The sequence below is a fragment of the Methylocystis sp. genome (assembly GCF_050251305.1).
In the GTDB taxonomy this organism is placed as follows: Bacteria; Pseudomonadota; Alphaproteobacteria; order Rhizobiales; family Beijerinckiaceae; genus Methylocystis.
This window is the reverse complement of record NZ_JBFWNB010000020.1, coordinates 1-55,469: the sequence shown is the minus strand read 5'-3', so window position 1 is coordinate 55,469 and position 55,469 is coordinate 1. Positions and strand designations below refer to the sequence as shown.

The 55,469-nt window shown below is 64.9% G+C and carries 55 protein-coding genes and 1 pseudogene (1 of these 56 running past the window's edge); 26 read left to right on the top strand and 30 right to left on the bottom strand.

The features are described from left to right. Window positions 1-23, bottom strand: the 5' end (the start) of a protein-coding gene (locus tag AB7F41_RS08950) for a DUF1289 domain-containing protein (RefSeq protein WP_428380390.1). The gene continues 181 nt to the left of window position 1, outside the view; 23 of the gene's 204 nt are visible here — the first part of the coding sequence; its start codon is at window positions 21-23; its stop codon lies beyond the left edge, outside the window. A 132-nt stretch (window positions 24-155) separates the two neighbouring features. Between AB7F41_RS08950 and argC the strand changes: the two genes are divergently transcribed. Further along, window positions 156-1,085: an N-acetyl-gamma-glutamyl-phosphate reductase gene (gene argC, locus AB7F41_RS08945; protein ID WP_428380392.1), complete on the top strand. Its 930-nt coding sequence runs from the start codon at window positions 156-158 to the stop codon at window positions 1,083-1,085. Window positions 1,086-1,097: 12 nt separating this feature from the next. On the opposite strand, the gene AB7F41_RS08940 is transcribed toward argC, so the two are convergent. Then, window positions 1,098-2,183 carry a transglycosylase SLT domain-containing protein gene (locus AB7F41_RS08940; RefSeq protein WP_428380394.1) on the bottom strand — a complete coding sequence of 362 codons (1,086 nt, stop codon included), beginning with the start codon at window positions 2,181-2,183 and terminating at the stop codon, window positions 1,098-1,100. Between the two features lie 248 nt (window positions 2,184-2,431). Further along, window positions 2,432-2,878, bottom strand: a complete 447-nt coding sequence (locus AB7F41_RS08935) for an outer membrane protein assembly factor BamE (protein WP_428380396.1) — start codon at window positions 2,876-2,878, stop codon at window positions 2,432-2,434. A 188-nt stretch (window positions 2,879-3,066) separates the two neighbouring features. Between AB7F41_RS08935 and AB7F41_RS08930 the strand changes: the two genes are divergently transcribed. From AB7F41_RS08930 to AB7F41_RS08885, 10 genes are all read left to right on the top strand, one after another. Beyond that, a complete protein-coding gene (locus AB7F41_RS08930) occupies window positions 3,067-3,621 on the top strand; it encodes a YceD family protein (RefSeq protein WP_428380398.1) in 555 nt (184 codons plus the stop codon). Between the two features lie 152 nt (window positions 3,622-3,773). Continuing rightward, on the top strand, window positions 3,774-4,850 hold the full coding sequence (plsX, locus tag AB7F41_RS08925) for a phosphate acyltransferase PlsX (protein WP_428380400.1): 1,077 nt from the start codon (window positions 3,774-3,776) through the stop codon (window positions 4,848-4,850). An 8-nt stretch (window positions 4,851-4,858) separates the two neighbouring features. Then, a complete protein-coding gene (locus AB7F41_RS08920) occupies window positions 4,859-5,836 on the top strand; it encodes a beta-ketoacyl-ACP synthase III (protein WP_428380401.1) in 978 nt (325 codons plus the stop codon). Between the two features lie 243 nt (window positions 5,837-6,079). After that, window positions 6,080-6,433, top strand: coding sequence for an integration host factor subunit alpha (locus AB7F41_RS08915; RefSeq protein WP_428380403.1), 354 nt, complete (start codon window positions 6,080-6,082; stop codon window positions 6,431-6,433). A gap of 63 nt (window positions 6,434-6,496) precedes the next feature. Continuing rightward, window positions 6,497-7,897 carry a DNA repair protein RadA gene (gene radA, locus AB7F41_RS08910; RefSeq protein WP_428380555.1) on the top strand — a complete coding sequence of 467 codons (1,401 nt, stop codon included), beginning with the start codon at window positions 6,497-6,499 and terminating at the stop codon, window positions 7,895-7,897. Between the two features lie 211 nt (window positions 7,898-8,108). Next, complete coding sequence (locus AB7F41_RS08905) at window positions 8,109-8,780, top strand: CvpA family protein (protein WP_428380405.1); 672 nt, start codon at window positions 8,109-8,111, stop codon at window positions 8,778-8,780. A 99-nt stretch (window positions 8,781-8,879) separates the two neighbouring features. After that, window positions 8,880-10,376, top strand: a complete 1,497-nt coding sequence (purF, locus tag AB7F41_RS08900) for an amidophosphoribosyltransferase (protein WP_428380407.1) — start codon at window positions 8,880-8,882, stop codon at window positions 10,374-10,376. A 71-nt stretch (window positions 10,377-10,447) separates the two neighbouring features. Then, window positions 10,448-10,708 carry a FitA-like ribbon-helix-helix domain-containing protein gene (locus AB7F41_RS08895; RefSeq protein ID WP_428380409.1) on the top strand — a complete coding sequence of 87 codons (261 nt, stop codon included), beginning with the start codon at window positions 10,448-10,450 and terminating at the stop codon, window positions 10,706-10,708. Beyond that, window positions 10,705-11,133: a type II toxin-antitoxin system VapC family toxin gene (locus tag AB7F41_RS08890; protein ID WP_428380411.1), complete on the top strand. Its 429-nt coding sequence runs from the start codon at window positions 10,705-10,707 to the stop codon at window positions 11,131-11,133. The genes AB7F41_RS08895 and AB7F41_RS08890 overlap by 4 nt, the downstream gene beginning before the upstream one ends. A 5-nt stretch (window positions 11,134-11,138) precedes the next feature. Continuing rightward, the gene (locus AB7F41_RS08885; protein ID WP_428380412.1) at window positions 11,139-11,882 is read left to right on the top strand and encodes an SDR family NAD(P)-dependent oxidoreductase; all 744 of its coding nucleotides are present in this window, start codon (window positions 11,139-11,141) and stop codon (window positions 11,880-11,882) included. Between the two features lie 11 nt (window positions 11,883-11,893). Here the strand turns inward: AB7F41_RS08885 and AB7F41_RS08880 are convergent, their stop codons facing one another. Then, window positions 11,894-12,472 (bottom strand): DUF992 domain-containing protein, encoded by a 579-nt coding sequence (locus AB7F41_RS08880; protein WP_428380414.1) that lies wholly within the window; start codon window positions 12,470-12,472, stop codon window positions 11,894-11,896. A gap of 268 nt (window positions 12,473-12,740) precedes the next feature. Here AB7F41_RS08880 and AB7F41_RS08875 point away from each other — a divergent pair, with 268 nt between their 5' ends. Further along, window positions 12,741-13,595, top strand: a complete 855-nt coding sequence (locus AB7F41_RS08875; protein WP_428380416.1) for an EcsC family protein — start codon at window positions 12,741-12,743, stop codon at window positions 13,593-13,595. A gap of 9 nt (window positions 13,596-13,604) precedes the next feature. On the opposite strand, the gene AB7F41_RS08870 is transcribed toward AB7F41_RS08875, so the two are convergent. From AB7F41_RS08870 to AB7F41_RS08855, 4 genes are all read right to left on the bottom strand, one after another. After that, window positions 13,605-14,894, bottom strand: coding sequence for an alginate O-acetyltransferase AlgX-related protein (locus AB7F41_RS08870; RefSeq protein WP_428380418.1), 1,290 nt, complete (start codon window positions 14,892-14,894; stop codon window positions 13,605-13,607). A gap of 12 nt (window positions 14,895-14,906) precedes the next feature. Next, entirely contained in the window at window positions 14,907-16,331 is a 1,425-nt protein-coding gene (locus tag AB7F41_RS08865; RefSeq protein WP_428380419.1) for an MBOAT family O-acyltransferase, read from the bottom strand. Window positions 16,332-16,489: 158 nt separating this feature from the next. Continuing rightward, a complete protein-coding gene (locus tag AB7F41_RS08860; protein ID WP_428380421.1) occupies window positions 16,490-16,882 on the bottom strand; it encodes a PIN domain-containing protein in 393 nt (130 codons plus the stop codon). Further along, on the bottom strand, window positions 16,879-17,118 hold the full coding sequence (locus AB7F41_RS08855) for an AbrB/MazE/SpoVT family DNA-binding domain-containing protein (protein WP_428380423.1): 240 nt from the start codon (window positions 17,116-17,118) through the stop codon (window positions 16,879-16,881). Before AB7F41_RS08855 ends, AB7F41_RS08860 begins: the two co-directional genes overlap by 4 nt. 131 nt (window positions 17,119-17,249) lie before the next feature. Between AB7F41_RS08855 and tyrS the strand changes: the two genes are divergently transcribed. Continuing rightward, on the top strand, window positions 17,250-18,512 hold the full coding sequence (gene tyrS / locus AB7F41_RS08850; protein WP_428380425.1) for a tyrosine--tRNA ligase: 1,263 nt from the start codon (window positions 17,250-17,252) through the stop codon (window positions 18,510-18,512). Between the two features lie 22 nt (window positions 18,513-18,534). Here tyrS and AB7F41_RS08845 read toward each other — a convergent pair whose 3' ends face one another. Beyond that, window positions 18,535-22,044 carry an AsmA-like C-terminal region-containing protein gene (locus tag AB7F41_RS08845; protein ID WP_428380427.1) on the bottom strand — a complete coding sequence of 1,170 codons (3,510 nt, stop codon included), beginning with the start codon at window positions 22,042-22,044 and terminating at the stop codon, window positions 18,535-18,537. 122 nt (window positions 22,045-22,166) lie between these two features. On the opposite strand from AB7F41_RS08845, the gene AB7F41_RS08840 reads away from it, so the two are divergent. Then, window positions 22,167-22,673, top strand: coding sequence for a peroxiredoxin (locus tag AB7F41_RS08840; RefSeq protein ID WP_428380429.1), 507 nt, complete (start codon window positions 22,167-22,169; stop codon window positions 22,671-22,673). A 34-nt stretch (window positions 22,674-22,707) separates the two neighbouring features. Here AB7F41_RS08840 and AB7F41_RS08835 read toward each other — a convergent pair whose 3' ends face one another. Beyond that, entirely contained in the window at window positions 22,708-23,673 is a 966-nt protein-coding gene (locus AB7F41_RS08835) for a tetratricopeptide repeat protein (RefSeq protein WP_428380430.1), read from the bottom strand. 238 nt (window positions 23,674-23,911) lie between these two features. Here AB7F41_RS08835 and rnd point away from each other — a divergent pair, with 238 nt between their 5' ends. Then, a complete protein-coding gene (gene rnd / locus AB7F41_RS08830; protein ID WP_428380431.1) occupies window positions 23,912-25,084 on the top strand; it encodes a ribonuclease D in 1,173 nt (390 codons plus the stop codon). 13 nt (window positions 25,085-25,097) lie between these two features. Then, the gene (locus AB7F41_RS08825) at window positions 25,098-25,712 is read left to right on the top strand and encodes a hypothetical protein (protein ID WP_428380433.1); all 615 of its coding nucleotides are present in this window, start codon (window positions 25,098-25,100) and stop codon (window positions 25,710-25,712) included. Window positions 25,713-25,776: 64 nt separating this feature from the next. On the opposite strand, the gene AB7F41_RS08820 is transcribed toward AB7F41_RS08825, so the two are convergent. The 14 genes from AB7F41_RS08820 to AB7F41_RS08755 form a co-directional block, all read right to left on the bottom strand. Next, entirely contained in the window at window positions 25,777-26,823 is a 1,047-nt protein-coding gene (locus tag AB7F41_RS08820; protein WP_428380434.1) for a linear amide C-N hydrolase, read from the bottom strand. Between the two features lie 52 nt (window positions 26,824-26,875). Continuing rightward, window positions 26,876-28,402 (bottom strand): exopolyphosphatase, encoded by a 1,527-nt coding sequence (ppx, locus tag AB7F41_RS08815; RefSeq protein WP_428380436.1) that lies wholly within the window; start codon window positions 28,400-28,402, stop codon window positions 26,876-26,878. After that, window positions 28,395-30,626, bottom strand: a complete 2,232-nt coding sequence (locus AB7F41_RS08810) for an RNA degradosome polyphosphate kinase (protein WP_428380438.1) — start codon at window positions 30,624-30,626, stop codon at window positions 28,395-28,397. Before AB7F41_RS08810 ends, ppx begins: the two co-directional genes overlap by 8 nt. A gap of 61 nt (window positions 30,627-30,687) precedes the next feature. Then, entirely contained in the window at window positions 30,688-31,389 is a 702-nt protein-coding gene (locus AB7F41_RS08805; RefSeq protein WP_428380440.1) for a hypothetical protein, read from the bottom strand. After that, complete coding sequence (locus AB7F41_RS08800) at window positions 31,386-32,600, bottom strand: AI-2E family transporter (RefSeq protein WP_428380442.1); 1,215 nt, start codon at window positions 32,598-32,600, stop codon at window positions 31,386-31,388. The genes AB7F41_RS08805 and AB7F41_RS08800 overlap by 4 nt, the downstream gene beginning before the upstream one ends. 1 nt (window position 32,601) lies before the next feature. Then, a complete protein-coding gene (locus tag AB7F41_RS08795) occupies window positions 32,602-33,150 on the bottom strand; it encodes a CDP-alcohol phosphatidyltransferase family protein (RefSeq protein WP_428380443.1) in 549 nt (182 codons plus the stop codon). 38 nt (window positions 33,151-33,188) lie between these two features. Beyond that, window positions 33,189-33,980: an ABC transporter permease gene (locus tag AB7F41_RS08790; RefSeq protein WP_428380445.1), complete on the bottom strand. Its 792-nt coding sequence runs from the start codon at window positions 33,978-33,980 to the stop codon at window positions 33,189-33,191. Next, complete coding sequence (locus AB7F41_RS08785; RefSeq protein ID WP_428380447.1) at window positions 33,977-34,906, bottom strand: ABC transporter permease; 930 nt, start codon at window positions 34,904-34,906, stop codon at window positions 33,977-33,979. The genes AB7F41_RS08790 and AB7F41_RS08785 overlap by 4 nt, the downstream gene beginning before the upstream one ends. Window positions 34,907-34,908: 2 nt before the next feature. Beyond that, complete coding sequence (locus AB7F41_RS08780) at window positions 34,909-35,961, bottom strand: ABC transporter ATP-binding protein (protein ID WP_428380449.1); 1,053 nt, start codon at window positions 35,959-35,961, stop codon at window positions 34,909-34,911. After that, entirely contained in the window at window positions 35,958-36,689 is a 732-nt protein-coding gene (locus AB7F41_RS08775; RefSeq protein ID WP_428380451.1) for a class I SAM-dependent methyltransferase, read from the bottom strand. Before AB7F41_RS08775 ends, AB7F41_RS08780 begins: the two co-directional genes overlap by 4 nt. Continuing rightward, the gene (locus tag AB7F41_RS08770) at window positions 36,656-37,135 is read right to left on the bottom strand and encodes a DNA polymerase III subunit chi (protein WP_428380453.1); all 480 of its coding nucleotides are present in this window, start codon (window positions 37,133-37,135) and stop codon (window positions 36,656-36,658) included. Before AB7F41_RS08770 ends, AB7F41_RS08775 begins: the two co-directional genes overlap by 34 nt. Before the next feature lie 83 nt (window positions 37,136-37,218). Further along, the gene (locus tag AB7F41_RS08765; RefSeq protein WP_428380455.1) at window positions 37,219-37,524 is read right to left on the bottom strand and encodes a BON domain-containing protein; all 306 of its coding nucleotides are present in this window, start codon (window positions 37,522-37,524) and stop codon (window positions 37,219-37,221) included. A 59-nt stretch (window positions 37,525-37,583) separates the two neighbouring features. Further along, window positions 37,584-37,979, bottom strand: coding sequence for a DUF4383 domain-containing protein (locus AB7F41_RS08760; RefSeq protein ID WP_428380457.1), 396 nt, complete (start codon window positions 37,977-37,979; stop codon window positions 37,584-37,586). A 234-nt stretch (window positions 37,980-38,213) separates the two neighbouring features. Next, the gene (locus AB7F41_RS08755) at window positions 38,214-39,761 is read right to left on the bottom strand and encodes a leucyl aminopeptidase (RefSeq protein WP_428380459.1); all 1,548 of its coding nucleotides are present in this window, start codon (window positions 39,759-39,761) and stop codon (window positions 38,214-38,216) included. Window positions 39,762-40,168: 407 nt separating this feature from the next. Between AB7F41_RS08755 and lptG the strand changes: the two genes are divergently transcribed. The 8 genes from lptG to aat all read left to right on the top strand — a co-directional run bounded on the left by lptG (window position 40,169) and on the right by aat (window position 48,228). Further along, on the top strand, window positions 40,169-41,254 hold the full coding sequence (lptG, locus tag AB7F41_RS08750) for an LPS export ABC transporter permease LptG (protein ID WP_428380461.1): 1,086 nt from the start codon (window positions 40,169-40,171) through the stop codon (window positions 41,252-41,254). Next, entirely contained in the window at window positions 41,254-43,830 is a 2,577-nt protein-coding gene (locus tag AB7F41_RS08745; protein ID WP_428380462.1) for an LPS-assembly protein LptD, read from the top strand. The genes lptG and AB7F41_RS08745 overlap by 1 nt, the downstream gene beginning before the upstream one ends. 119 nt (window positions 43,831-43,949) lie before the next feature. Further along, the gene (locus tag AB7F41_RS08740; protein ID WP_428380464.1) at window positions 43,950-44,711 is read left to right on the top strand and encodes a DsbA family protein; all 762 of its coding nucleotides are present in this window, start codon (window positions 43,950-43,952) and stop codon (window positions 44,709-44,711) included. A gap of 89 nt (window positions 44,712-44,800) precedes the next feature. Further along, window positions 44,801-45,244, top strand: a complete 444-nt coding sequence (aroQ, locus tag AB7F41_RS08735; RefSeq protein WP_428380466.1) for a type II 3-dehydroquinate dehydratase — start codon at window positions 44,801-44,803, stop codon at window positions 45,242-45,244. A gap of 7 nt (window positions 45,245-45,251) precedes the next feature. Further along, window positions 45,252-45,779 (top strand): acetyl-CoA carboxylase biotin carboxyl carrier protein, encoded by a 528-nt coding sequence (accB, locus tag AB7F41_RS08730; protein ID WP_428380468.1) that lies wholly within the window; start codon window positions 45,252-45,254, stop codon window positions 45,777-45,779. A 13-nt stretch (window positions 45,780-45,792) separates the two neighbouring features. Beyond that, complete coding sequence (gene accC / locus AB7F41_RS08725) at window positions 45,793-47,151, top strand: acetyl-CoA carboxylase biotin carboxylase subunit (RefSeq protein WP_428380470.1); 1,359 nt, start codon at window positions 45,793-45,795, stop codon at window positions 47,149-47,151. Window positions 47,152-47,166: 15 nt separating this feature from the next. After that, complete coding sequence (locus tag AB7F41_RS08720) at window positions 47,167-47,490, top strand: MliC family protein (RefSeq protein ID WP_428380472.1); 324 nt, start codon at window positions 47,167-47,169, stop codon at window positions 47,488-47,490. A gap of 69 nt (window positions 47,491-47,559) precedes the next feature. Continuing rightward, window positions 47,560-48,228 carry a leucyl/phenylalanyl-tRNA--protein transferase gene (gene aat, locus AB7F41_RS08715; protein ID WP_428380473.1) on the top strand — a complete coding sequence of 223 codons (669 nt, stop codon included), beginning with the start codon at window positions 47,560-47,562 and terminating at the stop codon, window positions 48,226-48,228. Here the strand turns inward: aat and AB7F41_RS08710 are convergent. Both AB7F41_RS08710 and AB7F41_RS08705 read right to left on the bottom strand, forming a co-directional pair. Beyond that, window positions 48,225-48,992, bottom strand: a complete 768-nt coding sequence (locus AB7F41_RS08710; RefSeq protein WP_428380475.1) for a DUF2155 domain-containing protein — start codon at window positions 48,990-48,992, stop codon at window positions 48,225-48,227. The two genes, aat and AB7F41_RS08710, sit on opposite strands and share 4 nt — an antisense overlap. An 88-nt stretch (window positions 48,993-49,080) precedes the next feature. Then, window positions 49,081-49,488, bottom strand: coding sequence for an NADH:ubiquinone oxidoreductase subunit NDUFA12 (locus AB7F41_RS08705; protein WP_428380477.1), 408 nt, complete (start codon window positions 49,486-49,488; stop codon window positions 49,081-49,083). 137 nt (window positions 49,489-49,625) lie between these two features. Here AB7F41_RS08705 and AB7F41_RS08700 point away from each other — a divergent pair, with 137 nt between their 5' ends. Then, window positions 49,626-50,837: an FAD-dependent oxidoreductase gene (locus AB7F41_RS08700; RefSeq protein WP_428380479.1), complete on the top strand. Its 1,212-nt coding sequence runs from the start codon at window positions 49,626-49,628 to the stop codon at window positions 50,835-50,837. 166 nt (window positions 50,838-51,003) lie between these two features. On the opposite strand, the gene AB7F41_RS08695 is transcribed toward AB7F41_RS08700, so the two are convergent. The 3 genes from AB7F41_RS08695 to AB7F41_RS08685 all read right to left on the bottom strand — a co-directional run bounded on the left by AB7F41_RS08695 (window position 51,004) and on the right by AB7F41_RS08685 (window position 53,201). Beyond that, window positions 51,004-51,960 carry a cytochrome D1 domain-containing protein gene (locus AB7F41_RS08695; RefSeq protein WP_428380557.1) on the bottom strand — a complete coding sequence of 319 codons (957 nt, stop codon included), beginning with the start codon at window positions 51,958-51,960 and terminating at the stop codon, window positions 51,004-51,006. Between the two features lie 95 nt (window positions 51,961-52,055). Then, the gene (locus AB7F41_RS08690; protein ID WP_428380481.1) at window positions 52,056-52,640 is read right to left on the bottom strand and encodes an SRPBCC family protein; all 585 of its coding nucleotides are present in this window, start codon (window positions 52,638-52,640) and stop codon (window positions 52,056-52,058) included. A gap of 9 nt (window positions 52,641-52,649) precedes the next feature. After that, window positions 52,650-53,201, bottom strand: coding sequence for an SRPBCC family protein (locus tag AB7F41_RS08685; RefSeq protein WP_428380482.1), 552 nt, complete (start codon window positions 53,199-53,201; stop codon window positions 52,650-52,652). 136 nt (window positions 53,202-53,337) lie between these two features. Here AB7F41_RS08685 and AB7F41_RS08680 point away from each other — a divergent pair, with 136 nt between their 5' ends. Further along, window positions 53,338-54,138, top strand: a complete 801-nt coding sequence (locus AB7F41_RS08680; RefSeq protein ID WP_428380484.1) for a lysophospholipid acyltransferase family protein — start codon at window positions 53,338-53,340, stop codon at window positions 54,136-54,138. A 262-nt stretch (window positions 54,139-54,400) separates the two neighbouring features. On the opposite strand, the pseudogene AB7F41_RS08675 reads toward AB7F41_RS08680, so the two are convergent. After that, window positions 54,401-55,469: pseudogene (locus AB7F41_RS08675) on the bottom strand (vitamin B12-dependent ribonucleotide reductase); the annotation flags it as partial.

The window sequence follows — 55,469 nt, the reverse complement described above, 5'->3', positions numbered from 1 at the left end:
TTTACGCAGGGACTGTCGACCATCGGCTCCGCCTTGACGCGAATGCGTCGCGCGCTTCCCGCCGGGCTATAGGACGGCGCGGCGCACGGGTCAAAGCGGCTGAGGTCTCCGCGACACGTCTTTTTATCCTCATTCAAATCGACTAGATGCGGGCCATGCAGACAAAGATCTTCATCGACGGCGACGCCGGCACGACCGGGCTCGAAATCCGCGAACGGCTGTCCGGGCGCGCAGATATTTCGCTCCTCGCGCTTCCGCAGGAGAAGCGCAAGGACGCGGCCGCCAAGCGCGACATTCTTGCGTCGGTCGACATCGCCGTTCTCTGTCTGCCGGACGACGCCGCCAGGGAAACTGTCGCGCTCTGCGACGGGCTTGGGGCCGACGCCCCGCGACTGCTCGACGCCTCCACCGCCCATCGCGTGGCGGACGGCTGGGTCTACGGCTTCGCTGAACTCTGCCGCGGGCAGGCGGCGGCGATCGCCAGCGGCCGCCGCGTCGCGAATGTCGGCTGCTACGCCACCGGCGCCATCGCGCTGATTCGTCCGCTCGTCGACGCCGGCCTGATCCGACCGGACCAGCCGCTGACGATTAACGCCGTCTCGGGCTATTCCGGCGGCGGCCGACAGATGATCGAAGCCTATGAGAGCGGCAAGGCGCCGGCCTTCGAGCTTTACGCGCTTGGGCTGGAGCATAAGCATTTGCCGGAGATCATGGCCTATTCGAAGCTGTCAGAGCGGCCGCTGTTCGTCCCCTCTGTCGGCAATTTCCGGCAGGGCATGCTGGTCTCGATTCCGCTCGCGCTCGACGCCCTGCCCGGCGCGCCGCAGGCGGAAAATTTGGCGGGCGCCTATGCGCGCCACTACGCCGGCGCCAAGCATGTGCGGCTGGTCGATGCGCCGGCGAATGGCAAGCTCGACGCGCTGGCGCTGAACGGAACCGACGATCTGGAGATCTTCGTCTTCGCCAACGAGGCCCGCCGCCACGCTGTGCTCGTCGCCCGGCTCGACAATCTCGGCAAGGGCGCGGCGGGCGCGGCGGCGCAGAATCTCGATCTGATGACCGGAAAAACCGCCGTCCCCGCCTAGGGACGGCGAAGATCAATCCGCATAGGCGGTGGCGCCGGCAGGAAGCTTGGCCGCAACGTCCTCATAGCGGCTGGTGCGCTTGTCCATCATGGTCTCGAAGGCTTCGTGCACTTCATGGACCGAGCGAACCTTGAGCCGCCGGCCCTGCTGCTCGTAGAAGATCGGCTTGTTGGCGCGCGCCGGCCTCGGCAGCAGCGCCGCCGCCGATGATTGCGGCGCCTGCTCCAGCGTCCTCATGAAGCGCTCGGCGTCGTCAGGCCCCAGAAAGTGGATGAGATAGGTTTCGCCGGATGTAAGCGGACGTCCGATCTTTTCGGCGATCCTGGCGCTGTCCTTCTTCAGCATTTCCGCAGCGAGGACGGCTGAAAGATAGGGGTCGTTGCGCAGGTTCAGGATTTGCGCGCGCTTCTGTCCGCTGATGCGCGGCGCATCGGCGCTCGCGATCGCCGCCGCGGTCTCCCCATGGCCGTGACGCCAGCCGAAGGCCTTGACCGCCTTAAGCCAGGTCTTTTCGACGAATTGGAACAGACCGCTCGCCGAAGACGTCCGCGCCTTCGCGGTCGCGGAAAAATTCGATTCCTTGTCGGCGATGGCCATGAGCAGCGCCGGATCCATCTCGGTCGTCTGGGCGGCCTTGACCACGCGCTCGACGATCGACTGATGCACCTTGACCGGCCCGAAACGCATCACCCCCGGCGTGTCGGAGGCGTCAGAATCTTCGAGCCGGTGCGACCAGGTCAGCGCCGCCTGTTCGATCGAAAAATCCGAGTCGAGCGCCGTGTCGTCGGTCGGGGCGTCGTCGGCAGACTCAAGCTCAGTCAGCGTCGTCAGCGGCGAGACGGCGACGCGGAGGCGTCCGGCCCGCGCCGTGCGTTCCGGACGATGAGCGTCCTCGCGCTCTGCGGTCAAGGCCAGGACCGCCAGCACGGAAAGCAAGGTCGCGACGCAGAGCGCCCGCAACAGGGGAGAACAGGATTGATCGACCAGTAAATTCTGCAGGACCGGGACCGGCGAGGTCTTCGACTGCCGGCCTGAGCGAGGCGACGCGGCCTTGTCGTCCTTGAAAGGCGGCGGGGCGTTCGTCAGCGTGACCGTCATGCTTCGAGGTTTCTCCACATTTGCGCAAAGTTTGCGTAAACAGAAAGTTACCTGCGAGGCGGGGCGAAAGATCGACGGCCGGAGCCATGCTCGCGCCATAATCGCGACCGCGGCAATGGCGCGCCGCCGCCGCAAATCATAAATTTAACAGGAGCTTGCACAAATCGAGTCGTGACGGTCGTCACATTGACGCCATCACTCACGCCGCGAACGCGGCCGTCGGACCCCGAATCGGGAGACGGATGTCCCTAAAAGAGATTCGACATTTTGGTGAGCATGCCCTGAAGCAGATGATATTCAGGACCGGCCGTCGGCGTCGTGCGGGTAATAAAGTCGACGGGTTTGCCGTCTTCCATCCCGTAGTCGGCGACGCGCTGAACTTTCTTCGACTTGTCGAAATACACTGCGTAGACGCGCTGTTCGGTAATGTTTTGCGGCATAAAGGCGAATTGGCGCTCGATGCGCTGGCTGACGTAATACCAGGCGTCGCCGCCCACCGTCGACGTCGTGGAGGGCGTCCCCAGCGTCGTCATCACCTGCTGCGCCGGCATGCCGGGCTTGATTTGCGAAGTGCTGCGCGAATCAAGGACGGCGCCGCGGTTGACGACGCCCTCGTATCCAAGACAGGCTGAAAGCGAAACGGCGAGGCCGGCGAGGGCCGCCATACGAACAACGACGCGCAAAGCCTGCGCCATGAATGTCTCCGAAATCATCCGCCGCAGCGCGCATGCGCCGAAGCATTATTCCCTCGCGAGAATCCGTAATCTTCGAACGCAGCGAAAGCAAGACGGCTCTTCCCGCCTTGCGGGACGCCGCGCTGGCGTCCGTGCGCCGACGCACATATCTGGTTCAGAGAATGAGGCGCATGATAGGAGGCGACGCCATGAACAAGGATATTGAGACGCTTGCGCCGCTGTCGCGCCGTCTGACCGTCGCCGAAGTGCCGCCCGAAGGGCTGGACGTCGACATCGACGCGACGCCGGCCGAATGCGCGGCGCTCGCGCGCCACAACGCCTTGCCCGCAGTGCATTCGCTTCACGCGGAGTTGCGGACGCGGCGCTGGCGCGGCGACGGTCTGGAGATCGACGGCGAATTGCGCGCCAGCGTCAGGCAAACCTGCGTCGCCACCCTGGAAGATTTCGATTCAGACATTATCGAACCGGTCCATATGCGCTTTGCGCCGCCGGACGAGGCGCCGCGCAGCCGCAGGCGACATGAGGAAACAACCGAAATTTCGCTGGAGGAGGATCCGCCCGACCCGCTGATCGGCGGCGGCGTCGATCTCGGCGCCGTCGTCTCCGAATTTCTCACGCTCGCGCTTGATCCCTATCCGCGCAAACCGGGGGCGCATTTCGTCGAACCGCAACCGGGCGACGGAAGCGGGGCCGCCTCGCCTTTTGGCGCTTTGCGGCGCCTCAAGCCGCGAGGCGAGGCTTGAGGGGAGACGTCATAGGCACTTGCGCGCACGGCCGGCAAATGGCAAGTCGCGCGCGAGGGCGGGAGCGCGGACGCGCTTCTCGGACGCGTCACAAAAGCCGGCCAAAAGGTCAAAACGGAAATCTGGGCGCGCAGTCGGGGGAAACGGAATAAATGCCGCAAGCAGTTCGGATCGCGCTCGACGCGATGGGCGGCGATTTCGGTCCGAAGGTGACCATTGCGGGCGCCGCCAGCGCGCTCGAACGGCACCCGCGCAGCCGCTTCCTGCTGATCGGCGACGAGCCGGCGATCCGCGCGCAGCTTCAGCGCCATCCGCGGCTCGCCGAAAGCGCTGAGGTGCGGCACTCCTCCGTCGCGATCCGCATGGACGACAAGCCGAGCCAGGCGCTGCGCTACGGACGTCGGGTTTCGTCGATGTGGCTGGCGATCGAGGCGGTCAAGAAAGGCGACGCCGACGTCGCCGTCTCCGCGGGCAACACCGGCGCGCTCATGGCGATGGCGAAAATCTGCCTGCATACGATGGCGCGCGTCGATCGGCCGGCGCTCGCCTGCCTTTGGCCCACGCTCAAGGGGCAGTCGGTGGTGCTCGACGTCGGCGCCTCCATGGGCGCCAACGCCAGCCACCTGGTCGACCTTGCGATCATGGGCGCGGCGATGGCCCGCGTCATTCTGGGACTTGAGCGTCCGACCGTCGGTCTGCTCAACGTCGGCACGGAAGAGATCAAGGGCATCGAGGAAGTGAAGGCCGCCTCGACCATGCTGCGCGATCTCGACCTGCCGGGCTTCGATTACCGGGGCTTCGTGGAGGGCGACGGCATCGGCAAAGGCGCCGTCGACGTCGTCGTCACCGAAGGGTTCACCGGCAACATCGCGCTCAAAACCGCAGAAGGGACCGCCGCCCAGATCGCGGCCTATCTCAAACAGGCGATGGGCGGCTCCGTGATGGCCAAGCTCGGCTATCTTCTGGCGGCCGGCGCCTTTCGCGAGTTGCGCGCCAAAATGGACACGCGGGCGACGAATGGCGGCGTCTTCCTTGGCCTCGAAGGAATCGTCATCAAGAGCCATGGCGGCGCCGATTCGGTCGGCTTCGCGCGCGCCGTCGAGATCGGCCACGAGATGGCGGGCAGCGACCTCCTCAATCGCATTCGCGACACCGTCGCGCTTGCGCACAGGCTCGGCGAAAGCGACGGCGCCGATCAGACCCCTCCTCCCCGAGAAACCGCTCAGTGACCACAGACATGCCTCAACTGCGTTCCGTCGTTCTCGGCGTCGGCGCCTATCTGCCAGCGAAGACGCTCACCAATGACGAGCTGGCCAAGCTCGTCGACACGAGCGACGAGTGGATCGTGCAGCGCACCGGGATCAAGGAGCGCCACATCGCCGCCGAAGGCGAGACGACCTCGATGCTCGGCGAGAAGGCGGCGCGCGACGCGCTCGCCAACGCTGGGTTGAGCGCGAACGACATCGACCTGATCGTCGTGGCGACATCGACGCCCGACTGGACCTTTCCGTCGACCGCCACGCAAATCCAGGCCGCGCTGGGCGTCGCCCATGGCGTGGCGTTCGATCTGCAGGCGGTGTGCTCGGGGTTCGTGTTCGCCGTGGCCACAGCGGAGAAATTTCTGCGCTCCGGCTCGCATAAGCGCGCGCTTGTGATCGGCGCCGAGACGTTCTCCCGGATCATTGACTGGGCCGACCGCACCACCTGCGTGCTGTTCGGAGACGGCGCCGGCGCGATGATCCTCGAAGCGAGGCCGTCCGAAGGCGGGATGGACGAACGCGGCGTGCTGACGACGCATTTGCGCTCGGACGGCCGCCACCGCGCGAAGCTCCATGTCGACGGCGGCCCTTCCGCGACGCAGACCGTCGGCCATCTCCGCATGGAAGGGAAAGAAGTGTTCCGCTTCGCCGTCGGCCAGGTCACCGACGTCGTCAAGGACGCTTTCGCTGCGACCGGACTGACCCCGGACGACCTCGACTGGTTCGTGCCGCATCAGGCGAACCGGCGCATCATCGACATGTCGGCGCAGAAGCTCGGAATCGCGCCGGAAAAGGTCATCGCCACCGTGCACCTGCATGGCAACACCTCTGCGGCCTCGGTGCCTCTCGCCCTGGCGGTGGCCTCGGCGGACGGCCGAATCAAGCAGGGCGACCTCGTGATGCTCGAAGCCGTCGGCGGCGGCTTCACCTGGGGATCGGCGCTGATACGCTGGTAAGCTGGCGTAATACAATAACTATTCCTTTATCGGCAAATATTCCAAAGAAATATTGCAGCGTCAGATACAACCTACGCTTGATTTCCACCTTCAATTCTGAAAAATTCTGACAATAACGGCGGCGAATACCCGCTGTGGGAGTTGGGAGTTGCCGCGCGACGCCCGAATAGCGGTCGCGGTGTCACGCAGACGCGCTTCAAACTGACCCACAAAAGTCATTGCTGATCAATTGTAAGGCGGAAGATGGCCAAGGTGGACGCTAGCGCTGAGCCGGATGGCGAGGCGAGAGAAAAGCGCCTAGCGAGAAGGGGCGCCGTCACGCGTTCGGACCTTGCGGACGCGGTTCACCGCAAAGTCGGCGTGCCGCGGGCCGACTGCGCGAAATACGTTGAAATGGTGCTTGAAGAAATTTTCGAGCGCATCGTCGCGCGCGAAGACGTCAAGCTGTCCTCCTTCGGCGCCTTTCTGGTGCGGGCCAAAAAGGAGCGGCTGGGACGCAATCCGAAGACGGGCGCCGGCGCGAAGATTTCGGCGCGGCTGGTCGTCACGTTCAAACCCTCCAACATCCTGCGCGCGCGAATCAACGACGGCGAATGACGTCGAGCGGCGGCGGCGCGATCGCGGCTTGACAAGCGCCGGCGCGCCATGCGCCAAGCATTCATGGCCAAGAGCCGCGCGCTTTACGTCTGTCAGAACTGCGGCGCCGTCGCCTCGCGGTGGCAGGGCCGCTGTGACTCCTGCGGCGAATGGAACAGCCTCGTCGAGGAATCCGGCGTCGGCGCCGGCGCAGTGGCCCGCCGGTCCACGCGCGGTCGCGTCTTCGAGCTTGAGGGCCTGACCGGCGAAGGCCGGCCGGCGCCGCGGATCGCGACCGGCCTGGACGAATTCGACCGCGTCACGGGCGGCGGCTTCGTTCCGGGCTCAGTGCTGCTGCTCGGCGGCGAACCGGGCATCGGCAAGTCCACCCTGCTTATTCAAGCCTGCGCGACGCTGGCGCGGCGCGGCGCCCGCGTCGTTTATATTTCAGGCGAGGAGGCCGTCGCCCAGGTGCGCCTGCGCGCGGCGCGGCTCGACCTCTCCGACGCGCCGGTGGAGCTCGCGGCGGCGACTCAGGTCGAGGACATTCTAGCCACCTGCGCGGCGGGCGCGCGCCCCGCGCTGATCGTCATCGATTCCATTCAGACGATGCACACCGCCATGGCGGAGTCGGCGCCGGGCACGGTGACGCAGGTGCGCGCCAGCGCCCAGGCGCTTCTGAGACACGCCAAGACGACGGGGTCGACGATCGTTCTCGTCGGCCATGTCACCAAGGACGGCCAAGTGGCGGGTCCGCGCGTCGTCGAGCATATGGTGGACGCCGTCCTCTCCTTCGAAGGCGACGGCGCGCATCATTTCCGCATGTTGCGCGCCTCCAAGAACCGCTTCGGCGCGACGGGCGAGATCGGCGTTTTCGAGATGACCAACCTCGGCCTCGCCGAGGTCGCCAATCCATCGGCGCTCTTCCTCGCCGGCCGGGATGCGGGCGCGCCCGGCGCCGCGGTCGTCGCGGGCATGGAGGGCCAGCGTCCGCTGCTGATCGAGATCCAGGCGCTGGTCGCGCCGACCTCGCTCGGGACGCCGCGGCGCGCCGTCGTGGGCTTCGACCAGAACCGCCTGTCGATGATTCTTGCGGTGCTCGAGGCCCATGGCGGTCTGAAGCTTGGCATGCATGACGTGTATCTCAACGTGGCGGGCGGCTTTCGCGCCGACGAGCCCGCCGCCGACCTCGCCGCCGCCGCGGCGCTCGTCTCATCCCTGTCGGGCGCGGTCCTTTCGCCCGACATGTGCTTTTTCGGCGAGATCGGCCTTTCGGGCGCGGTCCGGCCGGTCATTCACCCGGGCATGCGTCTGCGGGAAGCCGGAAAGCTTGGATTCCGTCAGGCCGTCGTCCCCAAATCTCAACAGATCTCCGACGATGCGCGCGACGCCGGCGTGACGATCCGGCCATGCGCCGACGTTGGCGGCCTCGTCGCCTCCATCGCGAGGATGTCGGCGCGCGAAAGAACTGACGCGCAGGCATAAAGTCGCCGCGCTTTAATGTTTCCGACTGGCGTCAAGATGCGTTAGAAGGCTGCCAGTGCGGAAGCCATAGGCCTGCCGGAACGACGCGGCTCGATCAGCGGCGCGCAGGTCGACACAGGTTCCGGAGAAGGTCGTGCGATGTCGCCCGAACGGCGGCCAACAGCCCACTTAGAAGCGTTCAGAGCTCAGGGCGAACAGCAAGAGGCTAGCGATGCCGTCATATCTTGATTTGGCTGTGCTTATCATCGTTCTGGTTTCGGGAATGCTTGCTCTCTTGCGCGGATTCACCCGCGAAGTTCTTGCCATTCTCTCATGGGTCGCCGCGGCGGCGGCGGCGTATTTCTTTTATCCGCTCGCTCTACCCTACATCAAACCTTACATCAGCAAAGACGAGATCGCTCTCGCGGCGTCCGTGGCCTCGGTGTTTTTCGTTGCGCTGATCGCCGTTTCGCTCGTCACGGTGAAGCTCTCCGACGTCATCCTCGATTCGAAGGTCGGCGCGCTCGACCGCACGCTGGGCTTCCTGTTCGGCGCCGTTCGCGGCGCCCTGCTCGCGGTGGTCGCCTTTGTTTTCTACAGCTGGCTCGTGCCGGAGACCAATCAGCCGGAGTGGATCAGGGACGCGCGCGCCAAGCCTTTCCTCCAGGCGGGGGGCGACAAGCTGCGCGAAATGTTGCCCGACGACATCGACGCCATGATCGCCAAGATCAAAGCCAAGAAGGGCGCGCCGGCGAACGAGGAGCCGCCCGCCGACGTCGAGCCGGACAAAATCCAGCCTGCGCCGAACGAAGCCGAGTCCGCGCCGAGCGACGCGAGTCCTGAGCCGCCGGCCGCAGAAACGCCCGCTGAAGCGGCGCCGGAGCCAGCCGAAAAGCCTGAATGATGGTCTTGCGGATGGCCCCCGCCGCTGGCACATATGACGAGAATGCGACGCCCGAGCGCCCGGGACAGCCGGGCGGCGGCGCGTCACGGGGGACGAAGCATGACGCAGGCCGCCGGGGATCTCGACCGATCCTCATCCCGCGAGATTGACGGGACGGACGATCTCGACGGGGACAGGCTTCGCGAATATTGCGGCGTATTCGGCGTCTTCGATCTGCCCGACGCCGCGGCGATCGCCGCGCTCGGCCTGCACGCGCTGCAGCATCGCGGACAGGAGGCGGCGGGCATCGTCAGTTTCGACGGCGGCCGCTTCCACGGCGAGCGCCGGCTGGGGCTGGTCGGCGATCATTTCTCCCAGGAAAGCGCCATCAAGCGCCTGCCCGGCCCCGCCGCGATCGGACATGTGCGCTACGCCACAACCGGCGAGACCATGCTGCGCAACGTGCAGCCGCTCTTTGCGGAGTTGAACACCGGCGGCTTCGCGGTGGCGCACAACGGCAATCTCACCAACGCCCAGACGCTGCGGCGCGAACTGATCCGCGAGGGCGCGATCTTCCAGTCGACCTCCGACACCGAAGTCCTGCTTCATCTCGTCGCCCGCAGCCGCAAGCCGCTGCTTGTCGACCGTTTCATTGAAGCGCTTCGCCTGATCGAAGGCGCCTATTCGCTGGTCGCGCTCACCAACAAGAAGCTGATCGGCGCGCGCGATCCGCTCGGGATCCGTCCGCTCGTGATCGGCGAATTGAACGGCAAGTTCATTCTCGCATCCGAGACCTGCGCGCTCGACATTATCGGCGCGCGCTTCGTGCGCGACGTGATGAATGGCGAGATCGTCGTCATCTCCGAGAACGGCATCGAGAGCCTGCGGCCGTTCCCGCCGCAGCCGATGCGGCCGTGCATCTTCGAATATATCTATTTCGCCCGTCCCGACTCCATCGTGCATGGCCGGCCGGTTTATCAGGTGCGCAAGGCGATGGGCGCCGAGCTCGCCCGCGAGCGCCTGATCGAGGCTGACGTCGTCGTGCCTGTGCCGGACTCCGGCGTGCCGGCGGCGCTCGGCTATTCGCAGGAGTCGGGCGTGCCCTTCGAGCTCGGCATTATCCGCAATCACTATGTCGGGCGCACCTTCATCGAGCCGACGCAGATCGCCCGCGATTTCGGCGTGCGCATGAAGCACAGCGCCAATCGCTGCGTCGTCGCCGGAAAGCGCGTGATCCTGATCGATGATTCCATTGTCCGCGGCACGACGTCGGTGAAGATCGTGCAGATGATGCGCGACGCCGGCGCGACGGAGGTGCACTTCCTCATTTCGTCGCCGCCGATCACCAATCCGGACTATTACGGCATCGACACGCCGCAGAAGGAGAAGCTGCTCGCCGCGACGCATACTCTTGAGGAGATGCGCGAATATATCGGCTGCGACTCGCTGGCGTTCCTGTCGGTCGACGGCATCTACCGGGCCATGGGCTATGAGCGTCGGGATCCCGTCCGGCCGCAGTTCACCGATCATTGCTTCACCGGCGACTACCCCACGTCGCTGACCGATCTCGTCGGCGAAAACCGGGCGCAGCTGTCGCTGCTGGCCGAGGCGAGCTGAAAAAAGCGAATTTCATATCCGCTTGATGTCACGGTGGAATAGAACTAGATCGTCCTCTAGAGGACATCGTCATGGCGCAGCTTATTCTAAAGAAAATGGACGATCGCTTAGCCGATCGCCTTCAGGCGCGCGCCCAAGCGCACGGACGAAGCATCGAAGAAGAAGCCCAGGCGATACTGAACGAAGCGCTCGGACCGATTCCACGTGCGCTTCCTCCCTCGGGGTTAGGCGCCCGAATTATGAAGCGCTTTGAAGGAATTGGTCTGAGTGAACAGGAAGCGGCAAATTTCGAGCTTCATGGCGAAGAGATCCAGCCGGCCAAGTTTGAGTGATCATTCTCGATACCAATGTGCTTTCAGAATTGATGCGTTCGGAGCCCTCTCGGCGCGTTCAAGCATGGTTGGATCGACAACGCTTTGAAGACCTGTGGACGACGTCCATCACAGCAATGGAGTTATTTCAGGGTGTGGAAAGGCTTGTGGATGGACAGCGAAAGGTTCGCCTGAAAACAGCCGTCCACATGATGCTCTACGAAGAATTCGCGCACCGCATCGCAAGTTTTGATTTCGATGCAGCCCTTGCGACAGCCGTGGTGTCAGCGGACCGACTCAAAGTTGGCCGTCCGATCGACATCAGAGATTCTCAAATTGCGGGAATAGCCGTGTCTCGCCGAATGTCCATTGCAACGCGCAATGTTCGTCATTTCGCGGATCTTCCGATCGAATTGATCGACCCTTGGAATTCTTCTGGCGGATGACTTTCATGTCTTCTTCGGACGCCCCCCGCATCGCACTTGTCACCGGCGCGTCGCGCGGCGTCGGACGCGCGCTCGCGCTTGAACTCGCGCGAGACGGCGCGCATGTCGTCGCCCTCGCGCGCACCCAGGGCGCGCTCGAGGAGCTCGACGACGACATCCGCGCTTTGGGCGGAGAGGCGACGCTCGTTCCGTGCGATCTTGCCGACTTCGACGCGCTCGACCGTCTCGGCGCCGCGCTGTTCGAGCGTTGGGGAAAGCTCGACGCCTTTGTCGGCAATGCGGGCGTCCTCGGCCCTCTGTCGCCGCTCGCGCATGTGGATCCGAAGGACTGGAGCCGCGTCATGGCCGTGAACGTCACCGCCAACTGGCGGCTGATCCGTTCGCTCGACCCGCTGCTGCGCGCCTCCGGCGCCGGGCGCGTCCTGTTCGTCACCTCGGGTGTAGCGCATCGCGCCGCCATGAAGCCGTTCTGGGGCGCTTATGCGGTCTCGAAGGCGGCGCTCGAGGCGCTCGCCCGCACCTACGCGGCCGAGGCCGCCGGCGGCGTCACCGTCATGCTCGCCAATCCGGGGCCGCTGCGCACCCGCATGCGCGCGCAGGCGATGCCGGGCGAAGACCCGATGACGCTGAGGACTCCCGAAGAATTCGCAGAAAAATGCCTCGCGCTGCTGGCGCCGGAATGGCGCGAGAACGCGAGGCTTTACGATTTTCCGACCGACCGGCTGCTGAGTTTCGCCGCCCCGGCCTGACGCGCCACGCCTCAGTTGTGGTGGTGGCTCGTGTGATAGTGCGTGTGCGTCCTATGCCCGTGGCGATGATGGTGCACATGGCCACGACGCGGCATCGGCGGCGGCGGCGGCGGGATATAGACCAGAGTCAGGCTCTCGACGCCGGCCGTCCAACCCACGCCGGATCCGGCTTCGACGGTGAACGGCTGCAGCGAGAAGGTGTTGTCGGATCCGCCGACGAGGACCGCCCCGCCGCCGCCGACGCCGATCTTGGCCGACACTTCCGGGCCGACATAGGTGCCGGCGAGCGCCCCCGGTCCGAGGTGGTTCGTGGCCGCGACGACGCCCCAGGCCAGCTGGCCGGGACCATTGATGGTCACATTTGCGCCGACCTTGGTGAGCGTGCCCGCATAATGAGCCGGAGCCGCGCCCTCGGCGTCATCGCTATAGATGCAATCCATCTGTTGATTTTCGACCAGAACGCTGATGCCGTTCCCCAAAAGCCGGCATTGCAGGGTCCCAACGCGGTCGCCCGCGAGCGCGCTCGCCGGCGCCAGGAGCGCCAGGAGGCACGCGCCGCTCAGTGCGCGACCCAGACCTAAGTTCAGCATTCAGTCCTCCTCTTCCGAAAGTCTCGGCGACGCCTAGAATGGAGCCGCGAAACGCAAGCCTTGCAGTACATTACGAGCGCCGAATTGCAATAGCGTCGTTCCAGCGGAACCCCGGGATTTCCTGAATGCGTCAAGCGCCATGTGCGCCGACGCACAAGCTTGGAACATTTCCAACGCAGTTTGCCGTTCCGCCATACCTTTGCCGCGCTTGCAAAGACCGCGGAGGAGTCCGATTTTTAACGGGCAATCAAACAGCCGAGGGCCGCCCGTGACGCATTCGCATCCGCTTCCTGTTCTCTTCGACGCAGGACTGTCGCGCGCCGACCTCGAGGCGCTGCAGGCCGCGGTCGCGGCGCTTGAGCGACAGAGTTTTGCAACGCGGCTCGCCGGCGCGGCGAACCGCCAGCTCAGCTTCGGTTCGCTGACGCTGCCGCCGCGACTGCAGGCGGTGGCGACCGCCGCGACGCAAAAAGCGCTCATCGCGGCGATGAAAATGGCGCTCGCGAGCCTCGACGCGCAGCCCGCAAAGGATTCCATCCGGATTCACCGTCGTCTCGCGGCCCTGACGGGCGGCATGGGCGGCGCCGTTGGCCTTGCGAGCCTGCCGCTTGAACTGCCGGTCTCGACGACGATCATGCTGCGCTCGATCGCGGAAATCGCGCAAGCCGAGGGAGAGGACATGCGCCACCCTGGCGCCGCCCTCGCCTGTCTCGAAGTTTTCGCGCTCGGCGAGCCCTCCGGCGAAAGCAATGTTCTGGAGGGCGGCTATCTCGCGCTGCGCGCGCTTCTCGCAAAATCCGTCACCGACGCCGCGCGCTTTATCGCCACCCGCCGGGTCGCCGACGAGACGGCTCCCGCCATGGCGCGCCTGATCGGCGCGATCGCGACGCGTTTCGGCGTGATCGTCTCGCAAAAGGCCGCCGCGCGCGCCGTTCCAGTCATTGGCGCGATCAGCGGCGCGGCGATCAATGTCGCCTTCACCGAGCACTTCCAAAGTCTGGCGCGCGGACATTTCGTCGTCCGCCGGCTCGAGCGGGTCTACAGCCCGGCGCTGGTCCATGCGGAATACGCCAAAATCGCGCGCGCGGAAGGCTATTGGGACGATCCGTCGCAGGCCGCCTGAGCGGCGCGACTAAGGCAGACGGCGCAGCGCCTCGAGGAGGTGGCCGACCTGTTTCGTCGTGGCGATGCTGGATTCGTTTTCTTCCAGCAGAATGAAGTCGGCGCGCGCGAGGTTTTCATCGAGTTCGTCTGATGTTGCCCGCAGCCGTTCGCCATTCGAGGCGTCGCCGGGCGCGCGCCGGTAATGGCCGAGTTCAATATTGTTGTCCTCGGTCCGCATATAGAACCAATAGTCGATTTGAGGCGGACAGGGCGCGAGCGTCGCCGCCGCCAGCGCTTCATGCAGAAAGCTTCCGCCAAGCGCGAGCAGCCGCGGCGGGCGCGGGCAATCGCCCTTCTCCCCTGCCCGGCCGATCGCGGCGGTGGGGTAATGCGCATCCGGCCATAAGAGATTCAGCAGATCCAGAAGGTCGCGGTCCGTGCCGACGGCTTCGGGCGCCGACGCCGAAGTGAAGTCCAATACGCCGATCGGAGAAGCCGGAAGCGCGCGCGTCGCGTCGCGCATGGCCAGCGCGCCGCCGACGCTGTTCCAATGCGTGCCGCCGCGCGGAAAAAGCGGAATCGGCTGCCTGCGTTTTTCCGTCGCAATGAGCGCCGGGCCGTCGACGTAACGCACGCCGGCGGTGTCGAGCGCTGCGCGATGAGGCGTCAGCTTCTCCGGCGTCGACGCCGCGCGCGCAACGCAAGACGCGGACTTCGGCAGATCTTCCGGATAGCGCGCGGCCTTCGACGGCGAAATGAGATAGACGAAGCTTTTTCCGCGCGCCTGCGCCAAGTTCTGAATGTCGCGCAGCGTCGAGGACCATGCGCTCAGTCGCGACGAATCGACTGCGCCGTCGCGGGCGCAAAATTCGTCGATATAGAACTGCTCATAGAGTTGGCCGTTGCGGCCGATCACGACTCCCGGCGCCGCCGAACCGCCGAAGAGCGAATAGACGAGTTGATTTTTCGCGCGCACGGAGATGGGAAACACCGGCGACATGCGGCCAAGATTTTCAGAGACCGCCTTTTGCGTTTCTCCCGACAGAAACGCGTCGAGCGTCCAAGACGCGGGCTTTGGCTTGGCGACTCCATAAAGCGGCCAGGCGCTGCGGATGCGCAGCTTCGGCCAATCGCGCTCGACGGCGAAATTCCACAAATTGGCGAGGAACAGAAAGGCGATGAATCCCGCGCAACCGAAGATCGGCAGGCGCGCAGGCGTCAGCAGTTTGACAAAGGCGATCACGCCGGCCGCGCGAAGAGGCGCCGCGCCGACGGCCGTCTCATCTGTCTCGATGCGCTTGTCCATATCGTCAGACATCGCCCGTCCGATTCAAAACCGGAAATAGATGAAGGGTTTGAAGGGATCGGCGAGCCCCTTCGCCAGCGCCGCGAGGAAGAGCGCGGACAGCGCGGCATTCGACGCCAGGGCGTAGCGCTGGGCGGCGCTTCCCCAGTCGAATTCCTTGACGTAAAGCGACAGCCGCTGGGCGACGCAAATCGCCGCGGCGATGAGCGCCACGACAATATATTCCTCGGGAATGGCGACCGGCGCGCCGGCCTGCGCCCAGGGATTGGCCATCAGCGCCAGCAACGCGCCCGCCTGCGAAAGAGACGTTGCGCGAAACAACGTCCATCCGACAATCACGATCATCATTGCTACGATATTGGCGCACCAGTCCGGCAATCGCTGCAGCCGCTTCACCAGAAACAACCGATCGAGCACGAGGAACACGCCATTGTAGGCGCCCCAGGCGATATATGTCCAAGCCGCGCCGTGCCAGACGCCCGAGGCGAGAAAGCAGATCCACAGATTGACATAGGTGCGCGCTTCGCCGCGCCGATTGCCGCCCAGCGGAAAATACAGATATTCGCGAATCCAGCTGGTGAGAGAAATATGCCATCGCCGCCAGAAATCGGTGATGCTCGTGGCGACATAGGGCATGTTGAAATTTTCCAGAAGCCGGAAGCCGAACATGCGGGCAAGCCCGATCGCCATATCGGAATAGCCGGAAAAATCGAAATAGATCTGGAAGGTGAAGAACAACACGCCCGCCCAGGCTTCGGCGAAGCCGAGCCCGCCGACGTCGCGCGCGAAGATCAGGTCGGCGCCGCTCGCAAGCGTGTCGGCGAACAGCAGCTTCTTCACGACGCCGAGCATGAAGCGCGAAAAGCCCGTGATGAAGTCATCGACGTCCGCATGCGGCATCGCCTCGAACTGACGCGCGATGTCGTGATATTTGATGATCGGACCGGCGAGGAGCTTGGGAAAGAAGAAGACGTAAAGCCCGTACAGCAGAGGCCCGCGCGCCGGCGCCGTGACGCCGCGATAGACGTCGACGAGATAGGTGATCTTCTCGAAGACGATGAAGCTGACGCCGATCGGCAGCGCGATCTGCGGGATATTAATCCCGGGCAGAGTCAGCGCCTTCAGAAGCGCATCCAGATTGAGCGCGAGAAAGCCTGTGTATTTGTAGTAAACGAGGATCGCGAGATTGGCGGCGACGCCGAGCGCAAGCCAGCGTTTTTTTCGCGCGTCGCCTTCCGCCAGCGCGGCGATCTTTTGCGCCGCATAGAGGTCGAGCGCGACCGACGCGAAGACGAGAAGGATGAAGACCGGCTCGCTCCAGCCGTAAAAGACGACGCTCGCCGCGAACAGGATGAGGGCCCGCCGCGTGCGGACCTCGCCGAAAAAGAGGTAGATCAGATAGACCGCCGGGCCGAACAGAAACAGGAACAGCGGCTCGTAGAAAAGCATGATTGTCCAGCGTTCGACGGCGCGCCGGCGCGAGCGCGAAAGCCTGCGGCTTCTACCAAAAGCCCCGCAGCGGGGCAAGAAAGCGGCCCGTAGGAAGGGCCTGGGGGAGCGTGTCTCCCGAATTGGCTGACGCGCCCGCCATCAGATTTGAATTCCGCTCATTTGCCAAGCAGTTCGACGCCGGCAAGCCGAGCGAATTTGCGGTCGAACGTCACCGTCGCCTGACACTGTCGTGATTTGCCCACTTCGTGAATGATCGCATCGACAAGATCGACGCTGAAATAATTCAGGGCCGCGCGCACCGCATTGGCCTCGCCCACGACGATCTGCCGCGTATCGAGCAGGACTTTGATGATCGAAACGATATCTGATCCCTTTAGATCATAACAGCTTTCAAGCACCCAGATGATCTCGCAAAGGACGATCGTCGAAATGAAACCCGGATCGCTGGCGGTCAACCGTTCTTCGATAAACCGCGTTGCGGCCTTTGCTTGCTCACGGTCGTCCTGCGCGAGGTAGCGGACGAGCACATTGGTGTCGAGCGCAATCACTTTCGACTCGCGCGCCTTCGGATCGCCGCCTCCATCGTCTCGAGCGCAACTGGCGTTGCGGGCGCGGGAACGACGCCTTTGAGGCGGCGTATGTCGCCCGATGCCGCGCGGACGAGAAAGGCGTCGGCGGCGGTCTTTTCGAAAATCAGCGTATCGCCAGTCCCCACCCTCAGAGCGCCGCGCACCTCTGCGGGCAAAGTGATCTGACCCTTACTGGTCAGCGTCGCCTTCGACATCGGCGCTTTTTCCTTCTCCCAGCGTCCTTTTCACAGCCTCCTTACATAAGGTAAGGAAGACGGCGATTGCAAGCGGGAACTCTGGGCCGGGATCGCTTGCGCAGGCCTCGCGTTGCGCCTATCACCCAGCCATGACCGCCGATTTTTCGCCCCAGTCCGATTTCCTGCGCGCGCTCATCGCGCGCGGCTTCGTCCATCAGTGCTCGGATTTCGCGGGCCTGGACGAGAAGGCGCGGTCCGGGACGCTTTCCGCCTATATCGGCTTCGACTGCACGGCGTCGTCGCTCCACGTCGGTTCGCTGCTGCCGATCATGATGCTCGCCTGGCTGCAGCGCACCGGCGGCAAACCGTTGCCGCTGATGGGCGGCGGCACGACGCGGGTCGGCGACCCTTCAGGCAAGGACGAGAGCCGCAGGCTGTTGAGCGTCGAACAGATCGACGCGAACAAGGCGTCGATCAAAACCGTCTTCGAGCGCTTCCTGACGTTCGGCGACGGTCCGACCGACGCGCTGCTGCTCGACAACGCCGACTGGCTGGTCGGCTTGAACTATATCGATTTCCTGCGCGACGTCGGCCGCCACTTCTCCGTCAACCGCATGCTGACCATGGATTCGGTGAAGCTGCGGCTCGAACGCGAGCATGAACTCTCCTTCATCGAGTTCAACTACATGTGCCTGCAGGCGTATGATTTCGTCGAGATCAACAGGCGCTACGGCGCGGCGCTGCAGATGGGCGGCTCCGACCAGTGGGGCAATATCGTCACCGGCCTCGACCTCGGACGCCGCATGGGCCGCCCGCAGCTTTACGCGCTCACCTCGCCGCTGCTGACGACTTCGTCAGGCGCCAAGATGGGCAAGACCGCCGCCGGCGCCGTCTGGCTCAACGCCGACATGCTGTCGCCCTATGACTACTGGCAGTATTGGCGCAATACGGAAGACGCCGACGTCGAACGCTTTCTGAAGCTCTTCACCTTCCTGCCGCTGGAGGAGATCGCGCGGCTTTCGGCGCTGCAAGGCGCCGAGATCAACGAAGCGAAGAAGACGCTGGCGACGGAAGCGACGGCGCTCATACACGGCCGCGCCGCCGCGGAGCAGGCTGCGGAAACGGCGCGCGCCACCTTCGAGGAAGGCGCGCTTGCGCTGTCTCTCCCCAAGGTCGCCGTTTCGGCCGATGAAGTCGCCGCCGGCCTCGGCGTGCTGACGGCCTTCGTCAAGGCGGGGCTCGTCGCGTCGACCGGCGAAGCGCGCCGCCAGATCAAGGGCGGCGGACTGCGCGTCAATGACGCGCCGGTGACCGACGAACGCGGAATCATCGGCGAAAGCGCGTTTGCGAGCGACGGCGTCGTCAAGCTTTCGCTCGGCAAGAAAAAGCACGTGCTGCTCGTCAGCGCCTGACGTCGCGCGGCGCTGACGCAGGCTAGCGTTCCTGCGGCATGCGCGCCGTGCCGTCGATGACGCCCATGATCTTGCGCATCAGGCCGGGCGCGATCGCCGAAAGCGGATTGACGTTGATCGAGGGCGACGACAGAACGCCATAGAGCCGATAGCTCAGCGCAAACACGCCTTCATGCTGTCCACCGGTGAGGACGGCGCCGACGACCGGAATGTTCGACAGCAGACTGTTCAGCGCATAGGCCGGAACATATGAGCCGACGAGATCGAGCCGCTCGCGCTGGAAATCGATATAGCCGTCGAAGGTGAGGCCGATCTCGGGACCGGAGAGCACGCCTTCGCGCACGGTGAGCTGTCCGCCCGACCAGCTGAACTCGCTTTCCAGCCTGCCGACCCGCACGAGATCGGGGTCGAAACGGTAATTGCCGCGATCGTCCGGCCGCGCCGTCCCGCTCTGCGCCATCAGCTGTCGCACGGTTGGTTCGCCGCGCACGTAGAAGTCGCGGATGCGCAACGCGCCGTCGGCGCGGTTCTGGCTGAGTTGCACGGTCGCGCTCAGCGCGCCGCTGTCCATCTTGCGATAGATATCGAGGAACGAAAGAAGCGAGCCGCCGTCATTGGTCGCAATTTCGAGCCGCTCCTGTCCGCGGCCCATGTTCACGACGAGCTGTTCGCGACCAAAAAAGCCCCTGAGCGCCACAGCGCGCGGCTTGCCGGCGCGCCGCTCCAACTTCAGTTCGACGTTCGAGAGAATTTGCTTGCCGTGGCCGGTGACGATCGGCGACTTGAAATCGAGATCGAGATCGTCGACGCCTCCCTTGCCGCCGCGATCGGCGCGCACCAATCCCTGCATCATCGGTCGGGCGTCGAAATTCGTCCCGCGGGCGACGATCTTCACTGTCTCGCCGCTGCGCTGCGCGTCGATGCGCAGGTCGTCGCCGGGCGAGAGCCGCACCTGCGTGAGGCGGGCGGCGCGGAACGCGCCCTCGCGGCCGAACTCGATGACGCCCTGCGCCTGCGCCGAGCCGGCGTCGAAGAGGAATTGCTCGAGCGCCATCCCCTCGCCATGGTGGGTCAGCGTGAACGAGGCCCTGCCCGGCCTTCCGGCGGGTTTCACCAGTCCCGGGAGCGGATTGTCGAAATTCGTCCGAGCAAGATCGAGCTCGATCTGCGTATCGACGTGCTCAACCGGAATTGGCGTGCGGATCGTCGCCAGAATCGGACCGCTGATCCCCGCGATCGCGTAGCCGGCGCGCTGGCGCGCGGCGTCGTCGAACGTGAATGCGACCTGGGCCTGCGCGGCGCCCGTGTCGCCGAAGCCGCGGCGCACGTCGAGCGTCGCCGGCGCGCCGAAGATGCGCCCGGTTCCGCTGACATGCAGCCCCGTTCGATCGGCGACGACATGCAGCGCGCCGCCCTCGAGTTTCTCTTTGCCGATAAGATTGTCGATCACGAGATTCGTCGTCGTCGCGTCGATGGCGAAGGTCGTCGCGTCATCGCGCGCTGTCGCGCCCGTCTCGAAATCGACGCGCAGCCGCCCCTCGACGGTTCCTTTCAGGGCGCCCGACTGGACCGGGATCGACGCATGTTCCGAGATGGCTTTCAACGAAAGCAGATCAGCGACGGCTTCGACGTCGCCGTTCACGTGGACCTCGACCGTTGCGGGCGTGGGCCGCAGCGCGCTGTCGGCGACGGCAAAGCGGCCCGAAGACAGCGCGAGCCGTCGACCCGGCCCGGTCTCCATGACGCCTGAATTCGCGATGAAGGACGCGGTCTGTCCGGTAATCCGCAGGCGCCCGTTGATGCCTTTGAGCGGGGCCATGCCCTCCAGAATATCCGTGACCGACGCGTCAGCGACGTCAGCCTCGGCGAACAGGGAGCGATCGGGCGGCGCCTGCTCGTAGCGCATCGCCGTCAGCGCCGCGCCGTCGAAGTCGGCGGCGTAGCGGCCGCGCCGCAGAACGCCTGTCGGGACATGATCGACGAACCAGACGCGCACGGAGGGCGCCACATGGCTCGGCCACAGACGCGCAAGGGCGCGGATCTGCGTCTCCTCGACCGCCATCTTGAGCGTCACGCGAAAGTCGTCGCGCCAGTTCAGCGCGCCGTTGAGGTCGATGTGAATGTCAGGGCCTTCGAAAGCGAATTTGTCAAAGACGACGCCGCGTTCGTCCCGAAACAGGCGCGCATTGAGCAATCCGCTGTCGATGCGGACGTTCTTCTCGCCGGCGCGCTCCGGGGCGACCACGGTCGGCGACTTGAGCCGCAATGCGATCGTCCACGGCCCGTCGAGACTCGCCGCGTCGACGATGGTCCTGGTCCCGACCGGCGCATGCGCGTCGCCGACGACGGTCATGTCGAACCCGCCGGCCTTCAAGACGAGAGGCGCGATCACGACTTTGCGCGCAGCCCTGTCCCAGGTCGCCACGCCGGCGATCTTTTCGATCATCACCGGTTCGTGGTCAGGCTCGTCGAAGCGAAAATAGCCGCGGCCGATCTCGATTTGACCCGACGCCTCCAGAACCTCGTCGCCCGCGCCAAGCGCGAATTTGAGATCGAAGGAGAGCGGCGCGTCGGTGTCGAAACGGGTCGTCCGAAAGCCGCCGGCAAGGGCGATCTCGTCGATCGACAAATCCCGGAACTGCGCGTGGAAATCGCGGCGTCCGCCGGGAGCGCCCTTTGCGACGGCGATGGCCGTCCAGCGCCCCGAAGGTCCGTCGGCCGCCGCAGAAAAGCGCATGCCGTTGCCGCCCTTGTCCAAACTGAGCGTCACGTCTTCGTAGCGGATCGAGCGATCGATCGTGCGGTCGTCGATCGTCAGCCGGCCATGCGCGACGCCGAGGCGATCAAGCGCGCCGATCGGGCTGTTTGGACTCGTGGCCAGATCCATGAGCATGCGCAGACCGCCCGCGGCGTCGCGCAGCAGGGTCGCGCGTTCCGTCCCCGCGCCGTTCGCAAGCGACGGCGGCGCATTGGGCGCCCGCGCCGGCGCCTTCGCTGGAACGGGATGCGCGCCGGCCGAAATGGCGACGGCGCCATCCGGATCGACCGAAAGCCGCAAATCCAGATCGAGAACTTCGAGCCGGCGCAGCTTGACGCGGCCGATGAACAGCGAGCGCAAATCGAGCGAGAGCTCGGCGCGCGGCGCCGCGACGATGGGGCGGCCATCCTTCTTGACGATGAAATCATCGACGGCGAGCGTCGGGCCATGATCGCCATTGCTGATCGACGCCGTCGCCAGCGAGAATTCGTAGCGCCCGCCCGCAAGCTCGTCGAGCGACTGCACGATGTGCGGCGCGAGCCAGCCAAAGGTGATCGGACCCTGAGAGAGAAGCAGGAAGAAGCCGCCGAACGTCAGCGTGCAAAACAGCGCGGCGCCAAGCCCGCTGATCAGGATCAGGCGGCCAAGTCCGCGGCGCGGCGCCCAAAAACGCGGCGTTCGCCACGCTGCGCGACAGGCCCGCAGCATCGCGCGCCGCCCCTTATCGACGACGCCTCCGTCGCCGCTAGGCTTGCGCCCCGTCCTGTCGCTCAATGGCCTCGCTCTCGGCGTTCTTGCAGCTTGGGCGCAGGTAATGGGGCCGGCCTTGCCGGCTGGCGCGCAGTCTGCATTCTACGGGCTGATTTTAGCTGCAGATGCGACGAAAGGAAGGCGCCATGAGCACGACTGGAGGCAAGGCGGAGGCTGGGCCCAAGAAGGGAGGCCTGCAGGAAGGGGACGTAGCGCCCGACTTCGATCTGCCCGGAGCGGGAGGAGAGAAAATCTCGCTCGCCGCGCTGAAAGGCAAAAAGGTCGTCCTTTATTTCTATCCGAAGGACGACACCTCCGGCTGCACGAAGGAGGCGATCGAGTTCAACGCCCTGCGCGACAAATTCGCCAAGGCGAACACGGTGGTGGTCGGCATGTCGCCCGATCCGATCAAGAACCACGACAAGTTCCGCGCCAAATACGAACTGTCTCTGCCGCTCGCATCGGATGAGGGGAAGGACACGCTCGGCGCCTATGGCGTCTGGGTCGAGAAAAGCATGTATGGCCGCAAATATATGGGCGTCGAGCGCACGACGCTGCTGATCGGCCCGGACCGCCGCATCGCCAGGATTTGGCGCAAGGTGAAGGTGCCGGGCCACGCCGAGGAGGTGCTGGCGGCGGCCAAGGCGCTGTAAGGCGCCGGCGCCGCCAGTCTCCGGTCAGCCGTGGTCAGTCGTGGTCGTGCTCGGCTTCCGGAGGAGCCGCGTCGGCTGGCGGCGGGCCGCCGGAACCCTGTTTCGCGATGAGCTTGGCCATGTCGTCCGATCCCTTCTTCGCCGCCGCGAGATCGGGCTTGTCGGCCAGCGCCGCATCGTAATCGGCCTTGGCCCGCGCGAAGTCCTTCTTCGCGCGCCAGGCGTTGGCGCGGTTGACGAGGGCGCTGACGTAGCCGGCGTCGATTTTCAGCGCCGCGTCGAAATCGGCGATCGCCTTGTCGAATTCGCCCTTGGCGTAGTAGCAGGCGCCGCGGCCGTTGCGCGCCGCGGCGAGCTTGGGATCGCGCTTGGCCGCCTCCGAAAAGGCGGCGATGGCGCGGTCGTGCTCGCCCTTCGCGTGATAGAGAGCGCCCGCCGCGACGCTCGCCGTCGTCGATTTCGTGTCGGCTTTGGCCGCCTCGTCGAGATCGGCGAGGGCTTTCTCGACATCGCCCTTGGCGCGCCAGATATGGGCGCGCGCCAGCAGAGCGGCGGCGTTCTTCTTGTCGGCGGCGATCGCCTGATCGAAATCGGCGAGAGCGCTGTCGAGATCGCCCTTCGCGTGGTGCGCGGCGCCGCGCGCGGCGAGAATCGCCGACGACTTGGGCGCAACCTCGAGCGCCTTGCCGAAATCCTCGAGGGCATGGGCGTAGTCGCCCCTGGCCTGATATGCGCCGGCGCGATTGACGTAGGCCGCGACCTTGTTGTGCGGGGTCTCCTTGTCAATCTGCTCGATGATCTGCGTGCATCCGGCGATGCGCGCATCGACATCGGGCGCGCGGCATTGGGCCCAGGCGGGATTGACGCGGCTCGCGCGACTGGCCCGGTTCTTGTGAGCAGCGAGCGCAGGCGCGCAGACGAGCAGTCCGGCGAGGATAAAGCTTGCCGCGAACCGCGCCCGCGCAGCCGCGCGAGCAGCGGAGTTTTGTCGCTGATGCATGTGTTGGACGTGGCTCCCCGAATAGAGTGGCGGCGCATGCTATCCCATCGGCGCCGCCCCGCAACTTGGAAATGTGGACCTGGACCGCCACAAGCGGCGTCCTGACGACAACCGAGCGTTGTCCCGGGGCGGCGCCGGACGAAAAAGCCCTGAATTTGGGACCGACCGGGGCGCGGACAGGCCTTCAAATCGCCTTAGGACTTCAGACCGGGGCCAAAAACGTTTAGAACCAATAGAAATGAGTCTTCTCACCACCAATTCCCAGCTGACCGCGGTCTGCGACCGTTTCGCCCAACATCCTTTCGTCACCGTCGACACGGAATTTTTGCGCGAAACGACGTTCTGGCCGCGGGTGTGCGTCATCCAGATCGCTTCGCCGGAAGAGGCCGTGGCGATCGACGCGCTGCAGGAAGACCTTGATCTCACGCCATTTTTCGAGCTGATGGCGAATTCCGAGGTGGTCAAGGTGTTCCATGCCGCGCGGCAGGACCTCGAGATCATCTGGCGCCTCGCGCGACTGATCCCCGCGCCGCTCTTCGACACGCAGGTCGCGGCCATGGTCTGCGGATTTGGCGAACAGGCCTCCTATCTCGAGCTGGTGAAGGCGATCACCCGCGCCAATCTGGACAAATCTTCGCGATTCACCGACTGGTCGCGCCGGCCCTTGTCGGACGCTCAAATCGAATACGCCATCGCCGACGTCACGCATCTTCGCGACATCTACATGGCCTTGCGGGGGCGGCTCGAACGCTCCAATCGCCTCGAATGGCTCGCAGACGAGATGCAGACGCTCACCTCGCCCGCGACCTATGAGCAACATCCCGAAAACGCCTGGGAACGGCTGCGCCACCGGGCGCGCAAGCCGCGCGATCTGGCGGTGCTGATGGAGCTCGCCGCCTGGCGCGAATTGGAGGCGCAAACGCGCGACGTGCCGCGTTCCCGCGTGTTGAAAGACGACGTGCTGCTCGAAATCTCGCAGGCCGCGCCGCGCTCGATCGAAGCGCTCGGCAATCTGCGCTCCTTTCCCAAGGGCATGGAGCGCTCGCGGGCGGGCGCCGACATCGTCGCCGCCGTGGAGCGCGGCGTCGCCCGCGATCCGGCCACGATCCCGCGCATTGAACGCGATCGACGCAATTCGAACGGCGCGACGGTGGAGCTGCTCAAGGTCCTGCTGCGGCAAGTGGCGGAAGAGACGGGCGTCGCCGCGAAAATGATCGCGACCGTCGAAGATCTCGAAGCCATCTCGCACAACGACCATGCGGATGTCGCGGCGCTGAAGGGATGGCGGCGCGCCGTATTTGGCGAGAAGGCGCTGGAATTGAAGCGCGGCCGTCTCGCGCTCGCGGTCGAAAACGGGCGCGTCGTGACCTTTGACTGGCAGGAATCGAGCGAGCCGGCGAACGCCGAATGACTCGGGGCTTTTTTTGCGCCGCAAAAAAGACGTTATTGGATACGCGCCCAGAGAGCCCCTGACTGAAATTTGTGCTGCAGAAAAGCCATTTAATTTTCTTACCTTAAGTCACGCACATCATATTTTTCGCATCGCATTATTGTTTTTGTGCGATGCACTATCCACCTTTCGAACGAGCGAGGCTGTCAGCCGGCTACGGCGGCTGCGCACCCTCGCTTCGAAGATGGAAGGAACAGACATGATTGCAGGAAATCGAATTGTCGCGGCGGCGTTCGGCGGAGCGCTGTGCCTTGCAGCAAGCTCGGGCCTGTCCGCCGCCGACGCGTCATTGACGATGAAGCCGCTCATGGCGGCAAGCTTCGACGCCGGATCGAAGCATGTCGTGAGCTATTTCGTCGGAGGCGAAAGCGGCTGCCGTCTCACCATGATGGTCATCGATTCCGCGCTGGACGAGGAGCCGACGCCTGCGACACAGGCGACGCGTGTTGTCGTCCCCGTCGCCGATGGCAAGACGGCCTTTTTCGACTCCGCGGTCGGCACGACCTTGCGGTTTCATTGCGCCCGGGGCGCCGAGGCCATGCGGGTGGACAAGATCGACCGGGTCGCCCTGCGCCCTTCGGCCGAATAAGCTCAGCGGCGGCGCGTCTCCTATGACGCGCCGCATCCCGCCGCGCGATGCGACGCCTGCTCCGTCAGCGCGACAGGAATTTGAACGGCTCGGCCGGGACGAATTTGTCCGCAACTTCGCCGGACAGGATCGGATCGCCCGCAAGGTCGAGTTTCGCCGGCTTCGCGCCGGGCTCGAGCTTCAGGTTTTTCAGATCCACCCAGAAGATCGACGGATTGAGCGTCGGCTCGAAATAATAGAGCCGATTCTTGATGTCGGTGACCGAGCGCCAACGCGTCGAGGCGATGTTTGGCTCCTGCGGCGCGGAAATGCCGAGCGGCACCGAAATGTTGCGAATGATCGAAAAGACGCTGGCGATCGCGACGCGCCCGTCCGCGACTTTCGGCGTCGCGTTCAAATTCCAATATGCGCGGGCGAAGCGGTCCGACGCGCGATGCGTGCCGGGAAGAAAATTCACCCCGCCGATCGAAACCCAATAGGTGTTGAGCGCAAGCTGCTGATCGAACGGCGGCGAATTCGTCATCACCGTATATTTGCGATTGTGATGGATGACGAGCTTGCCGCCGAGATATTCGAGTATGGCGCTGTCGCCCGACTGATCGGCGAGCGCCAGATGGCTCGCTGAGCGCACCCCGCCCGGAAGATCCGGCGCGACGATCGCGAAGGGCTCCTTTTGCAGCGCCTTCACCGCATCCGCGACGGTCGCGTAATTGTCGAGGATATATTGGGTCCAGCCTCCGACCGAGAGCAGCGGCTTCTTCGACGCTTTCGGGTCCCCGTAATCCGCCTCGGCGAGATACAGCAGGTTCGCCGCAAGGCCGGCCTCATTTATGCCTTCAGCCGTCGCCGCGTCGTAGAAGTCGGCGATGAGCGAACCATATTTCGAAGTCCATTTGATTGAACCCGGACCGACGCCGCCGTCGCGCGCCATGCCGCGCGGAAACGACCACAGGTTGGTGCGCGGATCGACGTCCCAATCCATCGTGCGGCCGACGATATAGTCGCTGTCGGACGTTCCATAGAGCACGCGGGTGCAGGCCTCGACGCTCGCGCTCGCCAATGTAAACGCCGCGACGCTCGCAAGCAGCATTTTTGCGAATTGCTTTCTCATGTCGAATTCCTTTCGCAATTGAAACCATTTTGCAGATTGAACGCATACAACGTCAGGGCGCGATCTCGATCTGCGCATCGACGCCCATGAGCTTGCCAAGAGACTTCAATCGGTTGAGCACGCGCTCGCTCGCCAGGTCCGCGTAAGCCGCGGGCAAGGTGAGCGTCGCCGCGCGATCGCAGACCCGCAAGCGGGTGCGAGGCAGCACGCCGGGAATGGACGCCGACAACAAATAAGCGACGCGCATCAGCGCGCCGAGAATGCGCGCGCGCGCGAAAAGACGCGTCGTCAGCAGCGTGCGCAAATCTGAAAGCGCTTCGGTCCCGTCGAGCCCTTCGTGGCGAAACACGATCGCTAGCGACAGAAAAGCGCGGCCAGGGTGATCGATCGCGACAAACGGCCCTTGCGTGACGATGTTCATGGCGCGCTGCGCGCGATATTCGGGATGGGCGCGCCAGGCGATGTCGGAGAGCAGACAGGCGGCGTGGCGCAGCCGGCGCTCTTCGTCCGTCTCATCGATTCCGCTCTTCTCCATATAGGCGTCGGTCCAATCCACGAGATCGTCGCCATAGCCGGGCGCGCGCGCGAACGTCGATTCCAGTTCTCGCGACGCCGAGAGCAAAGGATCGACGCGCCGTTCCGCAGGCGGGAGACGCTCGTACAACATGCCTTCGCGCACGCCGGCGGCGGAGATGACGATCTCGCGCGGCTTGGCGCGACGGATGATCTCATCGAGCACGATCGCGCCATAGGCGAGCAAAGGCCGGCGCGCGGCCGAAACAATATTGATGTCCTCCAGGGCTTCGCTGTCGATATGTTCGACAAGCGCGGCGAAATCGGCGGCTTCGCTCGTCTGGATACGGTAATGATGCATCACGCCGAGCGGATAGTTGCGCTGACGCATGTGAAGCTTCGCCAGCGAACGCCATGTGCCGCCGACCGCGTAGAAGGTGCGGCCCTTGAGATGTTCAAGCGGCTTGGCCCCGGCGATGGCCTTGCGGGCGATGCGCGTCGCTTCGCGCATCGAGCGCCGGGACGCGTCCATCAGCGCCAATCCGCCGAGCGGCAGCGTGACGCCCTTGCCGAGCGACTCCTTGCGAACGTCGATCAATTCGAGCGAACCGCCGCCGAGATCGCCGACGACCCCGTCGGGTTCATGGATCGCGGAGACGACGCCGAGGGCGGACAGCTCCGCCTCACGACGGCCCGAGAGTAGAGAAATGTCGCGCCGGATGGCGTCGCGCGCCGCATCGAGAAACATCGCGCCGTTCTTTGCTTCGCGCACCGCGGCCGTGGCGATCACATCGATGTCGTCGACGCCCATCGTTTCGCAGAGCACGCGATAACGGCGCAGCGCTTTCATCGCTTTTTCGACGCCATCGTCGGGCAGCCGGCCTGTCGTGACCACGCCCTTGCCGAGACCGCACATCGCCTTTTCGTTGAAGATTGGCGTCAGCGCGCGCGCAAGCGCCTGATAAGCGACGAGACGCACCGAATTCGAACCGATGTCGACGATGGCGACGGACCTCGGCCCGGACTCCACTCCCCGCAAAAATTGACTCTGCGGAGCCTCAAGCATTTTGGCCGCGCTTCAGCAGTGAGCGCGGCCGCCACTCCTTGAGCGATTTGCCGCGACCCGAAAGCGACGGATTTGTCATGAAATAATTATGCGCATTGAATCGTTCTTCGCCGTCCGGCGGAACGATGCGCAGCGAAGAGCCGTCCGGCAGGACGCGATAGCTCTGCTCATTGTCGATCAAATTGGCGAGCATGATCTGATCGAGCACCTGCTGGTGCACCGTCGGATTGATGATCGGCATCATCGCCTCGACGCGGCGATCGAGATTGCGCGGCATCAGGTCGGCGGACGAAATATAGACATGCGCGCGCGGATGCGGCAGCGCCCGGCCGCCGCCGAAAGCGTAGACGCGCGCATGTTCGAGGAAACGGCCGACGATCGACTTCACGCGGATATTGTCCGACAGACCGGGCACGCCCGGCCGCAGGCAGCAGATGCCGCGCACGATGAGATCGATGGACACGCCCGCCTGCGAGGCGGCGTAGAGGGCGTCGATGATCTCCGGATCGACGAGCGCGTTGCATTTGGCCCAGATCATGCCGGGCTTGCCGGCCTTCACGAAGCCGATTTCCTGCTCGATATGTTCGAGGAGCTTCTTCTTGAGCGAGATCGGCGAGACCGCCATGCGCTCCAGTCCGGCAGGCTCCGCATAGCCGGTGATGTAGTTGAAGATGCGCGACACGTCGCGTCCGATCGCCGGATCCGCGGTGAACACCGAAATGTCGGTATAGATGCGCGCCGTGACCGGGTGGTAATTGCCGGTGCCGACATGGCAGTAGGTGACGAGCCCCGAGCCTTCGCGGCGCACGACGAGCGACAATTTGGCGTGCGTCTTGAGTTCGATGAAGCCGAAGACCACCTGGGCGCCGGCGCGTTCGAGGTCGCGCGCCCAGCGGATGTTCGCCTCTTCGTCGAAGCGCGCCTTGAGTTCGACGAGCGCGGTGACCGACTTGCCCGCCTCCGCCGCCTCGACCAGCGCGCGCACGATCGGGCTGTTGTTGGAGGTGCGATACAGCGTCTGCTTGATGGCGATGACGTTGGGGTCGCGCGCCGCCTGTTGCAGGAACTGCACCACCACGTCGAAGGATTCGTAAGGATGATGGACGGCGAGGTCCTTCTGCTTGATCGCCAGGAAACAGTCGCCGCCATTGTCGCGCACCCGCTCCGGGAAACGCGGATTATAGGGCTTGAATTTCAGGTCGGGCCGATCGAGCGCGACGAGTTCCGAGAGATCGTTGAGCGCCAGCATGCCATCGATCTCGAACGTCTCCGGCTCGTTGACGTCGAGTTCCTCGGCGACGAGCGTGCGCAAGCTCGCCGGCATGTCGGCCGCCACTTCAAGTCGGATCACCGATCCGCGGCGGCGCCGTTTCAGCGCCGTCTCGAACAGCAGCACGAGGTCTTCGGCTTCTTCCTCGACTTCGAGGTCGCTGTCGCGGATGACCCGAAACAGCCCCTGCCCGCGCAACAGATAGCCGGGAAACAGACGCTGCGCGTTCATGGCGATCAGCGTCTCCAGAAGCATGAAACGCTCGCGCCCGGCGTCGCCTGTCGCGGGCAGACGCACGAAGCGTTCGATCTTCGGCGGCAAGCGAACGAGCGCCTGAAGCGTCTTGCGGTCGCCGGGACGCACGAGTTCGAGCGCCAAAGTGAAGCCGAGATTGGGGATGAAGGGAAACGGATGCGCCGGATCGACCGCAAGCGGCGTCAGCACCGGAAAGACGCGGCTGAGAAAATAGTCCTCGAGCCATTCGCGGTCCGCCTTGGAGACGTCCGCGGGCTCGACGATGACGATGCCCACGTCTTCGATCTCGGCGCGAAGCTCGCGCCAGCGCCGCAATTGCTCGCTGGTCAGAAGCGTGACCCGTTCGGTGATTTTCGTCAGCTGCTCGGCGGGGGTCAGACCGTCTTCGGAGGTCGCCGTCACGCCCGATCGCACCTGGCCGCGCAGGCCGGCGACGCGCACCATGAAGAATTCATCGAGGTTATTGGCGGAGATCGACAGAAACCGCAGCTGCTCGAGCAGCGGGTGGTTGCGGTTCGAAGCCTCCTCCAGCACGCGGCGATTAAACTCGAGCCAGGACAGTTCCCGGTTGATGAAGCGCTGCGGCGAGGCCGCGAGCTTGGCCGGATCCTCGACGAGAATCTCGTCGACGCGATCCATGACGGCGATGTCCGCGCCCGTGCGCTCGGCCGCGAGCTGATCCTGAATATGCGGTTTCATTTCCATTTTTCCGGTCATCGCCATCATGCCACAGGCCCGAGCCGCCGCAAAAGCCTCGGCCTTACTTGTCGATGAAACTGTCCATAACCTTGGCCGCCAGCGATCGTGTGACAGGCCGCCCCTGCGCCAGCGCCTCGCGGTCGAGGGCTGCGACGAAAGACCGCGCGGCGGCCAGCGAGCGCTCCAGCCGCAGCGCGACGAACGCCAGCGCGGGCGGCTCGACCATGAGCTGACAATCCGCAAAAAGCTTCACCAGCACGGCGCGCACCAACGCCTCGTCCGGCGCGCCGATCTCGACCGCGGGGGCCCGGCGCAGACGCGACAGCAGGTCGGGCAGACGGACGTCGTCGCGGCGCGGCGCGCGGGCCGCGCTCATCAGCAGGAAGATCCTGCTTTCGTTGACAAAATTCAGCAAATGAAACAGCGCCGTTTCATCAGCGACGCGGTCGACGTCGTCGATCAGGATGGCGCGGGGGGCTTGCGCGGCGAGCCGCTCCAGCGTCGGCGGCGCGTCGGCCGGAACCACGAGAGCGTCGGCGCGCGCCGCCCAGATGGCGCAAAGATGGCTCTTGCCGGCGCCCGGCGGGCCGATCAGCATCAGAACGCGATCCGGCCAATCCGGCCAGCGCTCGATCATGTCGAGCGCCGCCAGATTCGACGCGGCCGGCAGAAATTCCTCGCGCCCGAACCGAGGCGTCGTCGGCAGGTCGAGCGGCAGTTGCCGCCCCGACGGGCGTTCCTCCGGCGCGCCGGCCTTCGTCATGCGATGTCCGTGATCGGATGCTGGTACAACGCGCTCGCGCGATAGCGCCGCGCCAGAAAGCGCATGAAGGCGCCCAGCGCCGCCGCCACGGGCACGGCGACGATAAGTCCGGTAAAGCCGAACAGCGCGCCGAACGCCAGCAAGGCGAACATGATCCAGACCGGATGCAGGCCGACGGAGGCGCCGACAAGCCGCGGCGACAGCACATAGCCGTCCATGATCAGTCCGGTGGTCACGATCGCCACCGCCTCGATCGGCAGGTGGATATGCGGCCAGCCCTGCACGATCGCGACGATAATCGAGAGGACGAAGGCGGTGATCGAGCCGACATAGGGGATGAAGCTCAGAAAGCCCGCGCTGACCCCGATGAGGAAGCCGAAGTTCAGTCCGATCGCCGAAAGCCCCACCGCATACCAGACGCCCAGGAACAGGCAGACCAGCGACTGACCGCGCACGAAGCCCGCCAGCGCGCGGTCGATGTCGCGCGCCAGCGAACGCACGTCCTCGCGATGGCGCGGCGGGATCAGATCGTCGATGATCGCGACCATGTGATCCCAGTCAAGCAGCATATAGAAGGCGACAACGGGCGTAATAACGATGAGGGAGATCACGTTGATGAGCGCATAGCCGCGCCACAACAGCGATTTCATGAAGTCGCCGAACAATGTCGCCGCCTGACTCGTCAGATCGTTGATGTATTTTTGCGCGTCGAACGAGGCCGCGGCGCCCCCAAGTCCGAATTCCTGCAGCCAGTTGTTGATGGAATCGCTGGTGAAGCGTTCGCTCCACTGCGTGAGCAGCCCGTGCAGCGTCTGCAGATAGCCCGGGAGCGAGGTGATGAAGCCGGCGAGCTGATGCGAGAGAATCGGGACCAGAACGACGGCCGCGGTTCCGACGACCAGGAGGAAGACGACGAGCAGAAGCCCCGCGGCGCCCAGCCGCGACAGTCCGAGCCGCTGCAGGCGGTCGGCCACGGGGTCGAGCAGATAGCCGAGCGCGGTCCCGGCGACAAAGGGCGCCAGCACCGGGCTCAGGAAATAGAGCGCGAGGCCCAGGACCAGAAGCGTCAGGACCCAGAGCGCGAGCTGCCGTTCGAGGCTCAGCCCCGCCCACTGCAGCTGCCGCATCTCGTCGGCGTCTGTTCCAAACGCCTGAGACGGCACTGGCGGCGGCGCAACGCTGGAGCCCCGCGACGGTTTTCTCTGCGACATGTCACAGCCTCATATGCCGGACCCAGAGCCACAGATAGACGCAGGCGGAAGTGACGGTCAATGCGGCGACGAGGGCGATGAGCGCGACATTTAACAACGGAAAGTGAATGTCATATGCGTGCGCGGCCAATATCACGCCCGCGAGCACCAGTTGCGCCGCCGTGGTCGCCTTTGAAGAAAAGTGTGGATGCACCTGCATTGGCCGGCCCATCAGCCAGGACAGCGAAACGGCGCCGGTGATCATGAGATCGCGAAACACCACCATGATCACGAGCCAGGCCGGCAGCGCGTCGACGATGGCGAGCGTGACATACATTGAAACGATCAGCGCCTTGTCGGCGATCGGATCGAGGATTGCGCCGAGCTCGGACTGCAGCGCGTAGGTCCGGGCCAGCCATCCGTCGAGCGCATCCGACAGACCGGCGACGGCGAACAGCACGAAGGCGGCGCTCCATTGTCGCTCGACGATCAGCGAGATCGCCGCCGGAGTCAGCACGATGCGGCCAATGGTGATGAAATTCGGGACGGAGGCGAACCAATTGGGAGTCATGACGCCTTATCTGGCGCAGCCGCTGCAGTTTTCACCGTTCATGACATCCGCCGGCCGCGCCAATAGGAGACAAGCGCGGCGACTCCGAGCGCCAGGGCGACGAGCGCGAGAAGCAAGGTCGAAATGGCGTTGATCTGCGGCGAAACGCCCAAACGCACCTGGGAATAGATGCGCATCGGCAGCGTCGTCGCGCCGGGGCCGGTCGCAAAGCTCGCTATGACGAGGTCGTCGAGCGACAAGGTGAACGCCAACAGAAAAGCGGCGATCGCCGCCGGCGCGATCTGCGGCAGCGCGACGCGCAGGAAGGCTCCAAGAGGCGTGGCGCCGAGATCCATCGCCGCCTCTTCCAGCGCCGGATCGCAGTCGCGCAACGCCGCAAGGATCGCCACGGTCGTAAAACTGACCGTCAAAGTGACATGGCCGATGACGAGCGTGACAAAGCCCCGCCCGACGCCGAGCGCCACGAAACAGCTGAGGAGCGCCAGGCCGAGCACGACTTCCGGCAGAACGAGCGGCGCGTGCAGGGCGCCGAAAAACAGCAGGCGCGTGCGAAAGCGGCCGAAACGCGCGAGCGCAATCGCGGCGAAAAGGCCAAGCAGAGTCGCGATCGTCGCCGAGGTCAGCGCGGCGGCGAGGCTGATTTTCGCCGAATGCAGCAGCTGCGCATTGTCGAGCAGCGTTGCATACCATTTCGTGGAAAATCCGCCCCAGACGGAAACCAGACGCGAGGCGTTGAAGCTCATGATCGCGAGAATCGCGATCGGCGCGTAGAGGAAGACGAAGCCGATCAGGAGCGTCGCGCGCCGCGCCCAGGACGCCGCGGCGCTCATTGCGAATCGTCCTCTTCCTTGAGCCGCGCGCGCTCCCACAACAGCAGCGGAATCATCAACAGAGCGACGAGCGTGATCGCCGCGGCCGAGGCGGCCGGCCAGTCGTGATTGGAAAAGAAATCATTCCACAGGGTTCGTCCGATCATCAGCGTTTCGGAGCCGCCGAGAAGATCGGGGATGACGAATTCGCCGACCGCTGGAATGAAAACCAGAAGCGCGCCGGCGAAGACGCCTTCGCGCGACAGCGGCAATGTCACGCGCAGGAACACTTGCGCCGGCGCGGCGCCGAGGTCGGCCGCCGCCTCGCGAAGGCTCGGGTCCTGACGCTCCAGCGCCGCATACAGCGGCAGCAGCATGAACGGCAGATATGAGTAGACGATGCCGACGACGACGGCGCCTGGCGTCGCGAACATCCGCAGCGGCGTCGAAATGACGCCGAGCGCCATCAGCGCGTTATTGATGAGCCCTTCATCCTTCAGGAGCGCCATCCAGGCGTAGACGCGAATGAGAAAGCTCGTCCAGAACGGCGCGGCGGCGAGACCGATGAGAATCGGGCGCCACCGTTCCGGCGCGCGCGCCATGGCGAGCGCGAAGGGATAGGCGACGAGCAGCGTGATGAGCGTCGCAATCGCGGCGATGGTGAGCGAAGAGAGATAGGATTCGACATAGAGCGTGTCGCTGAACAGCGCGCGATAGGAGTCGAGCGTGAAGGACTGCGCTTTCGACCAGATGTCGGAGAGAACATCCGAATACGCGAAGATCGGGCGATATGGCGGACGCGCGAGCACCGACTGCGACACTGAAATCTTGGCGACGAGCAGCATCGGCGCAAGCAAAAAGGCGCCGATCCAGAAATAAGGCGCCGCGAGCACGAGGCGTTCGCCCAACGAAAGTTTGCGTGGACGCGGGCGCGCTCTCGCCTCCATTGCTACGGCTCCTCGGCAAGAAGCGCGCCGGCGTCGGGCGGGACGCTGAGCCGCACCGGATCGCCGATCGCGTGGCGCGCGCCATGGCCCGCCGCCGCGCGCAAAACGACGTGTTCCGAGACGCGCACGCGCAGGAGAGTCGTTTCGCCGCGAAACACGAAATTCTCGACGACGCCGGGAATCCCCTCGCCTTCGCGCGCGACGCCGATGCGCTCCGGGCGCACGCTGAGCGTCGCCCGCGCGCCATTGGGAAGATCGCTGGGACCGCAGGGGATCCGCCCAAATTCGGTGATCAGCGCCGCAGCGCCGTTGCGCTCCAGACGCCCCTCGATGAAATTCGTTTCTCCGACGAAGCCCGCGACGAAACGGGTCGCGGGCTGATCGTAGATCTCCATCGGCCCGGCGACCTGCTCCACCCTGCCCGCCCGCATCACCGCAATGCGGTCGGCAAGCGCCAACGCCTCATCCTGATCATGGGTGACGATGACGAAACTGGTTTGCGTCTGGCGCTGGATTTCCTTCAGCTGAAACTGCGTCTCTTCGCGCAGCTTGCGGTCGAGCGCGCCGAGCGGCTCGTCGAGCAGCAGCATCTTCGGCCGCGGCGCGAGCGCGCGCGCAAGGGCGACGCGCTGCTTTTGTCCGCCCGACAGTTCAGCGATGCGTCGACGGCCGAACTCCGAAAGCTGAGTCATCTCGAGCAATTCGCGCACGCGCGCGTCGATGGCGGCTTTCGCTTCGCCCTTCCGGCGCAAGCCGAAGGCGATGTTCTCGAAGACATTCAGATGCGGGAACAGCGCATAGGACTGAAACATCATATTTACCGGTCGCCGATAGGGCGGCACGCCGGCGAGATCGACGCCGTTCAAGGCGATCGTTCCGGCGTCCGGCGATTCGAAGCCGGCGATGCAGCGCATCAAGGTGGTTTTGCCGCAGCCGGACGGACCGAGCAGCGCGAAAAATTCGCCGGCGCCGACGCTGAGCGACACGTCTTCGAGCGCGACCACCGCGCCAAATGTCTTGCTGACCTTGGTAATCGAAAGCAGCGGCGCGCTCACGCGCCGGCCTCGCGGCGAAACTCGGCGCGCCAGTGCCGACCAACGACGTCCTTCGCGGGAATGTCCTCAAGCGCGACCAGCCGCAGACCGTCGACGGCCAGAGCTTCGATATCCTCTTTTGCGAGCGGCCATGGCGGCCCGCCAATTTCTTCGTCAGCGTCGCGCGCCCGCGAGATGACGAGCAGCGTTCCGCCCGGCGCAACGAAGGACGCGAGCGCGAGCGCGGCGTCAGGCAGAAGCGCTTTCGGCAACGCCTGCAACGTGTAAAGCTCGTGCACGAAATCGAAAGCGTCGCGCCATTCCTTCGGCGCATCGAAGAGATCGGCCGCTCGATAGTCGACGTCGCTTTCCGGGAAGCGCTCGCGCGCCCATTGCACGGCGCGCTCCACGAGATCGAAGGCGACGACGCGGGCGCCTGCGTGGGCCAGCGCCTCGGCGTTGTCGCCCAGTCCGCAGCCGACGTCGAGCGCGCGAAGGCCGGCGATCGGATGTCTGGCGAGCCAGTCTTCGAGCAACGGCCGCGGTTCGAGATGCGCCCAGGGAACGGCGGCCGGATCGTCCTCGGCGAGCGAATAGACGGTTTCAAACCACTCGCGGCGTTTCGGATCGGCCTCGGTTCCGCCGGGCTGCTTATGGGGATCGAACGCGTCGAGCCTCTCGCGCGCCTTAGCGCGGCGCTCGATAAAATCTTCGCCTAGGACTTCGGTTCTCGGGCCTTTTCTTCCCATCCGCCGCTCTCGCTCTGTTGGTGATAGACGAGGCTATAGCCCAGTTCGCGCAGTTCTTTCCATTGCGCGCGCGCATCGGCAAGCTCCGCGTCGTCGCGCCCGTCGAACAGCAGCGCGGCGCGCGCGCTGGGCGCGCCCGCCCCAGCGAGCGCCGGCGCGATGCGCGCGCCTTCCACGAAGAAGCGCACGTCGGCGTCGTTCGGATTGTCATCCGCGCAGGTGAGATAGATCGGCAGTCGCTCGGGCGCCCCTTCGGTCTTTGTCCCGTGCGGGAGGAAACTCTCCGGTCGATACGACCAGAGATCCGCATCGAGCTTCTTGAGCCTCGCTTCGCTCGCGGCTTGCACGACGGCCCGCCAGCCGCGCGCGCGGGAACGCTCAAGAAGCGTCGGCAGCGTCTGCTCCACCGTCGCGCGGGTGAGATGATAGAAGGCGATCTCCAGCATGGCGTTCTGGTTCTATCGCCCTCATGCCTATGGCGAAACCTTCGCGACCCGCGGCTGTTCGCCAGCTAGCGCCCGCCCAGCCGTCAGCCCGGCGTCCAGGACGGCGGATCGCTCGCGGGAAAGGATTCCACGCCCGCCTCGTAGACGGTGTCCTTCGGCGCCTCGAAGAGGACGGCGATCGTCAGCGCATTTTTCACTTTGACGAGCGAAGACGCCGAGGCGGCGGCGTATTCCGCCTCCATCCATTCGGCCGCCGACGCGACCGAGCCCTTCAGCACCACCTCGTCGCCGGTGACCTCAATCGAAATGGACTTGGGATCCGCCACCCCGCTCCCGTCGAGCGCCTCGCGCACCGCGGCGCGAAGCCACACTGTCTCCAAACCGGTCATTGCAGCCTCGGCCCAGCGCGCCGTCGCAGCCCCAGCGGCTGCGACGCATGTTGCCCGCGTTACATATGGGCCAGGGTGAACGAACGTTCCATGGGGGTGGTAAAGCCGATCGCGAGCAGGACGGCCGCGATTGCGGCGTGGAGCCAGTTGTCGGCCGTGTTCACGGCGAGGAGACCGCCAAGCTGAACGGCGTTCGGCGCGGCGAAACCGAGAATGGCGATCGCCGCATAGGCGACGGCCAGGGCTCGGATCATCAGCACCGGCGCGCCGAAGAAGGGGCTGAGCATCAACAGCCCGCCGCTGATAAGATGCGCGAAGTTATGCGCCGCGTTCACCTGGAAGAACCCGCTATCGTAAACGACTGGGTTGGGGACGAAGCCGAGCAGTCCGACCGCCACCAGGATGACGCCGAATATGGTCGCGAGGACATCGGCGCGCCAATGAGATTCGATCATGATGCGTTCCTTTCAGTCCCGGACGAACTGTATTGAGCATCAGATCGGGCGGCGCGAAAACATTTCCATCAAAAACACGCAAACCAAATTACCGATAAGCCATAGCAATTGGGGCTCTGACCCATAGAGTTATCGAACGGCTATAAGCCGGAACAGCGCCGGGAAAATAATTGGGCAAAGCCCGCCGGAGGCGGCGACAATCGCCGTCTCCTGAGCGCGCATAACGGCCCCCCGCTACCCCTCGTAATAGTCGCGGACCAGTCGGTCCAAGAGCCGCACGCCCCAGCCGGCGCCCCAGCTCTGATTGGTGTCGCTCATCGGCGAGCCCATGCCGGTGCCGGCGATGTCGAGATGCGCCCAGGGCGTCTTGCCGACGAAGCGCTGCAGAAAATGCGCGGCGGTGATCGAGCCGGCGTGGCGGCCGCCGGTGTTCTTCATATCGGCGAATTTCGAGTCGATCAGCTTGTCATAGGCGGGGCCCATCGGCATGCGCCACAGCTTCTCGCCGATATGCTGCCCGGACCTGGTCAGATGGTCGGCGAGTTCGTCATTGTTGGAGAAGAGCCCGCCATATTCCTGACCCAGGGCGACGAGAATGGCGCCGGTGAGCGTCGCGAGATCGACGACCGCCGCTGGCTTGTGCTTGTCGATGACATAGGTCAGCGCGTCGGCGAGCACGAGGCGGCCTTCGGCGTCGGTGTTGACGATTTCGATCGTCTGGCCCGACATGGACCTCACAATGTCGCCCGGCCGCTGCGCCTTGCCGTCCGGCATGTTCTCGACGAGACCGAGCACGCCGACGACATTGGCCTTGGCCTTGCGGGCGCCGATCGCATACATGGCGCCGGTCACGGCCGCCGCGCCGGCCATGTCGCCCTTCATGTCCTCCATCGACGCCGCCGGCTTGATGGAAATGCCGCCGGAATCGAAAACGACGCCCTTGCCGACGAAGGCGATTGGCGCGGCGCCCTCGGCGCCGCCGCTCCAGCGCAGAACCACGAGCCGGCTGCCGGCCTCCGATCCCTGCCCGACGCCAAGCAGCGCGCGCATGCCGAGTTCGGACATGGCCTTCTCGTCAAGGATCTCGACCTCGACGCCGAGCTTCATCAGCTCCGACGCGCGGCGGGCGAATTCGGGCGGCGTCAGGACATTCGCCGGCTCGTTGACGAGAGTCCTGGCGAGAACGACCGCATCCGCCAGATGGCCGCTGTCGGACATCGCCGCGCTCACGGTTTCCGGATCGGCCAGGGCGACGACGACCTCCATGGGGCCGTCGCGGTCCGCCTCGTCCTTTTTCTTTGTCTTATAGTGATCGAACTTATAAGAGCGCAGCCATCCGCCGAGAGCGAATTGCGAGACGGCGTCGTGCGCGGCGGAGAGTCCGTCCGGCAGATCGAACAGCACGATCGCCTTGCCGCCGGGACCAATTTTTGCGGCGGTCTGGCCGCCGAGGGCGAAGAAATCCTCGAAAGGCTTGGCGGCGTCGCCCTCGGCGTCTTCCCCCTGGCCCAGGCCGATGAGGATCACGCGGCTCGCCGGCGCGCCGGGCGCGGCGAGGACTTCGAGCGATGTTCCGGATTTACCCTTGAATTTCGCCGCTGCGGCGGCGCGCGCGAGATGGGCGGCCGCATCCTTCAGAATGCTCGCGGCGCGCTCGCCCATCGCGAGACCGCGGTCGACGAAAGCGACGAGCGTGCGCGGATGCCCCTCCTCTTCCGGCTGGCGGAGCAGCGCCTCGGCGGCGTCGAATGGCTGGACTTCAAATTTCGCGTTGACGAGCATCAGGGCCTCTTGCCTCCCCCGCCGAAGCGGACGCTATTCCGCCGCAAATGCGTCGGTTTTGTCGAAAATGCGCGCCGGCGGCGCGCCGGGCGCGCGAATTCACGGGAATGGCGCGCACTATCTTCCGGCGGGCGGCGGCGGTCAATCGCGACCGGCAGCTTTTTTTAATAATTCTAAGGCCAATTTCTCCGCCGCGGAATCGCCGCGATCTTTCCGCAGAAATCCCCCCGTGGCCCAAAAGCAACGCTCGCAAATTGAATGTGTTGGCGCGGCGCGGCGCGGCCGTGCGACGCTTGCGCGCGAAGACGCCAGAGTCTAGCGATCGTTAACTGAACTTTAATGCCAGCGCCTGGGCGCAGCGCGCCTCAGCATGCGGCGCGGCAACACGATGGAGGAAAGCCGCAGCCATGATCGGGGCGACGATCACGCGCTATTTCGCGCTGCGGTTCATGCGCACGATTCTGGCGATCTTCTTTACGATCTTCTGCCTGATGTTCGTGGTGGTTTTCGTTGAGATGCTGCGGCGCGCCAGCGACAATCCGCAGGCGGGCGCCGCGACCGTCGCGCTGATGACGGCGATGCGCGTTCCGGCGGCCGCCGAGATGATTCTGCCCTTCGCCGTTCTCTTCGGGTCCATGGCGACCTTCGTCGACCTGACGCGAAAACTTGAGCTGATCGTCGCGCGCGCCGCCGGCATGTCGGTCTGGCAGTTCATCGCGCCGCCGGCGCTCACCGCCCTGCTGATCGGCGTTGTGTCCGTCGCCATCTACAACCCGCTGTCGGCGTCGATGAAGCAGCGCTCCGAACAGATGGAATGGGATCTGTTCGGCGTGCCCGGCAGTCTGCGCATCGATCATGGCGTCTGGCTCCGCCAGCATGGCGTCGACGGCCTCGCTATCATGCACGCGATGAATTCCGCCAACGGCGGTTCGGAGCTGACGTCCGTCAGCGTCAATATCTATGCGCCGCGCGGCGGTTTCCTCGAGCGGGTGGAAGCGAATCATGCGCGGCTGGAGCCCGGAGTCTGGGTTCTCGAAAACGCGCAGGTGAGCATGCCCGGAGAGCCGTCGCGCAAGGTCGGCTCCTATATGCTCGCGACCGATCTGACGCCGGAGCAGGTTGCGGCGGCGACCACGCCGCCGCAAGGCACGCCGTTCTGGTCGCTGCCCGAAATGACGGCGCGCACCGCCGAAGCAGGTCTTGACGCGACAGGTTACCGGCTGCAATTTCAGACGCTTCTTGCGCGGCCGCTGCTGCTCGTCGCGATGGTTCTCGTCGCCGCTTCCTTTTCGTTAAGATTCTTTCGATTTGGCGGCGTCGCCAAGACCCTTTCGGGTGGCGTGGCCGCAGGCTTCGTGCTTTACATCGTTACTAAAGTCCTCTCGGATCTCGGCGGCGCAGGGATGATCAGTCCCGTCGTGGCCGCATGGTCGCCTGCGCTTGTCGGGAGCATGTTGGGAACTGTCATCCTGCTGTATTCGGAGGACGGCTAATGGCGCTCGCCAGCCCGTCCCGGCGTCTCACCCTTTTCGCGGCCGCCCTCGCGCTCGCTGAGGCGGCCCTCGTCAACGTCTCAGCCGCTGCGCCACAGCCGGCGGGCGGAGACGGCGCGCGCATGGTCGTCGAGGCCAAAGAGCTCGTCTACGACGAGAAAAGGAACACGGTCACCGCGCGGGGCGACGTCGAGATCTACTACAAGGGCCGGCTGCTCGAGGCCGACCGCGTCACCTATGACCGCAACACCTCGCGCGTCTACGCCGAGGGCCACGCCAAGCTGACCGAAACCGACGGCTCGATCGCGCATGCGGATCGCTTCGACCTCACCGACGACTTCAAGAACGGCTTCATCGAGAGCCTGCAGGTCGACTCCGCCAACAACACCCATTTCACCTCGCCGCGGGCCGAGCGGGCGGGCGACACGACAACCTTCGACATGGGCACCTACACCGCCTGCGAAGCCTGTCGGAACGACCCGTCGAAACCGCGCACCTGGCAAATTCGCGCCAAGCGGATCATCCACGACAACGTCGAGAAGATGGTCTACTACGAGGACGCCTCGTTCGAACTTCTCGGCGTGCCGGTCGCCTATGTGCCGTTCTGGTCGTCCCCGGATCCGACGGTCAAACGCAAATCCGGTTTTCTGTCGCCGGTCTTCGTCTATCGCCAGCAGCTCGGCACCGGCGTCGGCGTGCCGTATTTCTGGGCGATCGCGCCCGATTACGACCTCACCGTAACGCCGATCTATTTCTCGCGGCAGGGCCCGTTCGTGACGGCCGAATTCCGCCAGCGGTTCGAGAATGGCTCCTATACGATCCGCGGCCAGGGCACGCATGTGGGCGACACGAGCGCGTTCGCCGCGGCCCCGCTCGGCGCCGGCAACAAGCAGTGGCGCGGCGCCATCCAGTCCTTCGGCGAATTCTGGCTCAACGATCGCTGGCGCGCCGGCTGGGACATCACGGCGTTGTCCGATCGATTTTTTCTGCAGGACTATCAGCAATACAACTATCTTCTGCAGAACTATTTCTTCCGAGAAGCGTCGTCGACGATCTATCTGACCGGCCAGGGTCCGCGCAGCTACTTCGACATGCGCGGGTATTATTTCCAGCTGCTGTCGCCCAATGACGTGCAGGCGCAACAGCCGGTCGTCCATCCGGTGATCGATTACAATCGCGTCTTCGACATTGATCCGGCGGCGACCGCCGGGGTCGGCGGACAGATCGAGGTCGACGCCAATGTGACCAGCACCTCCGCCAGCGTCGCCAACTTCGAATCGATTCAGCCGCGCACGCTCGACCGCATCTATGGTCTCTACAACGTTTGCCAGATCTACGGGCGCGCGCCGGATCCGGCGCAGAGCGGCTGTCTGTTGCGCGGCGTCGGCGGCGATTACGAGCATGCGACGATCAGCGGCTCCTGGAAGCGCAAAGTCATCGATCCCATCGGCGGCGTGTGGACGCCGTTCGCCTTTGCGCGCTTCGTGGGCAGCTATCTCAACTACGACCGCCAGGGCATGTACCCGATCTATAACCAGTCGCTGTCGCCGATCCCGAATGGCGCGCAGGGCCAGTTCTTCGACGGCGCCGACAATCGCTTCCGCGGCCAGGCGCTGCCGGGCATCGGCGCCGAATGGCGCTATCCAATCCTCGCCAGAAGCTTCTTCGGCGACATTGTCTTCGAACCGATCGCGCAGGTCGTCGCCCGTCCCAACGAAACGTCGATCCCCTCGCTGGTCAATATCGACGCGCAGAGCCTCGTCTTCGACGATTCGACGCTGTTCGAATGGAACAAATTCTCGGGCTATGACCGCTTCGAGACCGGCACGCGCCTCAACTATGGCGGACAGGCCACCCTGTCGCTGTCGAACGGCGGCTTCATCAACGCGATGATCGGCCAGTCGCGCCAGATCGCCGGCGCCAACTCCTATGCGCAGGCCGACGCTGCGAATGTCGGCCTCGACTCCGGACTCAACTCACGGGCGTCGGACATCGTCGGGCGTTTCGCCTTCGCGCCGTCTTCGTTCCTCAGCTTCGTCGCCAAGGGCCGCTTCGACAAGGGAGATCTGCGCGCCCGCCGGATCGACCTGTTCGCGACGATGAACCTCGATCCGATGTCGCTCCAGGTCCAATACGCGAATTACGCGTCGCAGCCGGCGATCGGCTTCGACGTGCGTCGCCAGGGGCTCTCGGCGACCGGACGGTATGACATCACGAACAATTATTTCCTGACCGGCACCGTCACGTTCGACATGAGCCGCTATCTCTACAACTCGCTCACCAATCCGACGACGGTTCCGTACACGACGACTCTCACCGGCGTAAATCTCACCGGCTCGGCGCCTCTATTCTCGATCGCGACGCTTGGCGGCGGCATCGGCTACCAGGACGAATGCACGACGCTCTCAATCAATTATTCTCAGATCTACCAGCCACAGTCGTACACGGGCCTGCCGGCGCGCAACCAGACGGTGATGGTGACGCTTCAGCTGCGCACGCTGGGCGAAGCGAAGTTCAACTACGGCGTCGGCTCGGTGCTCGTGAACGACGGCGTGCGGACCAGTCTGGCGCGCTGAACCGCCCTAGTTACTCAGATTGCAATCCTCACGTCGGGAGGACGCCCGGCGCCTCCCGTGCTAAAAGCGCCGCAATCTGGCGTCCGACATCAACGCGCAGTCGCGTAAAGGAGAATGTAATGAGCTTTTTTGTCTCGCTCGCCGCCGGCGCATGTCTCGCCCTGGGGGCGACGACGCCGCTCTTCGCCGAAGAGCTTTCGAGCAAGCAGAAGGTGGAGATCGAGAAGGTCGTACACGACTATATCATCACGAATCCGGAAGTGATCAAGGACGCGATCGACGAACTCGGCAAGCGCGAGAAAGTCGCCGAGGCCCGCACGCGCGAAAAGGCCATCAATCAGCAGGGCGACAAGATCACCCATTCGGCCAACCAGGCCGTGGTCGGCAATCCCAATGGCGACGTCACGCTCGTTGAATTCTTCGACTACAACTGCGGCTACTGCAAACGGTCCCTGGATTCGATCGCCAAGCTGATCGACGGCGATCCGAAACTGCGCGTGGTGCTCAAGGACTTCCCGATTCTCGGGACGGACTCGGTCGAGGCGGCGCAGGTCGCGACCGCCGCGCGCATGCAGCTCGACAGCCAGAAGTTCTGGGACTTCCATCGCAAGCTTCTGTCGACGCGCGGCCACATCGGCAAGCAGCAGGCGATGGCGGCGGCGAAGGACGTCGGCGCGGACATGGCGCGCATCGAAAAGGACATGTCGAGCCCGGCGACGAAGGCGGCGCTGGACGAAGTCGCCATGCTCGCCGACGAGCTGCGGTTTGACGGGACGCCCGCCTGGGTGATCGGCAAGGAGGCGATTATCGGCGGCGTGCCCTACGCCCAGCTGAAAGCCAAGGTCGAAAATATGCACAAGTGCGGCAAGACGGCGTGCTAGCGCGGCGCCGGGCTTTCATTGCGGCGACAATGGGGCTAAGAGAGACGGCTTGTCGGCTCTGAGATATTTGGGAACGTTTCGGAAGCGCTATGTCAGCCGTCCACGTGCTTAACGGTCCCAATCTCAATCTCCTCGGCCGCCGGGAGCCAGCGATCTATGGAACCGCGACTCTCGACGACATTCGCGCGATGCTGGAGACGCGCTGCGCGGCGCGCGGCGTATCGCTCGTCTTCCGGCAGTCCAACCACGAAGGCGATCTCGTCGACTGGATCCAGGAAGCGGGCGGCGCAGGCGCCCCCGTCATTCTCAACGCCGGCGCGCTGACGCATACGTCGATCGCCCTCCATGACGCCATCAAAGGCGCGGAGGCTTGCGTCGTCGAGGTGCATCTTTCAAATGTGCATGCGCGAGAGAGCTTCCGCAGCCGCTCCTTCATCTCGCCGGTGGCGCGCGGCGTGATCGCGGGATTCGGACCGCTGTCCTATGTCCTTGCGCTCGAAGCCGTCTTTGAAAACGAACTGAGAAAGAGCTGAGACACTTATGGCGCGCAAAGCCCAACCGCCTCGCACCGCCCCCGCCCGCAAGCCTGCGCCGTCGAACGCGCCGGTGATCGACCCAGATCTGTTGCGCACGGTCGCCCAGCTGGTCGCGGACAGCGATTTGAGCGAATTCGAAGTGGAGAAAGGCGATCTGCGCATCCGTGCGGCGCGCACGCCGGTCGCCGCCGTCGCGAGCGTCGTCGCCCCGCCGCCGCCAGCGGTCGCGCCCTTGCAGCCTCCGCCCCCGCCGCCGCCCGCATTGGCGTCGACTCCGGCGGCGGAGCCTGCCGAACTCACGGACGCGGTGAAGTCTCCGATGGTCGGCACCGCCTATCTTCGCCCGAACCCTGACGCCAAGCCCTTCGTCGAGATCGGCGCGCGCGTTTCGGTGGGCGACAAGCTCTTGCTGATCGAGGCGATGAAGACCTTCAACGACATTGTCGCCCCAAGATCAGGCGTGGTGACCGCCATTCTGGTCGAGGACGGCCAGCCCGTCGAATACGGCGAACCTCTCCTCGTGATCGACTAGGCGGCCAAGACGGATGTTCGATAAAATCCTCATCGCCAACCGCGGCGAAATCGCGCTGCGCATTCTGCGCGCCGCCAAGGAGTTGGGCGTCGCGACGGTCGCCGTTCATTCGACGGCCGACGCCGACGCCATGCATGTCAAGCTCGCCGACGAGTCGGTCTGCATCGGTCCGGCGCCGGCGCGCGAATCCTATCTCAATATCCCGGCCCTGCTCTCCGCCTGCGAAATCACCGGCGCCGACGCCGTCCATCCGGGCTACGGCTTTCTCTCGGAGAACGCGCGTTTCGCCGAGATTCTCGAAGAGCACAACATCACTTTCATCGGACCGAAATCCGAGCATATCCGCCTGATGGGCGACAAGATCGAAGCCAAGGCGACGGCGAAAAAGCTCGGCATTCCATGCGTTCCCGGCTCCGAAGGGTCAGTCCTGAGCGAGAAGGAGGCCCTGAAGGTCGCCGACAAGATCGGCTTTCCCGTTCTGGTGAAAGCCGCCTCGGGCGGCGGCGGCCGCGGCATGAAGGTGGCGCGCGACGCCCATGATCTGGCCATCGCCATCGCCACCGCGCGCACCGAGGCGAAGGCCGCATTCGGCGACGACACGGTCTACATCGAGAAATTTCTCGAGAAGCCGCGTCACATCGAAATTCAGATTTTTGGCGACGGCAGGGGCGAGGCGGTTCATCTCGGCGAGCGCGACTGCTCGCTTCAGAGGCGTCACCAGAAGGTCTGGGAAGAAAGCCCCTCGCCCGCGCTCAATGACGCGCAGCGCATGGAGATCGGCGAGACCTGCGCGCGCGCCATGCGCGAGATGCAATACGCCGGCGCCGGCACGATCGAGTTTCTCTACGAGAACGGCGAATTTTACTTCATCGAGATGAACACGCGCATTCAGGTTGAGCATCCGGTGACGGAATCGATCACCGGCGTCGATCTCGTCTGCGAGCAGATCAGGGTGGCGGCGGGCTCGCCGCTGTCGATGCGCCAGGAAGACATCTGGTTCTATGGCCACGCCATCGAATGTCGCGTCAACGCCGAGCACCCCCTGAGCTTCAGGCCTTCGCCCGGGCGCATCGCCTATTATCATCCGCCGGGCGGCGTCGGGGTTCGCGTCGATTCGGCCGTCTATCAGGGCTATACGATCCCGCCGAATTACGATTCGCTGATCGGCAAGCTCATCGTTCACGGACGCAACCGGACCGAAGCGCTGATGCGCCTACGGCGTTCGCTCGACGAATTCATCGTCGACGGGATCGACACTACGCTGCCGCTGTTTCGCACGCTCGTGCGCAACGCCGACGTCCAGAACGGAATCTACGACATCCATTGGCTGGAACATTTTTTGGCGACGGGCGGCATCGAGCCCGGATTCTAGTCATGTGAGGACGCGATGATGAAGCGCGCGCTGTCGGCCATGCTCCTGGCGTTTCTGGCGGCGGCGCCGCTCTCCGCCGTCAACGCCAAAGCGACGGTGCGCGGTCCCTTCGTCTTCAAATGTTCAGGCGACTCCGACGCCGATCTCACCGTCACCTTTTATGGCGCGAGCGCCAGCCGCGCGAAACTTGTCTTCAAAGGCGAGACCGTGATGGCCAAGCACGCCATGTCCGGTAGCGGCGCGCGCTACGTCGCCAAGGGGATCGAGTTCTGGAACAAGGGCGACGACGCGATGGTCCAGTGGCGCGGAGCGAAACTCAACTGTACGACGCGGAATTAACCGAACCTTCCGAAAGAAAGTCGCCGCTCAAGGGTGGCGCGCCGGCGTCGCGCCGCTATCCTTGAGAAGATGTCGCGCCTCAACGCTCCCTATGCGATCAGCCCGCACCTCCTGCTGCGGGCCTACTCCATCGGACTGTTTCCGATGGCCGAAAGCGCCGAGGACGATCAGCTGTACTGGGTCGATCCGGAGCGGCGCGCCGTCTTTCCGCTCGATCGCTTCAGCGTTTCCCGCTCTTTGGCCAAGACCGTGAGGTCGGATCGCTTCGACGTCGGCGTCGATATCGACTTCGATGCGGTGATCGACGCCTGCGCCGCTCCCGCCTTCCGCCGCGAACGGACCTGGATTAACGCGGAGATCCGCCGCCTCTATCGCGAACTGTTCGATCTCGGCTTCGCGCATACCGTCGAATGCCGCCGCGACGGACGCCTCGTCGGCGGGCTCTATGGCGTCGCTCTCGGAAGCGCGTTTTTCGGTGAGAGCATGTTCCATTTCGAGCGCGACGCATCGAAGGTCGCGCTCGCGCATCTCGTCGCGCGATTGCGGGCGGGCGGATTCCAACTGCTCGACACGCAGTTCATCACGCCGCATCTCGCGTCGCTCGGCGCGATCGAGATTTCGCGCGAGGAATATCACCACGCCCTCGAACGGGCGCTTTTGACGAAAGCCGATTTCAACGTCTGGGCGCCGGACGCGACCGTGCGCGGGTCGCAAGCTCTGGCCGCGCTCGCCGATTAGAAGGGAAACAGCGAATTGCCGGCGGGCTGCGGCGGCGCCGTGGGCGCGGGCTGAGTTTGTTCGCCCCGCCGCCGTTTCCTCTTTCCGCGCGTGGGAGGCGCAGCCGGCGGCTGCTCGGGCGCCGGTGCCGCCTCCTCGGGGTCGACGGGCGGCGGCGCCGCCTGATCGGCGGGGCCGATGGGCTGATTTTCCATCGGCGGCGGCGCGGTGGGCTCGACGCGACGCGAGCGGCGCTTCTTTCCGCTGGACGTCTCGGGCGGTGTCGTCGTCTCCGCCTCGGCGGCCGGGGCTGCAGGCGTCGCCGTGGCTTCAGCGGGCTGCGCCGTCATGTCCTTGCCGCCTTTGCAGTCGACCAGCCAGACGTCATAGACGGGATGCTCGACGCCGTGGAGACCCGGACTTGCGGCGAACATCCAGCCCGAGAAGATGCGCTTCGCCTCCTGCTTGCCCTCGACCTTGGCGGCCTCGGCCCTGGCCTCCGATCGAGGCTCCGACTTGAGGACGAGCTCGTCGACCTCCACGAAGCTCGTCGTTTGCGGCGTTTCGGTCTGGGGTCGCGTGTTGCAGACGCGCGGCGTCACCTGGAGCGCGCCGAACTGCACGGTTTCGTCGATCGTGACGTCGAAATTGATGATGCGTCCCGTCGTCTTGTCGAGACCGGCGAAGACCGCCGTGGGATGTCGGATCGGTTCGGCCGACGCGGCGACCGCGAACAGCGCCCATGCGCCGACCGCCGCTGGCGCCAGGGACAAGGGCAATTTCATCCGATCACCGCATGATTCTCCGCCGACCCGAAAAGGGGGCGGAGGACGAAAACAGGCAAGAAAGGCGTTTCCAAGGACGATGCGCCGCTCAGCCTTCCGGCCGCCAGGGGGCGTAATCGCCGCCGGCGGGAGGACGCTCGCCCAGCACAAGCTGGGAGCCCGGCGGCCGATAGGCCTGCGGCGTGCCCGTCATATTCGGCTCATAGGGCAATTCCCACGCGCGCGGCCGATAGGTCTCGTCCGTCGGCGGCGTGTCCACCGTATGATGCAGCCAGCCATACCACCCCGGCGGCGTGGCCGAACCCTCGGCATAGCCGCTGTAGATCACCCAGCGCCGTTCAAACCCGAGCGCCGGATCGATCTTGCCGCCGCGCCGACGGTAATAGACGTTGCCGAATTCGTCTTCGCCGACGCGCTCGCCATACAGCAGCGTCCACAGGCCGGTGCTGAGCGTGGCGCGGTTCCACCAGGTGAAGAAGCGAACGATGTAGGACATGTATTGGGCGTCCTCGAATTCCGTGGCCCCTTATTGCGTCTGCCGACGGCAATGTCCAGCCTTGCCGCAACGCCGCGACGATTCGGATCAAACCCGCGCTTCCGCTCGGAACGCCAGATTTGGAGATGGAGGACTGGATGGCCGCGACCCTTTCCGCCCAGTGCTGCGTCGTCGGCGGCGGCCCCGCCGGCCTGATGGCCGGATTTCTGCTCGCGCGCGCCGGCGTCGACGTGATCGTCCTCGAAAAACACGCCGATTTCCTGCGCGACTTCCGCGGCGACACGATTCACCCGTCGACGCTGCGGATCATGGACGAATTGGGCCTGCTCGAGGACTTCCTGCGGCTGCCGCATCACAAGGCTTACGCGCTCGCCGCCTGGATCGGCGAACGGCAATATAAGGTCGCCGATTTCTCCAGCCTGCCCGGCACATGCAACTTCATCGCGTTCATGCCGCAATGGGATTTTCTCGACTTCATCGCCGAACATGCGCGCGCGCTGCCGAATTTCCGTCTCTTCATGCAGACCGCCGGCGAACATCTCCTGATGGACGGCGACCGGGTCTGCGGCCTGACGGCGAAGGGGCCGGAAGGCGAACTGAAGATCGACGCCAGGCTGGTCATCGCCGCCGACGGGCGCGGGTCGCAGCTCCGCGCCGAGGCGCAGCTCCCCGTCAAGGATTTCGGCGCGCCGATGGACGTGCTGTGGTTCAAGCTGCCGCGCAAGGACAGCGATCCCGACGAGAGCTTCGGCCGCGTCGCGCCCGGCCGCATGCTGGTGATGATCGACCGCGGCTCCTACTGGCAATGCGGCTGCGTCATTCCCAAAGGCGGCGCCGAGGAGTTGCGCGCGAACGGAATCGAGGCGTTTCGCGAGTCGATCGCCCGCCTGACGCCATTTCTCGCGGATCGCATGGAGACGCTGAAGGATTGGGGCGACGTGAGCCTCTTGACCGTTCAGGTCAATCGCCTCACGACATGGAGCCGCCCCGGATTGCTGTGCATCGGCGACGCCGCGCACGCTATGTCGCCGGTCGGCGGCGTCGGCGTGAACCTCGCGATTCAGGACGCCGTCGCCGCCGCCAATCTGCTTGGCGCAAAGCTGCGCGAGGATCGGCTGAGCGACGATGACATCACCGCCGTGCAGCGGCGCCGCGAGTTTCCCACGCGCGTCACGCAGGCGATTCAGCTCGCCATCCAAAATCGCGTGGTGCGCGGCGTGCTCTCGGCCGAGAAGCCGTTGGAGCCGCCTCTCGCGCTGCGACTGCTCGACGCCGTTCCGCTGCTGCGCCGGCTGCCGGCGCGCCTTATCGGGCTCGGCGTGCGGCCCGAGCATGTTGAAACGCCGTAATGCGACGCCGTCGATCCATCGGGCGTGTCATTCCCGGCAGGCCAATGGCCTGACCGGGAATCCAGAGCGGATCCCACGGAGTCAATTTGCGACTCTGGATTCCCGATCGCGCGCTCCGCGCGCGTCGGGAATGACAGCCCTGTCCTTTAGAGCGATGGCTGCAGGATCAATCCGCGTCGCGAACAAAGGCGCCAAAGGCGCGCGGTCCGTCGCCGGTCTGCGCCTTGCCGAGAACCTTGAGCGTCTGCGCATCGACGGCCCAAAGCTCGTTCGAGAACCAGTTCGCGACATAGACGCGCGCGCCGTCGCCGCTGGCCGCAAGGCCCTCGGGATATTCGCCGACCTTCAGCGTTTCGATCGGCGCCAGGGTCTCGGCGTCGAAGACGCTGACGCTGTCGGCATGCTGATTGGCGACGAAGACGCGGCCCGTCGCGAGCGCCACGGTATAAGGCCTGCTGCCGCATTTGAGCGTCGCGACGACCTTGCGCGCGGCGAGATCGACGACGCTGACGTCGTCCGATTCGACATTTGCGGAATAGGCCCGCGCGCCAGAGGCGTCGATCGTCACGCCAAAAGGATGCCTGCCGACCTCAATGGTCGCGACGCGCGAGAAGGTCGCCGCGTCGATGAGAGAAAGCGCATTGTCGTCGCGGTCGGCGACGACAATCGTCCTGCCGTCCGGCGCGACGGCGACGCCCGACGCCATTGCGCCGACGCCGACGCTGCGCTGCGCGCCGCTCGCGAGATCGATCTCGACGAGGCGCCGGCCATAGAGATCGGCGACATAGACGCGCTTGCCGTCGGGGCTTGCGGCGACGCCGAGCGGACCGCCTTCGACAGGAATGCGCTTTTCGATCTTGCGCGTCGCCGCATCGACGACGGTGAGAAACTTGCCTTCAGGACTCGTGATGAAGGCGCGCGCGCCGTCGCGCGACACGGCGACGCCGGCAGGCTTGCCGCCGATGGGCAGCGTCGCGACGGTCTCCATTCTGGCGAGATCGACGATCGAGAGCGCATCGTCGCCCTGCGCCGTGACGAAGGCTTCGGCGGCGGATGCGGGAGCAGCGGGGAGGACAAGGGAGAGAAACATCCCCGCCGTCATGGCTGGGCGTGTTCCGGCCATCCACATGCGCGTGAAGCGCTTCACTCTTCCTGAAACGAGTCGCACTGTCCTGGCGTGGATTCCCGCGACAAGCGCGGGCATGACGGATTGTGGGCTCATCGCCCCTCCGACTTCGCCTTCAACGCCGCGAGATAGGCGCGCTGCAGCGCCGTCACCGCCGCGAGCGCGACGTCGTCGTTCATCTCGGGCGGCGGGTCGTTGTTGGGATAGCCGCGATAGAAGCGCGCCTTCCACTCGACCTCGGTCTTGCCGCCCTCAGCCGGCCGCAGCGTGATCAGCGCGGTGTAGTTCGTCGCCGGCAGGCGCTTCAGGTCGTCGCCCTCGCGATGCACGCCGAGCAACATGCGCTCGGCGTCGCGCTTCGTCAGCAGTTCCTCGATGACGCCGCCGTCGGCCAGGATCAGCCTGCGCCGCGCCTGATCGGGAACATCGCCGCCCGTCGCTTCGACGCGCACGACGCCGGGCAGCCACCCGGCGTGCGCGAAGTCGCTGACGAGCGACCAGACCTTTTCTGGCGGCGCATCGACGATGGTCGTTTCAACCACCTTCAGCGGCGAAGCCCCATGCGCCGCACGCGCAGCGACCGGCGCACAGACCGCGAGCGCCGTCACCGCGCGCAGAACGCTTCGGCGCGTGACGGCGATGTCGACCGGCCCGATCGTTCCCGGCGCTTGGCGCATGGCGCGGCGCTACTTGCCCTCCGCCTTGGACTTGAGCGCAGCAAGGCCTGACGCGTAGACATTCGTCACCGCCCGCACCGCCGCCTCATCGGTAAGCTCAGGCGGCGGATCATTGTTCATGAAGCCGCGATAGAACGCGCCCTTCCATTCGACGACGCTCTTGCCGCCTTCGTCCTTCACCGAAATCGTGGAGGAATAATTGTTGACCGGCAACACCTTCACGTCGACGGCGTCGATCTTGTAGCTCATCGACTTGCCGTCCGCGTCATATTTCGTCAGCGACTCTTCGATCACGCCGCCATCCTTGAGGATCAGCTTGCGCTTGGCGTCGACGGCGTTGCCGCCCGTCCCTTCGGTCTTGGAGACGGCCGGATGCCAGCTGAGATCCTGGAAATTGCCGATGATCTCCCAGACCTTGGCGGGCGGAGCGTCGATTTCGATTTTTTCCACGACTTTCTGGCGCGAGGGACCGTGGGCCAGCGCCGGCCCGGCCAGCAGCCCGGCGGAAAGAAGCGAGAGGGCCGCAACGGCAAATGCGCGGCGCGCAGGCACAAACGTCATTAGTTTCTCCCGAGAAGCCTGACCTTGGCCGCCAGCATAGACGGCAGGGGCACATAAGGACGGCGAAAGCGGCGGCGTCAAGCACAGATGCGCCTAGCGTCACACGACCGTCTTATCGGCGCGCCATCTGCGCGCCATGCCCTATCTGCGCGCGCTCGCCTTCGTCACGACGTTGATGTGCGCCTTTCTCTTCCTGGTTCCGCTGCAGGCGCTGGCGCGGCGCCGCGGCTGGCCGATTCAGCATGCGATTCAGACGCGCTTCTGCCGCGCGATCTGCGCCGTCATCGGCATAAGGGTCGACGCGCAGGGCGCCCTGCCCGCGCCGGCGCCGCGCTTCGTCGTCGCCAACCATGTGTCCTGGACCGACATCATCGCGCTCGCGAGCGTCGCGCCTTTCATCTTTCTGGCGAAGCGCGACGTTGCCGGCTGGCCTGTGCTCGGGCTGCTCGCGCGGCTGCAGGGCACGATCTTCGTCGAACGCGGTTTGCGGCAGGACGTCGCGCGCGTCAATGACGCGCTCGCCGACGCGCTGCGCGCGGGCGCCGATCTCGTCGTCTTTCCGGAAGGCACGTCGAGCGACGGCGCCGCGGTCCTGCCCTTTCGCTCGGCGCATTTCGCGCCGCTGGAGACGATGTCGGCGCGCGGCGAAGCGCCGACGCTCGCGCCCGTCGCCATCGCCTATTCCGACGGCGCACGCCGGATCGACGTCGGCTGGTACGGCGACATGACCTTTCTGCCGCATCTGTGGAGCCTGATGAAGCGCGGCGACGCGCACTGTCACATCGTCTTCGGCGCGCCAATCGAGACGCGCGGCAAGGACCGCAAGGCGCTCGCGACGGAATCGCACGAGAGGGTGCGCGCGTTGCTGGTGTCTCTGCGCGGAGTCGACAGCGTCGCCACGCCCGCTCGCCACCGCCACCAGCAGTCCTCATCCTGAGGAGCGCCCGCAGGGCGCGTCTCGAAGGACGAGGACTGCGAATTCAAAATTCCTTCACTTCTTTTTCTTCGCCGTCTTGTGCTTGGCTTGCGCCAAATCTGATCCGGCTACCGATTTTACATCCTTGGAAGATGTCTTGCTTCTGAGAAGTTTCGAATCCTTCGACGCGTCGCGTTTCGATGTCGTCATTTTGATCTCCAGATAGAGACTTGCGTCAGCCTGTTAGACTCATACGTCCCGTAACGACCTAACGATGACGCGCTCACGAACACCCCGTGGTCGCGCCGCACGTCTCGCATTTCAGGCACGTGCCGTTGCGCACCAGCGTGAAGTTCGCGCATTCGGGACAGGCTTCGCCGACATAGCCCTTCATGCGCGCTTCGGCGCGTTTCTCGGCGACGCCCTGCACCGTCTTGGTCGGCTCGGTCCAGCCGAGCGACGACAGCGCGTCCGCCTCGTGCGCCACCTCCGGCGTCGGCTCCGACCGCAACGCCGTCGCGCCGCCGCCCTGCACCACCATCAGCCTGTCGGTCTTGGAGCGCAGCAAGCCGCGCGAGACAACGGAGGTGGTTTCCGGCGCCTTGCCTTCATGCTGGCCTTTGCCGAGCACGTCATGGCCGATGTCGTCGGGCGAGACATGCGCAAGATCGTTGCGGCCGAGATAGGAAACGGCGAGTTCGCGGAACACATAGTCGAGGATCGACGTCGCGTTCTTGATCGCGTCATTGCCCTGCACCGGACCCGCGGGCTCGAAGCGGGTGAAGGTGAAGGCGTCGACATATTCTTCGAGCGGCACGCCATATTGCAGGCCGAGCGAAATCGCGATGGCGAAATTATTCATCAACGAGCGGAAGGCCGCGCCTTCCTTATGCATGTCGATGAAGATTTCGCCCAGGCGCCCGTCGGCGTATTCGCCGGTGCGCAGATAGACCTTGTGGCCGCCGACCGCCGCCTTCTGCGTATAGCCCTTGCGCCGGTCCGGCAGCTTCTCGCGCTCGCGGATCACCTGATGCACGACGCGCTCGACGATGCGCTCGGCGATCGCCGCGGCGCGCGCCGGCATCGCCGCCGCCACGACCTCCTCGACGACGTCCATCGCGTCGATGTCGTCGTCGCCGGCGATGAGCTGCGCCGAGAGCGGCTGCGAGAGCTTTGAGCCGTCGCGATAGAGCGCATTGGCTTTGAGGCCGAGGCGCCAGGACAGCAGATAGGCCTGTTCGCAATCCTCGATCGACGCGTCATTCGGCATATTGATGGTCTTGCTGATCGCGCCCGAGATGAAGGGCTGCGCCGCCGCCATCATGCGGATATGCGACTCGACCGAAAGATAG

Excerpts from the sequence above, each read along its gene's own strand:
- accB (WP_428380468.1), top strand. The coding sequence starts at position 45,252 with ATGGCGCGCAAAGCCCAACCGCCTCGCACCGCCCCCGCCCGCAAGCCT.
- AB7F41_RS08770 (WP_428380453.1), bottom strand. The coding sequence starts at position 37,135 with ATGCTGGAGATCGCCTTCTATCATCTCACCCGCGCGACGGTGGAGCAG.
- AB7F41_RS08695 (WP_428380557.1), bottom strand. The coding sequence starts at position 51,960 with ATGGCCGGAACACGCCCAGCCATGACGGCGGGGATGTTTCTCTCCCTT.
- rnd (WP_428380431.1), top strand. The coding sequence starts at position 23,912 with ATGAGTCTTCTCACCACCAATTCCCAGCTGACCGCGGTCTGCGACCGT.
- AB7F41_RS08705 (WP_428380477.1), bottom strand. The coding sequence starts at position 49,488 with ATGTCCTACATCGTTCGCTTCTTCACCTGGTGGAACCGCGCCACGCTC.
- AB7F41_RS08920 (WP_428380401.1), top strand. The coding sequence starts at position 4,859 with ATGCCTCAACTGCGTTCCGTCGTTCTCGGCGTCGGCGCCTATCTGCCA.
- AB7F41_RS08800 (WP_428380442.1), bottom strand. The coding sequence starts at position 32,600 with ATGTCGCAGAGAAAACCGTCGCGGGGCTCCAGCGTTGCGCCGCCGCCA.
- AB7F41_RS08685 (WP_428380482.1), bottom strand. The coding sequence starts at position 53,201 with ATGACGTTTGTGCCTGCGCGCCGCGCATTTGCCGTTGCGGCCCTCTCG.
- AB7F41_RS08880 (WP_428380414.1), bottom strand. The coding sequence starts at position 12,472 with ATGCTGAACTTAGGTCTGGGTCGCGCACTGAGCGGCGCGTGCCTCCTG.
- AB7F41_RS08930 (WP_428380398.1), top strand. The coding sequence starts at position 3,067 with ATGAACAAGGATATTGAGACGCTTGCGCCGCTGTCGCGCCGTCTGACC.
- lptG (WP_428380461.1), top strand. The coding sequence starts at position 40,169 with ATGATCGGGGCGACGATCACGCGCTATTTCGCGCTGCGGTTCATGCGC.
- aat (WP_428380473.1), top strand. The coding sequence starts at position 47,560 with ATGTCGCGCCTCAACGCTCCCTATGCGATCAGCCCGCACCTCCTGCTG.
- AB7F41_RS08775 (WP_428380451.1), bottom strand. The coding sequence starts at position 36,689 with ATGGGAAGAAAAGGCCCGAGAACCGAAGTCCTAGGCGAAGATTTTATC.
- AB7F41_RS08790 (WP_428380445.1), bottom strand. The coding sequence starts at position 33,980 with ATGAGCGCCGCGGCGTCCTGGGCGCGGCGCGCGACGCTCCTGATCGGC.
- AB7F41_RS08935 (WP_428380396.1), bottom strand. The coding sequence starts at position 2,878 with ATGGCGCAGGCTTTGCGCGTCGTTGTTCGTATGGCGGCCCTCGCCGGC.
- AB7F41_RS08905 (WP_428380405.1), top strand. The coding sequence starts at position 8,109 with ATGCCGTCATATCTTGATTTGGCTGTGCTTATCATCGTTCTGGTTTCG.
- aroQ (WP_428380466.1), top strand. The coding sequence starts at position 44,801 with ATGTCAGCCGTCCACGTGCTTAACGGTCCCAATCTCAATCTCCTCGGC.
- AB7F41_RS08820 (WP_428380434.1), bottom strand. The coding sequence starts at position 26,823 with ATGAGAAAGCAATTCGCAAAAATGCTGCTTGCGAGCGTCGCGGCGTTT.
- AB7F41_RS08740 (WP_428380464.1), top strand. The coding sequence starts at position 43,950 with ATGAGCTTTTTTGTCTCGCTCGCCGCCGGCGCATGTCTCGCCCTGGGG.
- AB7F41_RS08940 (WP_428380394.1), bottom strand. The coding sequence starts at position 2,183 with ATGACGGTCACGCTGACGAACGCCCCGCCGCCTTTCAAGGACGACAAG.
- AB7F41_RS08700 (WP_428380479.1), top strand. The coding sequence starts at position 49,626 with ATGGCCGCGACCCTTTCCGCCCAGTGCTGCGTCGTCGGCGGCGGCCCC.
- plsX (WP_428380400.1), top strand. The coding sequence starts at position 3,774 with ATGCCGCAAGCAGTTCGGATCGCGCTCGACGCGATGGGCGGCGATTTC.
- ppx (WP_428380436.1), bottom strand. The coding sequence starts at position 28,402 with ATGCTTGAGGCTCCGCAGAGTCAATTTTTGCGGGGAGTGGAGTCCGGG.
- AB7F41_RS08810 (WP_428380438.1), bottom strand. The coding sequence starts at position 30,626 with ATGAAACCGCATATTCAGGATCAGCTCGCGGCCGAGCGCACGGGCGCG.
- AB7F41_RS08870 (WP_428380418.1), bottom strand. The coding sequence starts at position 14,894 with ATGTCTGACGATATGGACAAGCGCATCGAGACAGATGAGACGGCCGTC.
- AB7F41_RS08795 (WP_428380443.1), bottom strand. The coding sequence starts at position 33,150 with ATGACTCCCAATTGGTTCGCCTCCGTCCCGAATTTCATCACCATTGGC.
- AB7F41_RS08765 (WP_428380455.1), bottom strand. The coding sequence starts at position 37,524 with ATGACCGGTTTGGAGACAGTGTGGCTTCGCGCCGCGGTGCGCGAGGCG.
- AB7F41_RS08720 (WP_428380472.1), top strand. The coding sequence starts at position 47,167 with ATGATGAAGCGCGCGCTGTCGGCCATGCTCCTGGCGTTTCTGGCGGCG.
- accC (WP_428380470.1), top strand. The coding sequence starts at position 45,793 with ATGTTCGATAAAATCCTCATCGCCAACCGCGGCGAAATCGCGCTGCGC.
- AB7F41_RS08840 (WP_428380429.1), top strand. The coding sequence starts at position 22,167 with ATGAGCACGACTGGAGGCAAGGCGGAGGCTGGGCCCAAGAAGGGAGGC.
- AB7F41_RS08760 (WP_428380457.1), bottom strand. The coding sequence starts at position 37,979 with ATGATCGAATCTCATTGGCGCGCCGATGTCCTCGCGACCATATTCGGC.
- tyrS (WP_428380425.1), top strand. The coding sequence starts at position 17,250 with ATGACCGCCGATTTTTCGCCCCAGTCCGATTTCCTGCGCGCGCTCATC.
- AB7F41_RS08885 (WP_428380412.1), top strand. The coding sequence starts at position 11,139 with ATGTCTTCTTCGGACGCCCCCCGCATCGCACTTGTCACCGGCGCGTCG.
- AB7F41_RS08895 (WP_428380409.1), top strand. The coding sequence starts at position 10,448 with ATGGCGCAGCTTATTCTAAAGAAAATGGACGATCGCTTAGCCGATCGC.
- AB7F41_RS08690 (WP_428380481.1), bottom strand. The coding sequence starts at position 52,640 with ATGCGCCAAGCGCCGGGAACGATCGGGCCGGTCGACATCGCCGTCACG.
- AB7F41_RS08755 (WP_428380459.1), bottom strand. The coding sequence starts at position 39,761 with ATGCTCGTCAACGCGAAATTTGAAGTCCAGCCATTCGACGCCGCCGAG.
- AB7F41_RS08745 (WP_428380462.1), top strand. The coding sequence starts at position 41,254 with ATGGCGCTCGCCAGCCCGTCCCGGCGTCTCACCCTTTTCGCGGCCGCC.
- AB7F41_RS08805 (WP_428380440.1), bottom strand. The coding sequence starts at position 31,389 with ATGACGAAGGCCGGCGCGCCGGAGGAACGCCCGTCGGGGCGGCAACTG.
- AB7F41_RS08710 (WP_428380475.1), bottom strand. The coding sequence starts at position 48,992 with ATGAAATTGCCCTTGTCCCTGGCGCCAGCGGCGGTCGGCGCATGGGCG.
- AB7F41_RS08915 (WP_428380403.1), top strand. The coding sequence starts at position 6,080 with ATGGCCAAGGTGGACGCTAGCGCTGAGCCGGATGGCGAGGCGAGAGAA.
- argC (WP_428380392.1), top strand. The coding sequence starts at position 156 with ATGCAGACAAAGATCTTCATCGACGGCGACGCCGGCACGACCGGGCTC.
- purF (WP_428380407.1), top strand. The coding sequence starts at position 8,880 with ATGACGCAGGCCGCCGGGGATCTCGACCGATCCTCATCCCGCGAGATT.
- AB7F41_RS08835 (WP_428380430.1), bottom strand. The coding sequence starts at position 23,673 with ATGCATCAGCGACAAAACTCCGCTGCTCGCGCGGCTGCGCGGGCGCGG.
- AB7F41_RS08855 (WP_428380423.1), bottom strand. The coding sequence starts at position 17,118 with ATGTCGAAGGCGACGCTGACCAGTAAGGGTCAGATCACTTTGCCCGCA.
- AB7F41_RS08785 (WP_428380447.1), bottom strand. The coding sequence starts at position 34,906 with ATGGAGGCGAGAGCGCGCCCGCGTCCACGCAAACTTTCGTTGGGCGAA.
- AB7F41_RS08680 (WP_428380484.1), top strand. The coding sequence starts at position 53,338 with ATGCCCTATCTGCGCGCGCTCGCCTTCGTCACGACGTTGATGTGCGCC.
- AB7F41_RS08865 (WP_428380419.1), bottom strand. The coding sequence starts at position 16,331 with ATGCTTTTCTACGAGCCGCTGTTCCTGTTTCTGTTCGGCCCGGCGGTC.
- radA (WP_428380555.1), top strand. The coding sequence starts at position 6,497 with ATGGCCAAGAGCCGCGCGCTTTACGTCTGTCAGAACTGCGGCGCCGTC.